The 57671-nt window shown below is 65.4% G+C and carries 45 protein-coding genes and 1 pseudogene (2 of these 46 cut by a window edge); 30 read left to right on the top strand and 16 right to left on the bottom strand.

The window, feature by feature from the left end:
- Together ACRXBZ_RS35240 and ACRXBZ_RS35245 are read right to left on the bottom strand one after the other, a co-directional pair.
- Positions 1–318: the 5' portion of a hypothetical protein gene (locus ACRXBZ_RS35240; protein WP_433882746.1), read on the bottom strand. Its footprint begins 27 nt before the window's first position; 318 of the gene's 345 nt are visible here — the first part of the coding sequence; it begins with the start codon at positions 316–318; its stop codon lies beyond the left edge, outside the window.
- 744 nt (positions 319–1062) lie between these two features.
- A complete protein-coding gene (locus ACRXBZ_RS35245) occupies positions 1063–1656 on the bottom strand; it encodes a hypothetical protein (RefSeq protein WP_433882747.1) in 594 nt (197 codons plus the stop codon).
- Between the two features lie 386 nt (positions 1657–2042).
- Between ACRXBZ_RS35245 and ACRXBZ_RS35250 the strand changes: the two genes are divergently transcribed.
- The 8 genes from ACRXBZ_RS35250 to ileS all read left to right on the top strand — a co-directional run bounded on the left by ACRXBZ_RS35250 (position 2043) and on the right by ileS (position 12067).
- Positions 2043–2894 carry an NsdA family TPR-like regulatory protein gene (locus ACRXBZ_RS35250; protein ID WP_490885446.1) on the top strand — a complete coding sequence of 284 codons (852 nt, stop codon included), beginning with the start codon at positions 2043–2045 and terminating at the stop codon, positions 2892–2894.
- A gap of 99 nt (positions 2895–2993) precedes the next feature.
- Positions 2994–4211: an IS4 family transposase gene (locus ACRXBZ_RS35255; protein WP_433882599.1), complete on the top strand. Its 1218-nt coding sequence runs from the start codon at positions 2994–2996 to the stop codon at positions 4209–4211.
- A gap of 841 nt (positions 4212–5052) precedes the next feature.
- Positions 5053–6330 carry a group II intron reverse transcriptase/maturase gene (gene ltrA, locus ACRXBZ_RS35260; RefSeq protein WP_433882749.1) on the top strand — a complete coding sequence of 426 codons (1278 nt, stop codon included), beginning with the start codon at positions 5053–5055 and terminating at the stop codon, positions 6328–6330.
- Between the two features lie 40 nt (positions 6331–6370).
- Positions 6371–6892, top strand: coding sequence for an NsdA family TPR-like regulatory protein (locus ACRXBZ_RS42205; protein ID WP_490885433.1), 522 nt, complete (start codon positions 6371–6373; stop codon positions 6890–6892).
- Positions 6889–7422, top strand: a complete 534-nt coding sequence (locus ACRXBZ_RS35265; protein WP_433882750.1) for an NUDIX domain-containing protein — start codon at positions 6889–6891, stop codon at positions 7420–7422. The genes ACRXBZ_RS42205 and ACRXBZ_RS35265 overlap by 4 nt, the downstream gene beginning before the upstream one ends.
- Positions 7423–7815: 393 nt before the next feature.
- Positions 7816–8295: a hypothetical protein gene (locus ACRXBZ_RS35270; protein ID WP_433882751.1), complete on the top strand. Its 480-nt coding sequence runs from the start codon at positions 7816–7818 to the stop codon at positions 8293–8295.
- Between the two features lie 68 nt (positions 8296–8363).
- Positions 8364–8561 carry a hypothetical protein gene (locus tag ACRXBZ_RS35275; RefSeq protein WP_433882752.1) on the top strand — a complete coding sequence of 66 codons (198 nt, stop codon included), beginning with the start codon at positions 8364–8366 and terminating at the stop codon, positions 8559–8561.
- A 356-nt stretch (positions 8562–8917) separates the two neighbouring features.
- Positions 8918–12067: an isoleucine--tRNA ligase gene (ileS, locus tag ACRXBZ_RS35280; RefSeq protein WP_433882753.1), complete on the top strand. Its 3150-nt coding sequence runs from the start codon at positions 8918–8920 to the stop codon at positions 12065–12067.
- Between the two features lie 63 nt (positions 12068–12130).
- Here ileS and ACRXBZ_RS35285 read toward each other — a convergent pair whose 3' ends face one another.
- The 3 genes from ACRXBZ_RS35285 to ACRXBZ_RS35295 are packed head-to-tail and all read right to left on the bottom strand — an operon-like array spanning position 12131 to position 14858.
- Positions 12131–12883, bottom strand: a complete 753-nt coding sequence (locus ACRXBZ_RS35285) for a class I SAM-dependent methyltransferase (protein ID WP_433882754.1) — start codon at positions 12881–12883, stop codon at positions 12131–12133.
- On the bottom strand, positions 12880–13989 hold the full coding sequence (locus tag ACRXBZ_RS35290; protein ID WP_433882755.1) for a nitroreductase family protein: 1110 nt from the start codon (positions 13987–13989) through the stop codon (positions 12880–12882). Before ACRXBZ_RS35290 ends, ACRXBZ_RS35285 begins: the two co-directional genes overlap by 4 nt.
- Positions 13989–14858 (bottom strand): SagB/ThcOx family dehydrogenase, encoded by an 870-nt coding sequence (locus ACRXBZ_RS35295; protein ID WP_433882756.1) that lies wholly within the window; start codon positions 14856–14858, stop codon positions 13989–13991. Before ACRXBZ_RS35295 ends, ACRXBZ_RS35290 begins: the two co-directional genes overlap by 1 nt.
- 131 nt (positions 14859–14989) lie before the next feature.
- On the opposite strand from ACRXBZ_RS35295, the gene ACRXBZ_RS35300 reads away from it, so the two are divergent.
- Positions 14990–15313, top strand: coding sequence for a transposase (locus ACRXBZ_RS35300; protein ID WP_433878664.1), 324 nt, complete (start codon positions 14990–14992; stop codon positions 15311–15313).
- The gene (locus ACRXBZ_RS35305) at positions 15313–16236 is read left to right on the top strand and encodes an IS3 family transposase (RefSeq protein ID WP_433881664.1); all 924 of its coding nucleotides are present in this window, start codon (positions 15313–15315) and stop codon (positions 16234–16236) included. Before ACRXBZ_RS35300 ends, ACRXBZ_RS35305 begins: the two co-directional genes overlap by 1 nt.
- 287 nt (positions 16237–16523) lie before the next feature.
- On the opposite strand, the gene ACRXBZ_RS35310 is transcribed toward ACRXBZ_RS35305, so the two are convergent.
- The 3 genes from ACRXBZ_RS35310 to ACRXBZ_RS35320 all read right to left on the bottom strand — a co-directional run bounded on the left by ACRXBZ_RS35310 (position 16524) and on the right by ACRXBZ_RS35320 (position 17765).
- The gene (locus tag ACRXBZ_RS35310; RefSeq protein ID WP_433882757.1) at positions 16524–16682 is read right to left on the bottom strand and encodes a hypothetical protein; all 159 of its coding nucleotides are present in this window, start codon (positions 16680–16682) and stop codon (positions 16524–16526) included.
- A gap of 163 nt (positions 16683–16845) precedes the next feature.
- Positions 16846–17193, bottom strand: coding sequence for a hypothetical protein (locus tag ACRXBZ_RS35315; RefSeq protein ID WP_433882758.1), 348 nt, complete (start codon positions 17191–17193; stop codon positions 16846–16848).
- A gap of 47 nt (positions 17194–17240) precedes the next feature.
- A complete protein-coding gene (locus tag ACRXBZ_RS35320; protein ID WP_433882759.1) occupies positions 17241–17765 on the bottom strand; it encodes a hypothetical protein in 525 nt (174 codons plus the stop codon).
- A gap of 230 nt (positions 17766–17995) precedes the next feature.
- Here ACRXBZ_RS35320 and ACRXBZ_RS35325 point away from each other — a divergent pair, with 230 nt between their 5' ends.
- Complete coding sequence (locus ACRXBZ_RS35325) at positions 17996–18913, top strand: transposase (protein ID WP_433882760.1); 918 nt, start codon at positions 17996–17998, stop codon at positions 18911–18913.
- A 68-nt stretch (positions 18914–18981) separates the two neighbouring features.
- Here the strand turns inward: ACRXBZ_RS35325 and ACRXBZ_RS35330 are convergent, their stop codons facing one another.
- A complete protein-coding gene (locus ACRXBZ_RS35330) occupies positions 18982–20235 on the bottom strand; it encodes an enolase C-terminal domain-like protein (RefSeq protein ID WP_433882761.1) in 1254 nt (417 codons plus the stop codon).
- Positions 20236–20351: 116 nt separating this feature from the next.
- Here ACRXBZ_RS35330 and ACRXBZ_RS35335 point away from each other — a divergent pair, with 116 nt between their 5' ends.
- From ACRXBZ_RS35335 to ACRXBZ_RS35375, 9 genes are all read left to right on the top strand, one after another.
- The gene (locus ACRXBZ_RS35335; protein WP_433882762.1) at positions 20352–21413 is read left to right on the top strand and encodes a zinc-dependent alcohol dehydrogenase; all 1062 of its coding nucleotides are present in this window, start codon (positions 20352–20354) and stop codon (positions 21411–21413) included.
- On the top strand, positions 21410–22183 hold the full coding sequence (locus tag ACRXBZ_RS35340; RefSeq protein WP_433882763.1) for an SDR family oxidoreductase: 774 nt from the start codon (positions 21410–21412) through the stop codon (positions 22181–22183). The genes ACRXBZ_RS35335 and ACRXBZ_RS35340 overlap by 4 nt, the downstream gene beginning before the upstream one ends.
- A 2-nt stretch (positions 22184–22185) precedes the next feature.
- A complete protein-coding gene (locus ACRXBZ_RS35345; protein ID WP_433882764.1) occupies positions 22186–23175 on the top strand; it encodes a 2-hydroxyacid dehydrogenase in 990 nt (329 codons plus the stop codon).
- Positions 23172–24167, top strand: a complete 996-nt coding sequence (locus ACRXBZ_RS35350; protein ID WP_433882765.1) for a sugar kinase — start codon at positions 23172–23174, stop codon at positions 24165–24167. Before ACRXBZ_RS35345 ends, ACRXBZ_RS35350 begins: the two co-directional genes overlap by 4 nt.
- Positions 24152–24907: an IclR family transcriptional regulator gene (locus tag ACRXBZ_RS35355; protein ID WP_433882766.1), complete on the top strand. Its 756-nt coding sequence runs from the start codon at positions 24152–24154 to the stop codon at positions 24905–24907. Before ACRXBZ_RS35350 ends, ACRXBZ_RS35355 begins: the two co-directional genes overlap by 16 nt.
- Positions 24897–25511: a bifunctional 4-hydroxy-2-oxoglutarate aldolase/2-dehydro-3-deoxy-phosphogluconate aldolase gene (locus tag ACRXBZ_RS35360; RefSeq protein ID WP_433882767.1), complete on the top strand. Its 615-nt coding sequence runs from the start codon at positions 24897–24899 to the stop codon at positions 25509–25511. The genes ACRXBZ_RS35355 and ACRXBZ_RS35360 overlap by 11 nt, the downstream gene beginning before the upstream one ends.
- 175 nt (positions 25512–25686) lie before the next feature.
- Positions 25687–27054 (top strand): MFS transporter, encoded by a 1368-nt coding sequence (locus tag ACRXBZ_RS35365; RefSeq protein ID WP_433882768.1) that lies wholly within the window; start codon positions 25687–25689, stop codon positions 27052–27054.
- Positions 27055–27083: 29 nt separating this feature from the next.
- A complete protein-coding gene (locus ACRXBZ_RS35370) occupies positions 27084–27548 on the top strand; it encodes a winged helix-turn-helix domain-containing protein (RefSeq protein ID WP_433882769.1) in 465 nt (154 codons plus the stop codon).
- Between the two features lie 84 nt (positions 27549–27632).
- Positions 27633–28757, top strand: a complete 1125-nt coding sequence (locus ACRXBZ_RS35375) for a hypothetical protein (RefSeq protein WP_433882770.1) — start codon at positions 27633–27635, stop codon at positions 28755–28757.
- A gap of 73 nt (positions 28758–28830) precedes the next feature.
- Here ACRXBZ_RS35375 and ACRXBZ_RS35380 read toward each other — a convergent pair whose 3' ends face one another.
- Positions 28831–29874, bottom strand: a complete 1044-nt coding sequence (locus ACRXBZ_RS35380) for an undecaprenyl-diphosphate phosphatase (RefSeq protein WP_433882771.1) — start codon at positions 29872–29874, stop codon at positions 28831–28833.
- 376 nt (positions 29875–30250) lie between these two features.
- Between ACRXBZ_RS35380 and ACRXBZ_RS35385 the strand changes: the two genes are divergently transcribed.
- From ACRXBZ_RS35385 to ACRXBZ_RS35415, 7 genes and pseudogenes are all read left to right on the top strand, one after another.
- A complete protein-coding gene (locus ACRXBZ_RS35385; protein ID WP_433882772.1) occupies positions 30251–31030 on the top strand; it encodes a DUF5753 domain-containing protein in 780 nt (259 codons plus the stop codon).
- Between the two features lie 22 nt (positions 31031–31052).
- Positions 31053–31430, top strand: coding sequence for a DUF397 domain-containing protein (locus ACRXBZ_RS35390; protein ID WP_433882773.1), 378 nt, complete (start codon positions 31053–31055; stop codon positions 31428–31430).
- 672 nt (positions 31431–32102) lie between these two features.
- Positions 32103–32624 (top strand): hypothetical protein, encoded by a 522-nt coding sequence (locus tag ACRXBZ_RS35395; protein WP_433884074.1) that lies wholly within the window; start codon positions 32103–32105, stop codon positions 32622–32624.
- Between the two features lie 257 nt (positions 32625–32881).
- Positions 32882–42922 carry a transposase gene (locus ACRXBZ_RS35400; RefSeq protein WP_433882774.1) on the top strand — a complete coding sequence of 3347 codons (10041 nt, stop codon included), beginning with the start codon at positions 32882–32884 and terminating at the stop codon, positions 42920–42922.
- A complete protein-coding gene (locus tag ACRXBZ_RS35405; protein ID WP_433882775.1) occupies positions 42922–43845 on the top strand; it encodes an IS3 family transposase in 924 nt (307 codons plus the stop codon). The genes ACRXBZ_RS35400 and ACRXBZ_RS35405 overlap by 1 nt, the downstream gene beginning before the upstream one ends.
- Before the next feature lie 105 nt (positions 43846–43950).
- The gene (locus ACRXBZ_RS35410; protein ID WP_433882776.1) at positions 43951–50001 is read left to right on the top strand and encodes a hypothetical protein; all 6051 of its coding nucleotides are present in this window, start codon (positions 43951–43953) and stop codon (positions 49999–50001) included.
- A 498-nt stretch (positions 50002–50499) separates the two neighbouring features.
- Positions 50500–50877: pseudogene (locus tag ACRXBZ_RS35415) on the top strand (FAD-binding oxidoreductase); the annotation flags it as partial.
- Between the two features lie 5 nt (positions 50878–50882).
- Here ACRXBZ_RS35415 and ACRXBZ_RS35420 read toward each other — a convergent pair.
- A complete protein-coding gene (locus ACRXBZ_RS35420) occupies positions 50883–51008 on the bottom strand; it encodes a hypothetical protein (RefSeq protein WP_433884173.1) in 126 nt (41 codons plus the stop codon).
- 24 nt (positions 51009–51032) lie between these two features.
- Here ACRXBZ_RS35420 and ACRXBZ_RS35425 point away from each other — a divergent pair, with 24 nt between their 5' ends.
- On the top strand, positions 51033–51785 hold the full coding sequence (locus ACRXBZ_RS35425; RefSeq protein WP_433884174.1) for a hypothetical protein: 753 nt from the start codon (positions 51033–51035) through the stop codon (positions 51783–51785).
- Between the two features lie 15 nt (positions 51786–51800).
- Here the strand turns inward: ACRXBZ_RS35425 and ACRXBZ_RS35430 are convergent, their stop codons facing one another.
- Positions 51801–52367 carry a nucleoside deaminase gene (locus ACRXBZ_RS35430; RefSeq protein ID WP_433882777.1) on the bottom strand — a complete coding sequence of 189 codons (567 nt, stop codon included), beginning with the start codon at positions 52365–52367 and terminating at the stop codon, positions 51801–51803.
- A gap of 82 nt (positions 52368–52449) precedes the next feature.
- Between ACRXBZ_RS35430 and ACRXBZ_RS35435 the strand changes: the two genes are divergently transcribed.
- The gene (locus ACRXBZ_RS35435) at positions 52450–53418 is read left to right on the top strand and encodes an antibiotic biosynthesis monooxygenase (protein ID WP_433882778.1); all 969 of its coding nucleotides are present in this window, start codon (positions 52450–52452) and stop codon (positions 53416–53418) included.
- Here ACRXBZ_RS35435 and ACRXBZ_RS35440 read toward each other — a convergent pair.
- The 4 genes from ACRXBZ_RS35440 to ACRXBZ_RS35455 form a co-directional block, all read right to left on the bottom strand.
- Positions 53408–53881, bottom strand: a complete 474-nt coding sequence (locus ACRXBZ_RS35440) for a hypothetical protein (protein WP_210435101.1) — start codon at positions 53879–53881, stop codon at positions 53408–53410. The genes ACRXBZ_RS35435 and ACRXBZ_RS35440 overlap by 11 nt on opposite strands.
- Positions 53878–55059 (bottom strand): aminotransferase-like domain-containing protein, encoded by a 1182-nt coding sequence (locus ACRXBZ_RS35445; protein ID WP_433882779.1) that lies wholly within the window; start codon positions 55057–55059, stop codon positions 53878–53880. Before ACRXBZ_RS35445 ends, ACRXBZ_RS35440 begins: the two co-directional genes overlap by 4 nt.
- Positions 55060–55063: 4 nt before the next feature.
- Complete coding sequence (locus ACRXBZ_RS35450) at positions 55064–55591, bottom strand: cupin domain-containing protein (RefSeq protein ID WP_433882780.1); 528 nt, start codon at positions 55589–55591, stop codon at positions 55064–55066.
- Between the two features lie 444 nt (positions 55592–56035).
- Positions 56036–57283 (bottom strand): cytochrome P450, encoded by a 1248-nt coding sequence (locus ACRXBZ_RS35455; protein WP_433882781.1) that lies wholly within the window; start codon positions 57281–57283, stop codon positions 56036–56038.
- A 305-nt stretch (positions 57284–57588) separates the two neighbouring features.
- Between ACRXBZ_RS35455 and ACRXBZ_RS35460 the strand changes: the two genes are divergently transcribed.
- Positions 57589–57671, top strand: the start of a protein-coding gene (locus ACRXBZ_RS35460; RefSeq protein ID WP_433882782.1) for an SDR family NAD(P)-dependent oxidoreductase. The gene runs 18103 nt beyond the window's last position; only the first 83 of its 18186 coding nucleotides appear in the window; its start codon is at positions 57589–57591; the stop codon falls past the right edge of the window.

Genomic DNA, 57671 nt, shown 5'->3' on the forward strand with positions numbered 1-57671 from the left:
GGTGGCGATGTGTATCAACCAGTCGCCAGCGATCTGGTTGATGCGGTCGCGGAGCGCGTACGGGCCGGCTTCCGCAACGGTGTGGGAGCTGTCTTCGCGCTGCCACCAGACCACCCACGAGTCGGCAGCTCCGGAGTGGGTGATGAATATGTGCGCGACCCCGCCGTCGTCGGAACAACTGTGGTACCGAACATTCGGCATCGCTCTGTATAGCGCCGTGCGGAAGTCACCGAGGTACACCGGAGGCAGCAGCGTACGGTGGTGCTGCTGCCCTCGCGCTTCTTCCAGCACGGATGACGGGGGCTCCATCACGAGCATGTCGATCGACCTCGAATATCAGACTGTCGGTGAACGGAACTCGGGGAAGCAATCCGGTGGCGTCTTGGCGATCCATCAGCCGTGCGGCGGTCAGCGGTTCGCGGCTGAGGAGATGCCGTTCGATGCGCAAGGCCAGGTCCAGCGAAATCCTGGGACTGGCCAAGCACAGCGGGCACACCGACAACCAGCTCGGCAATGGAACCGAACGGCGGAGGCGAACCCAATCGTCGCCGAGCCGCAGATCGCACAACGCCCGGTGAATACCGAGTGACGAGGTGGGGGACTCCGCGGTGCACACGAGGTGCACGTGGACCACTCGGTGATCGCCGTTCCGTACGATCCATATGCCACGCGGGGTTACTGGTGGCACTGAATAGCGGCGAGGAGATTCAGACGACACCGGAGTTCGAAAGGGCTGCCTCATCGGCACAAACACTCGGCCGGTTCCGGCGCGGCGGCATCCGGGGTCGGTTCGTTGGCTCGCCGCTCAGCGGCGCATACGTCGCGCTGCAGCAGTGGAAATCCGTGAATGCACTCCAACCCTGCGGTGCCCTGGGCTTTCCAGCTGGAGCAGCAGTGCCCGGACTTGGTTGCCCGCCGCCGCTGAGCTGAGCTTGGCTGCAGCGTTGCGATGAACGGCAGATGTCCCATCGGTCAGCCTCTCGTTGAGATCGATCAGCGGGTGGTGCCAGCGGATGTCCCAGGCCGCAGGCCATCGCTGCACCGGAGATCGCAAGCGGCGGATCAACATGCACGTGCCGGTTCGTAGAGGGCCACGACGTCGGTGAGGTCAAGTCGAGCAGCGGTGGACTGCACCGCTAGGTCGGTGCGATCCACAATCAGCAACCATTCCCCGGTGGTGTCGCTGCGAATCTCTAGCGTGGAGTGGGCGAGCTGGTAGCGGGTTCGGTCCTTCTCCGAGGAAGGCCAGGCCTCGAACCCGTTGAGCAACCGGACCTTCCGGTGCACCTCGTCCGGGTCTACGTCGGGAACAGCTGCCCACCAATAGCTTTTACCCGAGACAGGCGGGGTGGGGCGCGGTGGCGGGCTGGCGGCTTTCATTTCGCCGCCCCCTGCTGGATGGATCGGGGTGATGACCCCTTCGGAATCGTTGAATCCGAGGCGTCGGGCACCGTCGCGTGCGAGAGCTTCTGTGGTGCCGTTGACAAACAGCACCGGGCGTTCGTCAGCAAATAGCTCCACGCTGCACGAACCGAGTTCATATGCTTCTGGACACGAGACCTTCGGTAGCGGTCGTGCCTGGATGCCTCGCAGTGTGTGTCTGACGGCGTCGAGGAACACCGGCACGTGGGTCCAGCGGTACGTCATGGCGGTCATCTCGGTTCCTTTCGCGGAAGGAGCGGACCCGGTCCCGGGGGCCGCGACGGCGACGGGTCGGGACCGCAGGAGCCAGTTGAAGACGCGTGTAGGCGCTCAGCTCCGTGCAGTTTGTGCGGTTCAGCGCGCCTTCACCTGGCGGATTCGCGACATCAACGGGGGTGCCGGTACTGCGCGAAGCAGCACTCTGGCGCTGGCTCGACGTACCGGCGTGTCGAAGGCGTCGCGCCGCTGACTTTGCTGACAGGGCCTGTCGTTGGCGATCTCTCCGAGAGATACGCTGGCCAAGGCACAACGCGATTCGTATCTCGCTGAGAGATATGTGCAGCTCAGCGCGATAGAGTATGCATGGGTATGCGACCATATAGGACAGAAAAATGAAGCCGATGCGCTCTTGCCATTCGTGTGGTGGCCGTCTCGCGCGCGATCACGATGGCCGGTACTGCAGTCCCTGCGAGCGCAAACATCCGCCCGTGGTGGCCCCGCCTGATCCTCCCCCCGACTTCTGGGTTTGCGAAGAGGTCCGGGAAGCTGCGCGCGATCAACACTTCGGCCGCCTGCTTAGGCTGTACCGGCACGCGTTCTCACCCGTGATCACACAGCCACAGCTCGGGGAATGGCTTGGTGTTGTGCAGAGTCGGGTCAGCGTCATCGAACGCAGCGCCGAGCCCCGCGACTTCCAGCAGATGCGGAACTGGGCTACCTTGCTCGGCATCCCGGAGTCGCTGCTGTGGTTCCGAACAGCGCGGTCAGCCACAGTCGCGGCGGCTTCACCTTCACCGCAGGTACCGGAATCCGTGTCGCAACCGCAGGCGTCGGTCCTGTTCTCGACAAGGCCACCAAGCGCCATCGAGGCAGTTCGGGCGAAGATCGACGAGTTTCAGGAACTTGACCGCAAGCACGGGGGCGGGGCCACCTACCCGGCCGTCACGCAGTATCTCAACCACATCATCGCCAGCCGGCTGGTCGATGTCGATCACGGCGGAACGGAGCTGTTCAGCGCAGCAGCGTCAGTGAGCTCAATCGCGGGATGGATGGCGCACGACTCGGGACAGGATCAACGTGCCCACGCACACTTCGAACGTGCGGAGCGGCTCGCCCTCGCTGCCTGCGACCCGGCGCTGGACGCCAACGTCTTCGCCGCACAAGCCCACCTCGCAATCCAGACCAGCAAGCCCTCCGACGCGATCCTGCTCGCCGAAGCAGGCCTGGACCCAATGCCGCGTAGCTTAAGTTGATCATGGTGTTGAGCTGGGTTTCTGTGGGTATCGCGGTGTGGCGGCGTGATCGTGGGTGGTGGTGTGGTCTGATCATGATCCGTGACCTCAGGTGTGACGGTGGCGCCGGATCAGGTGTCGTTGGGTGTGCTGGTTTCGGCGGTGCCGCGGGATGTGATTGACCTGGCGGTGGCTGCGCGTGGTGTCGGTGCGAAGCGTTCGGGTGGGACGTTGCCGCCGCATGTGGTGGCGTATCTGACGATGGGATTGTGCTTGTTTCCCGACGATGACTATGAGGAGGTCGCCATGAAGGTGACCGGGTCGTTGTCGCGGTTCGGCTGCTGGGACGCGTCGTGGCAGGCGCCGACATCCAGTGGGATCACCCAGGCGCGTAAGCGGTTGGGTTCGGCGGTGCTGGCCGATGTTTTCGAGGGCGTGGCGCAGCCGGTGGCCACAGTGGACACTCGGGGAGCGTGGCTGCGGCACTGGCGGTTGCTGGCGATCGATGGGTTCGATGTGGATCTGCCGGACAGCAGGGACAACGCGGAGGCCTTCGGCTACGCCGGGTCCGGCAAGAACCGGTCGGCGTTCCCGAAAGCGCGGGTGGTGGCCCTGGCCGAGTGTGGTACGCACGCGTTTGTGGCCGCGGAGGTCGGGGCGTGGTCGCAGGGGGAGGCGACGCTGGCCGCCCGGCTCTACCCGCGGCTGCACCCGGACGAGTTGCTCACCGCGGACCGCAATTTCTACTCCTTCGACGCCTGGGCCGCCGCGGTGCGCACCGGGGCGGCGTTGTTGTGGCGGGCTCCGACCCAACTGCGGCTGCCTGTCGTGGCGGTCTTGTCCGACGGGACCTACGTCTCGGTCGTGATCAACCCGGCAATCCGGGGCGCCCACCGGGAGCGCATCATCGCCGCTGCCTGTGCCGGGACCGAGCTGGACCCTGACGAGGCCCACCTGGTCAGGGTGGTCGAATATGACGTGCCCGACCGGGACGGTAACGGCACCGGCGAGTTGATCGTGCTGCTGTCCACGATCCTCGATCCCGCCCAGGCACGGGCTGATGAACTGGCCGCCGCTTACCACGGCCGGTGGGAAGAGGAAACCGCCAACGACCAGCTCAAGACCCACCTCCGCGGACCCGGACGCATCCTGCGCTCGCGACTACCGGAGCTGGTCCGCCAGGAAATCTGGGCCTGGCTGACCGTGCACTACGCCCTGTCCGTGCTCATCGCCCGCGCCGCCGAGGCCGCCGACATCGACCCAGACCGGATCAGTTTCACCCGCACACTGCGCCTCGTCCGCCGTACCGCCACCGGTACGGCGGCTTTTCCCCCCTGAGGACTGGAACACCGCCCTACCCGAGATCCTGGCCGAAATCGCCCGCAAGCCCAACCCCGTCCGACGGCACCGCACCTGCCCCCGCGCGGTCAAACGCGCTCGCCACAACAACTACCGCATCAAAAAACCCGACGAGCCCGCAAGCACCCGCCACCCCGCACCGGCCACCATCCACCTCTACAAACTCCAACCCCGCGCAGCATGATCAACTTAAGCTACGTGGCATTGGGCCTGGACCAGCTTCGCGGACGACGGTGCGCCACGAACGCTGAAGGAGGATTTGGTGTAGAAGACGAATTCTTTGGATGCGGTGTTGCACTGGTGATGGAGGTATGGCCCTCCGGGGTCGCTGTGCAGGCGGAGATCCCAAATCACCGCAAGCTGCGTCGGTGAATGAGCCGGGGTGGTGAGCGTTGCGGAAAAGGCGTCCTTGATGGCGTCAGATGGGAACCGAGAAGGCGAACGTGAGTGAACCACTGAGGAAGTGTCGTAAGCGAAGCGACGACATCGAAACCGGGGTCCCGTTGTTGCCCCGGGATAAGTCAGGGGGAGACCTGTTTACTGCCCTGGCGGTGTCCGGCATAAAGGTGGCGCGAGCTCGGTTCAGGCTCCAGTGCGAAACGTGGGAACGCCTCGCCCCGATAGGGCCGACCGGGTGTTGGACCGGTCGGCGAGAGGGAGAACCCCAAGCAGCGGAAACTGCGAGGGGCAGAGTACCGACGCGGGGCAGGCGGGCGGACCGTCCTGTAGTAGTGATGAAGCCTGGTAATGCGGGCGGAGCGAAGGGGACGGGTTGCTCTGGTTCGTTCGGCGATCAACCAGCCGTGCTGGGAGGAGTCGGGTGAGCGAACCGAGGTCTCAGGACAAGCCGTTTGATATCTCCAAGTGGGTTGTGTGGGAGGCGTATCAGAGGGTCAAGGCCAACAAGGGCGCGGCTGGGGTGGATGATGTGTCGATCGCCGAGTTCGAACAGGACCGCGATAAGCACCTGTTTCGTATTTGGAACCGCATGTCGTCCGGGAGTTATTTTCCTCCTCCGGTCAAGGCCGTGGAAATCCCCAAGGCTGGCGGAAAGGGAGTGCGGTTGCTCGGCGTGCCGACGATCGCGGATCGAGTCGCTCAAACGGTCGCCAGAATGTATCTGGAACCGAAGGTCGAACCGGTCTTCCATCCGGATTCCTACGGTTATCGACCGGGGAAGTCCGCGTTGGACGCGGTCGGAGCGTGTCGCAGACGTTGCTGGAAGGCGGACTGGGTTATCGACCTGGACATCAAAGCCTTCTTCGACAGCGTTCCGTGGGACCTCATCCTCAAAGCCGTGGAGCATCACACCGACCAGAAGTGGATTCTGTTGTATATTAAGCGGTGGCTGCAAGCCCCGCTGCAACAACCGGATGGCACGCTGGTCGAGCGGAATCGTGGAACTCCCCAGGGTTCGGCGATTTCCCCATTGCTGGCGAACCTCTTCATGCACTATGCGTTCGATGCGTGGATGACTCGGGAGTTTCCGAACATTCCGTTCGAGCGCTACTGTGATGATGCGGTCGTGCACTGCGGAAGCCAGCGGCAAGCCCGCTGGGTGCGAGACGCCATCGCGGCCCGGTTGGCGCAGGTCGGTCTGGAATTGCACCCGGACAAGACGCGCCTGGTGTACTGCAAGGACGCTGACCGGCGTGACGATTATGAGGTCACGTCGTTCACATTCCTCGGGTACACATTTCGTCCCCGGCTGGCCAAGAACAAACACGGGAAGCATTTTGTGAGCTTCCTGCCCGCGGTCAGCAAGGAGGCGGTCAAGGCCATGGGACGGGAAATTCGTTCCTGGCACTGGGCCAAACGCAGTGACAAGTCTCTCGACGACCTTGCACAGATGTTCAACAGCGTAGTGCAGGGATGGATCAATTATTATGGGCGCTTCTACAAGTCCATGTTGTATCCCCTCCTCCGTAGACTCAACAGACACTTGGTCCGGTGGGCCTGCCGGAAATACAAACGGTTAAAACGCCGAGAACGCCGGGCCATGCGCTGGCTCGCCGAGGTGGCCAAGCGGTCACCCCGTCTGTTTGCGCACTGGCGGTTCGGGTTACGTCCTGACGGCTGGGCAATGGGAGCCGGATGAATCGAGAGGTTCAAGTCCGGTTCTGCGAGAGCCGGGCGGTGTGATCCCGCCCGGCTACTCACCTCATGTCGCACCGCTGGCCGCTCGGCTCCATGCCCTGCGCGCTCACGCCCTTGCCCGGACCGGAGCCCTTCGTGCCAGCCTGGACGCCCTCCGAACTTCCGAGAAGGAGCTCGAACGAGCCGGAACAGATTCTCTTCCTGACTGGGTGGCACCGTTTGACGATGCCTCGCTGGCCGCCGAATCGGCCGCGACCCTCCAGACACTCGGGGACCTCAGAAACGCGGAAATGCACGCACGCTACGTGCTATATGTCCGCAGCGGCGACCGCGTCCGGGCCAGGGCATTTGGGGAACTGGCCCTCGCGCGCGTTCTGGTGAAAGGCCGCCGGATCGATGAAGCGTCCGCCCTGATGGCTACGCTCGTTGGAGTGGTCCCTAACCTGACCTCCGCACGAGTCCACCACCAGCTCCACCAGCTGGGCCAGGCACTGGCGCCATACGCTGATCTTCCAGCAGTAGCAGACGTCTTGGCTCGGTACCGCAGGGAAGGAACACGATGAGCCTGCACGATGATACTGAGCCCCAACCCGGCACCCCAGCCTGGGAACACCGGCGCGCAGGCAACGCCGAACAAGTGCGAGCGGGCAAGCGCCTCTGCTCCAAAATCCTCGTCCGGGACGAGGATGGCAACGTCCTTATCGTCAACCCGACCTACAAGCAGGGCTGGGACTTGCCTGGCGGCATGGGACGGCTGAACGAACCACCCAGCGCAACGGCCGACCGCGAATTTCGGGAAGAGCTCGGCACGGACGTGACAATCCCAGAACCACTCCAGCCGCTGATCATCGACTGGGAAGCCGCACACGGTCCGTGGGACGACCAACTCGTTTTCGTGTTCGTCGGCGTGCTCACTGCCAACCAGCGCGCACAGCTCCACATTGCTGATCCCGAGATCGATGCCTTCGAATTCATGCCCGTCGACACCGTTCTGACGAAACTGCATCCGGACGTTGCAGATCGATTGCAACGCGCCTTGGCCGCCGCCTCGGCTGGCCATGCAGTCTATTCCGAGACGACCACACGATCCTAACGGGACTTGGCGCTCAACACGGGAGAACGGCACTTCGACGTGATCACGCGTCGCGTGCTGCCTGCTGAAGTCCTGATGTGATGAAGGGCGGGGCCTCACTCCAGGGCGTGTGCAAGGTTAACCTGTCCGGTTTAGGTGGTTTCGGGTAGTAGGTCCAGGAGTCGTTCGGGTTTGCGGTTGCCGGCGCGGAGGGCGGGTTGGATGCCGGTGGCTCCGGTTTGGCGGTGCAGGGTGATTGCAGTGTTGCGTAAGACGGCGAGGTTCTGGGGTGCGTTGCCGGTGCGGGCCCGGTGGTGGTCCTCGTTGAAGGCGACGTCACGAACGACGTGGAATCTTCCGTCGGGTAGCGCCGGCGCATTGCTGCTAATAGATAACCCTTGAGTTCCCGGAGGGATGTCCCGTCGTCGGGCGGCCTGGACCAGGCTGTTCTTGCTCGTTCGACCATGGGGCCGTACCCGCGACCGCGCGGTCGCCGGCCCCCAGGGCACGGTCACGGTGCGGCTGGACCGGGACCGATGCCGCTCATGTCGCGCCACGCTCGTCCTGCTCCCCGCCAACCTAGTAGCGGGCCGGTCCTACCCGCTCGGCGTGATCGGCGAGGCGCTGGTGGCCGCCGGGGCCGGCGCTGGATCTGGATCAGTGGCCACCCGGCTGGGTGTGCCGGCCGGGACCGTGCGGTCCTGGCTACGGCGCGCCCGCGGCAACGCCGAGCAGCTCTACCGGTTCGGTGTGCAGACCGTCGTCGCCCTCGCCGTTCGGGGCGCTCTCAAACTCAGCGACGATCGCCAGCTTGTACTCCAGGCTGAACACCCGCCGCGTAGGCGGTGCGGCAGGATCAGGCTGCTGAGCCGGCTGGCCGGGCCTGTCAGATGATCACGCCCTCGAATCTGAGTGCTACCGCAGTCTGACGTCGGGATGTCCTATGGGGGCTCAACGCAGTCATGGAGACCGCCTACCGGTCCGCCGGCGACCAGGACACGTTGACCACCGCGTTCGTGTCCGCCATCGCCGAGCACCCGAACGAGGTCGCCGGCACCGCCTATGCCTGTGCCGCCATGACACATAACGCAGTGCAAGCGCTGGCGGTCATTCCTGGAACTACGCCTCTGGAACCGGCGCTGACCGAGCCTGCCATGTAACTCTCCGAAGCAACGACGGATCGGCACGCTCAGGACGTCCTCCACCCAGGCAACCGCGAGCGCGAAATGTGCCTGTACTGACTGTGAGTGTTCTGATCGGTTATAGTCACCAGCCACAGGCGTTGATCCGGCCATCACCGGGAAGCCTCCGGAAGAACGGGCAGCTTTGGATGCCTCAGTAGAACCGGACGGGAGTCGCCCGTCAGCGCGGCTGAATGAGCGGCGCCCACTGTCTTGGTGGGCGCAAGCGGGGTGGTACCGCGGAGTACGGGCCTATGTGTCCGTGGCTTCGTCCCCGTGTGGCCAGTTGATCAACTGGCCGTACGAGAGCGACGAGGGCCGAGGAGTGCTCCACCATGTCCCAGACCGTCCCCGGCGGGTCACCGTTTGCTGCGTTGCCCGCCAAGGTCGACCTTCCCGAGTTGGACCGCCGTGTCATCGATTGGTGGAAAACCAACGATGTCTTCGCACGTAGCCTCGCCCAGAGTGCAGAGGGGCCGAGCTGGGTCTTTTACGAAGGCCCGCCGACTGCCAATGGCAGTCCCGGCGCCCACCACGTCGAGGCTCGTGTCTTTAAGGACATCTTCCCCCGCTTCAAGACTATGAAGGGCTTCTCGGTCCCGCGTCGTGCCGGTTGGGATTGTCACGGTCTGCCGGTGGAGCTGGCGGTCGAGAAGGAACTGGGGATCAGCGGCAAGCCAGACATCGAAAAGTTCGGTGTTGCGGAGTTCAACGACCGCTGTCGGGAGTCGGTACAGCGCTACGTTGGTGAGTTCGAGGCGCTGACCGAACGCATGGGTTACTGGATTGACCTCGAACAGCCGTACCGGACGATGTCGCCCGAGTACGTCGATAGCGTGTGGTGGGCGTTGCAGCGGATCTTCGCGGACGGTCGCCTTTTCGAGGACTATCGCGTCGCGCCTTACTGTCCGCGTTGCGGCACGACGCTGTCTGACCACGAGGTGGCGCAGGGCTACGAGACCGTCAAGGACCCGTCGGTATACGTGCGGTTCCCGTTGCGCTCCGCGCTGACCGGACACGACGATGTCGACCTTCTCGTGTGGACCACGACCCCATGGACACTGGTGTCGAACACCGCCGTCGCTGTGCATCCCGAGGTGACCTACGTTCTCGCTCGGACTGAGCGAGGTACGTTTGTAGTCGCCGAGCCGCTCGTCAAGAAAGTTCTCGGCGAAGAGGCCGAGACGCTGGCAACGATGTCGGGCTCGGACCTGGTTGGCCTGCGTTACCAGCGCCCCTTCGAGCTTGTCGACATCCCGGACGCACACGTTGTGGTCCCTGCGGACTATGTCACCACCGACGACGGCACCGGCCTCGTTCACCAGGCCCCTGCTTTTGGTGCCGACGACCTGGCAGTGTGCCGCTACAACAACCTCCCAGTAGTGAACCCGATCGCGCCGGATGGCCACTTCCTTGGCGACGTGTCACTCGTGGGTGGTGTGTTCTTCAAGGATGCGGATCCGACCTTGATCGGCGACCTGAAGAAGCGCGGCCTGCTGTTCCGGTCGCAGAAGTTCGAGCACTCGTACCCGCACTGCTGGCGGTGCCACACGCCGCTGATGTATTACGTCCAGCTGTCCTGGTACATCCGCACCACGTCGATCCGTGATCTCCTGCAACGGGAGAACCAACGCACGAACTGGTACCCGGAGCACATCAAGGACGGGCGGTTCGGCGACTGGCTAGACAACAATGTCGATTGGGCGCTGTCGCGGTCCCGGTATTGGGGTACACCGCTGCCGCTGTGGCGATGCGAGAACGACCACATCACGGCCATCGGGTCCCGCGCTGAGCTCGGCAAGCTCGCTGGCACTGATCTGTCCGGACTTGACCCGCACCGTCCGTTCATTGATGAGATCACCTTTGTCTGTCCCGAGTGTGGCGGCGCGGCCGTTCGGGTTCCGGAGGTCATTGACGCTTGGTTCGACTCTGGCTCAATGCCGTTCGCGCAGCTTGGATACCCATACAGGCAGGGAAGCGAAGCGGAATTCGAGCAGAGCTACCCAGCGCAGTACATCGCCGAAGCGATCGACCAGACACGCGGTTGGTTCTACACCCTGATGGCAGTAGGAACGCTCGTTTTCGATCGCTCCTCGTACGAGAACGTTGTCTGCCTCGGACACATCATGGCCGAGGACGGCCGCAAGATGAGCAAGCATCTGGGCAACGTCCTAGAGCCAATCCCGCTGATGGACCGGCATGGAGCCGACGCCGTGCGGTGGTTCATGGCGTGCTCGGGATCCCCATGGTCACCTCGCCGAGTCGGCCACGCGGCGTTGGAAGAGATCAGCCGCAAAGTCCTTATGACCTACTGGAACACGGCGTCCTTCTTCACTCTGTACGCCAGCCATGCGGAGTGGGCGCCTGACAACGCGGCGCCCCCGCGCGAGCGCTCGGTCCTCGACCGGTGGGTGCTTGCCGAGGTACACGCCCTGGCTCAGGCGGTCGACGAGAAGTTGGAGAACTACGACACGGCAGGAGCAGGGCGTCTACTGGGTAACTTCGTCGATGATCTGTCCAACTGGTACGTGCGCCGCTCCCGGCAGCGCTTCTGGGAAGCTGACCAAGACGCTCTGAGCACGCTGTACGAGTGCTTGAACATCGTGACCCGTCTGTTGGCGCCGTTCGTCCCGTTCATCGTTGAAGAGGTCTGGCAGCAGGTGATCCGACCCGGCGGCGCGGCCGAAGCCGAGTCCGTTCATCTCGCGACCTGGCCGGAGGCAGACGCGAGCCTCCTCGATGCCGAACTGTCCGAACAGGTGCAGCTCAGCCGAGCCCTCGTCGAGGCCGGACGTGCCGCACGCAAGTCCAGCAACCTGCGGATTCGGCAGCCGATCGGCCGCGCGCTCGTCGGCCTTCCTGCCGGAACACAGCTTCCCGATGCGCTGCTGGATGATGTCGCGGACGAGCTCAACGTGAAGCAGCTCCAGCCGCTGGCCTCAGCAGGCGAGGTCATGGATGTCAGCGTGAAACCTAATTTCCGGGTGCTGGGTAAGCGGTTCGGCAAGCAGACGCAGGCAGTCGCGAACGCTGTTCAGGCCGCTGACGCCGCCGAGCTCGTCGCGCAGCTGCGTGCCGAAGACCAGGCACGCGTCACCGTCGATGGCGAGTCTTTGGTGCTGGGGCAGGACGAAATGACAGTGAATGAAGTGCCCCTGAGCGGATGGGTGGTCGAGTCCCAGCGGGGGGCCACGATCGCGCTGGACACCGAGATCACACCCGAACTGGAAGCCGAGGGCATCGCTCGGGACGCCGTGCGGGTGGTGCAGCAGGCCCGCCGGGAGGCAGGGTTGGACGTGTCCGATCGCATTGTTCTGTCGATCGTTGCGGCTACAGAGGCTACCGCTGCCATTCGTGAGCACGAGTCTTTCCTGGCGCACGAGACGCTGGCAGATCAGGTGAACTTTGCCGACTCGCTTGATGGTGGGTTTTCCGGTAGCGTCGGCGCGGGTACCGAGATCACGGTCATCGTCACTAAGGCGTGATTCCTGATGGCCTGGCCGAGACGGGGAGGTGAACGCCGTCCGGTCTCCGCCAGGCCCAGCGAGCTATTCTAGCTCACCGAGGTAAGCCACCGTCCTGAAAGCCAGTGGCACACTTCCGTCCTGGTGGTGCCCAGTGTGGAAGGCACGAATGGCCTCTTGGAGTTTAGTCCTCCGCCGTTCTTGGGACGGCTTCGGCGCGTAACCCGAGGAAAACGCGAACCGGAGAAGGCGTTGCTCATCGAAGAGGTGTTGCTCCAGCTTGCTGAAGCGATGAAAGCTGGTGCCTAGCATCCTGGGAACGATGAGCTGGTCGATGTCCTCGGCGTTGGGGCCAATCCGTGGCCCCATGTGGTGCTGCCAGAGCCGATCCCACGCCCGGTTGAGCCTGTTGTCGGCAGCACGGTTGTTCCACATCAGTAGGACCTTGCCCCCCGGAACCAGCACCCGGCGCCATTCCGCTGCCGTGAGTGGTTGAGCAAACCACTCGGCACACGATGCGGCAACGATGAAATCGACCGAGTGGTCTGGCAGCCCTGTCCTTTCGGCCGTCCCCGCCCGCACCTTAATGCCGTGGCGGGTAAGCAGCTTCTCGGCGACAGCACGCATAGATGGATCGGGCTCAACACCAATCAGCTCAACGGCAATCCGGGAGAAGGGCAGCGTCGACAACCCAGTCCCGCAGCCGACATCCACGAGCACACCTACCGCCGGGCCAGCGTGTTCCACCACGAAGTCCAGGACACGAGGGGAATAGGCCGGCCGGGACTGGCCGTAAAGCTCTGCCCTGGATTCCGGCGAAATCCCGCCCAGCGTCATGCCCTCTCGCCCAGGTGCGTGCGCCGCCCGAATGCCGCCATATACAGGGGGCCTGTGCTCGCGTCGTCGACACCGAGGAGCGCGCAGAAAGCTGCATCGTTGATCGCCGGAGTCTGGAATGTCTGCAAGCCCAACCCGGTTCCAACAGTCAGCGCAGTCTGCATGAAGGCGCCGCACTCCATGTACGCCCATCTGTACGCGCGAGACGTGCGGTATTTCCACATGTACTGGAGCCAGTCCGCACAAACGACTAGCACCATGGGAGCCCCGTCGGCGTAGGTCTGCTGCCACAGCAGCTCTGACCATTCATCGATTGCCGCAGAGTCTCGGTGTACCAGTGTCTTGCCGACCGGATCGTACTGGTACGTCGCGAAATCCCGCCGAACCTCGGGCGGTGCGCCATCTCCCGAGAATAGCGCGAATGCGACGAATGGCGCCCCGCGACTGTAAGTCTGCGCTGTGTACAGAGTCGGGTCGTCGGCGGGCGACTGAGGTGCAAACGACCAGTCGAGCACCGTCGCGACATCGGCAAGATCGATGGACGTATCCCGGAAATGACGGCTGGTTCGCCGCCGAGCCTGCACGGCGTCAAGCGCCTCGGTCAAGGGCTTCGGAGCGGGTAGCTCGACCGTTTCGCCATCAGGAACGGGGCAGCGAGAAGGCGGTGGCGTCTCGGGATCCAGGCGCCGGTCGACGAAATAGCGCGTCATGACCTTCGGGTTGCCGGTATAGTCATGAACCCACATCGCGTCGTGTGTCGCCAGATGCAGATCGAGAGCATCCGGCCACGCCACGTCCAGCCAGCGTTCCTCGGCAGCAGCTAAATCATGTGGTTCGGTGCTGTAGACCCCGTAATTCTGCAAACCGGTCACGAGGTCTCTTGCGTCAGGCAGGTCGATGTTGAGCAGCCTCGCCAGACGCCCCACCTCGTCATCGAACAGGGTCTTCGTCGGGGCGGTAGCGAGCGCAGAGGCAAGAACGGGCGAGCCAGTCACAAACGATTCGCGCTGGCTACCCTCGCCCCAGGCGATTTCGAACGTCGTGGCATCGTCGTGGTGCGGCCGAACACACAAGGTCCGTGCCAAGTACAAAGTTACGTCCGACATCAGCGGATCCCTCCGTACCCGAGCCCCAACGCATACACCGGGCCTTCAGCGCAGTCGTCGTCGATAGCCAGGATCTGGCGGAGCATCCGGTCATTGATTGACGGGCAGTGGTAGACGTTGAGGCCGTGCCCGATCATGGCAAGGTTGATCGCTTGCACGATGTGTCCGACTTCTAACATCAGCATCCGGTAGGACCGGTCGTACCGATACTTCCAGCTATGGCGGAGCCACCGACAAGTCAGAACGACCACAGCCCCAGCGGTCAAGATCCCGCCCTTCCCGAAGCAGGCTGTGTCGATCTGTTCTGAGTCACCGTGATCGGAAACTGCAATCAGTTGTGCCGCAATAGGATCGAAGTAGTACACACCAGTTGACAGATCATCGAGTCCCTTAGATACCACATAGGCTTCGAAGGGGTGCCGGGATCCTCCGGACGGGTAGCTTCGCAGGTGGTGCTCGCCAAGCAAGCCGCCAACCTTTCGCTGCACGCCAAACGCTTTTCGAAGAGGCGGCATGATGTCCGCGTATGTCGCGCGCCGGCCTTCAAATCGGTTGATCGGCTCTGCTTTAGCAAGTACGTCGTCAAGCGTGGCTGACGACGTTTCGTCGGCACCTGGCCACGGCAACCGTTCCCCTTCGCGAGCCACAGCGGCGGGTGGCTGCACACCTGCCGAGTCCGTGTCTTCGACCATGCGACTGAAGTGCTCGGTGTAGCTGACACCATCAACTTCGTCAGGTATGAACCGCAGACCGAACGTTGCGAGATGGAAGTCGGCCGCATCACGCCAGCCGAACTTTCCCCACTCGGCGAGATGGGTTCGGTTGCCCTCACAGGCACCTTCCGGCACAAGCACCTGGGCGGAAACCATGTTCTCGACGAACTGGCGACCGTGCTCCTCACGTAAACCTGCCGCTTTACTTACTGAGCTGACAAGTGAGGTTCCCCCGGGGTAGTGGACACCACGTTGGCAGGATTGGTTCCTGCTGGAAGGATGTCCTCATGCCACCTCGTAAGCGTCGGTCGTTCACGGCCGAGTACAAGGTCGAGGCTGCGCATCGTGTGATCGATTCCGGCCGCACGATCGCTGAAGTGGCTCGTGAGTTGGGTCTCAACGACGGGTTGCTGAGTAACTGGGTCAAGGATGAGCGGCGCAGGATCGCCGCGGCCGAGGCTCACGGCGAAAAGCCTTTGGAGGCTGCGGAACGCGCCGAGTTGCTACGGTTGCGTAGACAGGTCGCCGAGCTGGAGAAGGACAACGCGTTCCTGGTAAAAGCCTCGGCGTACTTTGCCGCGATGCAGAAGAAACCGAACGGTTCGATCTGATGGTGAAGTACGCCGGCCCCGACACGCTCGCCGAGACCGGCACCGACACCGACGGCAGTGAAGACGCCGCCGGGCCGTTCTCGGTGCGTCGTATGGCGCGACTTCTGGACGTGTCCGCGTCGGGCTACTACGCGTATGTCAAACGCGCGGCGGCGCGGAGGTTGACACCACGCAAGCAGCGCCGGGCTGACCTCGAAGTGAAAATCACCGAAGTACACAAAGAATCCGGCGGCACCTATGGGTCACCCCGCATCACCGCCGAACTGCGTGCGCGGGGCGAGGTGGTCAGCGAGAAGACCGTCGCCAAGATCATGGCCGGCATCGGGATCGAGGGCATCAGCCCGCGCACGTTCAAGGTGAAAACCACCGTGGCCGACCCGAAGGCGTCGTTCCCGCCGGACCTCGTCGATCGGGAATTCGACCAGGGCCGCGTGGACGCGGTGTGGCTGACCGATATCACCTACCTGTCCTGCGGTGAGAGTGAGATGTATCTGTGCGCGGTCCGGGACGGGCATTCCCGGAAGGTGCTCGGCTACACCATCTCCGAGCACATCGGCTCGGAGATGGTCACCGAGGCCATCGACGCCGCCGTCGCTACCCGGGGCGGCCGGTGCCGTGGCACGATCCTGCATTCCGATCGTGGCGGTGAGTACACCGGTCATCTAACGGTGAAAGCGTGTTTCCGGCACGGGCTGCGCCGGTCGATGGGCGCGACTGGGGTCTGCTGGGACAACAGCCCTGCGGAATCGTTCTGGTCCACGTTCAAACACGAGCACTACTACCGGCATACCTACGCCACACAGACGGAACTCGTTGTCGCAGTTGACAATTGGGTTCGCTTCTACAATGCTGTCCGGAGGCACTCCGCGATCGGGATGCTCAGTCCCGAGGACTACGAGAGCTCACTCCGAGCAACTGCCTGAATCCCCGTAAACCCCCTGTCCACCGCTCGGGGGGAACCTCAAAGTTCGGAAACCCCAGCGGGGCTATGGCGGCCGAGGAGCCAGCCAACGATTGTTTGAGCGCCCGCGCCGTCAAGAGCCAAGTGGCCGCGCTGATCACCACAACCGGCATGTAATACGGTCCGCCCTTCGCCGTCCAAGCGCGTGATCTTCATCAGAGGAGACAGGACGTACTTCGTCACTACAGGCAGTCCTTCGTCAAATGGGGGTGGGGAGCACCTGACGTGCTCCCCACACAACCGGTCGAGTCAGTTGTTGGCCTGGATCCAGACCGGGCTGGATTGCGAGGTGCGGACGATCGAGATCGTCGCGTCCCCAGCGTGCGCGCTCCACTCGTAGTCTCGACGCAAGGCCGAGTCAGCGGGCGCGATCGCGAGATCTGCCTCACGGTTGATTGTGTTCGACATTTAGCTTGCCTCCTAACTCTTTTCGTCGGGTGCTAGCAGCGCTCCATCATGGTCAACAGTGCGGACCGTATCTACCCGACCACGTAAAGTTCCCCCATCTGCTGCAATTGGCGGCGCTTGGACCATCGGAACGAAAACTAGCGCTAAGCCTTGAAGTAGCTGGTCAGCGAGCTGCGTGCGCACCGCCTCGAAGATTATTTGTGATCCGCGGCACAAGGACGGCCGCCGACCGTCCGGGCGGATTTGGTCGACTGGCGATGATCTGGCCCGCGGTTTGGCTATTCGGTTTCCGGGGGCTGCTGGGCGGCTTCATCGCACAGGGTGGCTGGATCCAGACCTGGCACCATGCAACGGGAATCCACTCGCCGGGCTGTACCTCGATCACCCGCGCATACCCGTCGTCGATGCCGGGGATGTGCACGGTGGTTCCGGTGATGTCCGGCCACCAGTCGAACAGCACGTCCTCGACCAGCCGTTCCAGGAAATCCTGGGAAAGCTGAACGGAAATCAAAGCGTGCTCCTTGCGGAAAGGGCCCGGCCGGCGACACGTCGTCGAAGTCATGGCTGTTCGGGGGTACAGCGCGGCGACGTGTCGCCAGCCGGTAGCTCGGCTCCCGGGCCGGGGGAGTGCTGGGAGCCGAGCCAGATCATGGGGGGCAGGCGCAAGGCGTGACGAGGCTCGTCGGTCTCGTTGAACAGGGCCCGCCGTGCCGCGAGGTAGGGTTTGCACGGCGATTTCGGTCGCCGCCACTGGGTGGTGAACCAGGTCATCGCTTCGCGAGGGTGACCGAAGCGTGATGTGCGGGCGCCGCTGCGGAGTTCCTCGTATGCGGGGTTGTAGCGCGGTGGGCGGGGATTGAGCGCGTAGTCGGCGTCGACGGCAGCAGGCAGGTAGGCCAGGGCGATGACGCGCGCCTGTGCGGCCTTCCGGGTGTGCTGGTCGTCGTGGTTCGCGAGAGTACGGGCGTGCTCCTGGATTGCGTGTGGCATCGAATAGCAGGTGTGGTGATCGCGGACCATCCCGCTTGTCTGCAGGATCTCCAGTGCCGACTCGGTGGTGGCTCCGGAGGTGGTGTCGAGCATCGCGTCCGCGGCAGCGGTTGTGAAGTATCTGCTGGGGTGGTCGCCGAGCCTGCGGTATAGGCGCTTCGCTGGATCGGGCAGGGTCGCATAGGCATGTCGGTCACCTCATTCGGGGTGGTCCGGACTCGGTTGTGGAGCGTGCCGGTGTTGGTTGGCGCACGCGATTCTCCGTCCTGACACGTGCGCGTAGTAGCCATGGGTCAAAGACGATCACCGGCAACGGACGGGAGGTGATCACACGGCGGGAGGCTGACACGGACGGTCTCCCGCCAGGGAGATCGCGTCTGACCTCGCCGTATGACACCGATGCCCGCTGGGGCGGCAAACGTGACACCTTCTGGAACGGCTACAAGGTGCACTTCAGCGAGACCTGCCGGCGCCCCGGCACCCAGCCGGAGCCGGCCGATGCCGCCGTGCCACGACCCAACCTGATCACGAACGTGGCGACCACGGACGCGAGTGTCCCGGACGTGGCCATGACCGAACCGATCCACCAGGCACTGGATCGTCGTGGCCTGCTGCCCGGCGAGCACTACCTGGACTCCGGCTACCCCTCGGCCGAGCTGATCGTCAGTTCCGCGACCGATTTCGGTGTCACGTTGATCACTCCCGTGCTGGCCGACCACTCACCGCAGGCCCGGGCCGGCGCCGGGTTCGACCGCACCCGCTTCACCATCGATTTCGATCGCGAGCAGGCCACCTGCCCGCAAGGCCAGACCAGCTCCACCTGGAACCCGGCCACCCAGCGCGGCACCGACACGATCGTGATCACTTTCGCGACCGCGACCTGCGGGCCCTGTCCGGTTCGCGAGCAGTGCACCACCTCCCGGACCCGGCGCCGGCAGATCACCGTGCATCCGCGGGCCGTCCACGAGGCCCAACGCGCTGCCCGCGCCGACCAGGAAACCAAGGACTGGCAGGCCGAATACGCGCTGCGGGCCGGGGTCGAGGGCACCATCCGCCAAGGCATCGCGGTCACCGACCTGCGCCACGCCCGTTACCGCGGACTGGCCAAAACCCACCTGCAACACGTGTTCTCCGCGGTCGCACTCAACCTGATCCGCCTAGATGCCTGGTGGAACGGCCACCCACTCGACCGAACCCGCACCAGCCATCTCACCCGCCTTGAACACGCCCTCGCAGCATGATCAGGAATTAACCAGCAGAGTCCGCGACCACCCCAAAACACAACCCAAACACAACCCAAACACCAAGATCACGACTCACCAGCCCACAACACGCTTATTTTGGGTCTAGATACCGGTGTCGTGGGTTTCTCCTCGTCGGTGGCCCAGTCGGCGAGTTCTGGCATGACTTTATCGTTGATGTGCAAGCCGATGCCGGGTTCAGTGGGGAATTCGGGGTGGCCGTTGATGACGGCGGGTTCGCCGAGGAAGAGCGGTTCGACGCGTTGGTCGACTCCCCAGTAGGACGGGTTGGTGAGGTGTTCGATCCAGGTGCAGTTGGGCTGGGACAGGACGACGTGCAGGGTGGCGGCGGAGTAGACGTGGGGGATGACGTCGATGCTGGCACCGGAGGCCATTTGGCACACCCGCCGCAGTTCGGTGATGCCGCCCACCCGGTGCACATCGGGCTGGAGCACGTCGGCCGCGCCGGTGTCGATTAGGTGCTGGAAGCCGTAGCGGGTGAATTCGTGCTCCCCGGTGGCGATAGGCACCAGACCGAGGCCGCGGAGCGCGGCGTGGCCTTCGACGTCGTCGGGGATGAGTGGTTCTTCGACCCAGCGCAGGTCGAACTCGGCCACGCCGCGCAGCATGTCGGTGGCGAACGCACGGTCCCAGCCCATGTAGGCGTCGCTCATCAGCTCGATGTCGTCGCCGATTTCGTCGCGGATGGCCTCGATGTAGCGGAGGTTGGCGAGCAGGCCGCGGCGGCCGTCGGCGGGTCCGTAGGGCCAGTTCGCCTTGACCCCGGTGTAGCCGCGTTCGGTGTAGTCGCGGGCCATGCGGCGGACCTCGCTGAGGTCATCGTCTGGTTGGACCTTGCTGGCGTAGGCGCGAACGGTCTTGCCGTGGTACCCGCCGAGCAACTGGTACACCGGCTGGCCGAGGGTTTTGCCGAGCGCGTCCCAGATAGCGATGTCGATCGCGCTGATCGCTTCGATCGCGGCGCCTTTGCGTCCGTACACAATGGACGATCGGTAGAGCTGTTCCCAGATTTGTTCGGTGGCGCGTGCGTCGAGTCCGGTCGCGATGCGTCCGAGATGGTCGGTGACCATGGTGGTCGCCGCGCCGATCCCGTCCTCGGCGTAGCCGATACCGGTCGTGCCGTCGGCGAGGGTGACGCGTACGGCGACGATGCCCTGTGGCCAGGTGTACCAGGACCATCCGTTGCCGCGCTGCGGGAACTGGCTCATCGGGTTGGGGCCGCGGACGCTTTTCTGCTGCTGCCAGAAGTTGCCCCACATTGACCGGGCGACATGTCGTGCTTCGACTCGGGTGATCTCCATCGATTTCCTCTGCGCAACGCTGGGGTCTGACTCTGACGCGTTGACATGTTAACCCGATCGGCCTACATTTTGCACATAGTTCATCGGCATTGCAATATTTGCAACGGGAGTTGATTGTGGGCATCGGATCAATGCGTGCTGTGTCCTGGGCCGGTGTCGATCGACTCGAACAGCGGGTGGTCCCGATCCCCGGGCTCGGCCCCGGCGAAGTTCTGATCAAGATCTCGCGGGTGGGCATTTGCGGCTCGGACTTGGCGATCTTCCGGGGGCAGCACGCGCGTGCCCAACCCGGAGTGATCATCGGTCATGAGTTTTGCGGAACCGTTGCCGACTCGAACGCCCCGGGTGCGCCACCGGTAGGGAGCCAGGTCGCAGTGCGGCCGCTGATCGTCTGTGCCGATCGTGGAACGGTTCCGATGTGCCGGGCCTGCGCCTCCGGGAACTCCCACGTGTGCGCAGCGCTCGGGTTGTACGGGGTGGACGAGCCGGGCGGGCTGGCCGAGTACGTCGCGGTGCGCGCCGACGCCCTCCAGCTGGTGAGTCCGGACGTTGCGCCGGAACTGACTGCACTGGCTGAACCGCTCGCAGTTGCGGTGCACGCGGTGTCGCGGTCGGGGTTGCGGTCAGGCGATTCCGTCGCGGTTTACGGTGCGGGGCCGATCGGTTTGCTCACTGCGTTGGTAGCCCGGTATCGCGGAGCCGGCGATGTCGTGCTTGTCGAGCCGAACACCTGGCGGCGTGGCGTCGCGGAACGGTATGGGTTCACCGTCTTGCCTTTCGGAGCGGAAACACCCGCCGAGATCCGCAGGCGGAGCGCCGGCAACGGAGCGGACATCGTTTTCGACTCCGCGGGGCATCCTGCGGTGGCGTTGCAGCTGACCGAGACCGCGAGGATCCAGGGGACGATCATGATCGTCGGTGTCTACAAGTCGCCGCCGGCGGTGGATCTGCGCACGGTCAACTTCGCAGAGCACCACGTGATCGGCACCCGGGTGTATGGGCGCGCGGACTTCGCGGCCGCCACCGAGTTGATCGAAACCGACGCGCTGTCGTTGCCGGACCTGCCGACCACGACCTTCCCGCTGGATGCCGCAACCGACGCGTTCGCCGCGGCGGCCCGAGGTGAGGGTTGCGTGAAGGTCCTCATCGACCCATCGCAGAACAGGGGAATTGCATGACGAATACCGCACCAGCGGGTGGGGCGTGGGTGATTGGCGGAGGTAGCGGCATTGGGCGCGCGATCGCACTCCGGCTGGCGCGCGACGGCTACCACGTGATTGTTTCCGGTCGACGCGAGGAGCACCTGGCCGAGACCGTCAAGGAGATCACCGAGGCTGGCGGGCACGCGGATCCGGTCCCGGTCGACGTCACCGAGGACGACTCGGTGACCACCGCGCACCGGACCGTCGAAGAACGGGTGGGAACACTCGAGGTTCTGGTGTGCTCGGCGGGTACCAACGTGACGAATCGATGGTGGTCCCAGCTCAGCAGCAAGGACTTCAGCCGGGTCGTCGACACGAACCTGAACGCGGTGACCCGGTGCGTGCTGACGGTGCTGCCGGGATTCCGGACTGCCGGCTTCGGCCAGGTGATTGTGGTGTCGTCGTGGGCAGGATGGCGCTACATGTCTGCGGCCGGTGCCGCCTACAGCGCCAGCAAGACTGCGCTCGGTGCGCTGGTGGAAACGCTCAACGACCAGGAAGGCCGCCACGGTATCCGGGCCACGCACCTGTGCCCGGGCGAGGTCGACACGCCGATCCTGCGGACCAGGCCGGTCCCGCCGCCGACGGAGGAGGTCGAGCGCATGCTCTCGCCCGGCGACGTCGCCGAGGTGGTCGGTTCGGTCGTGGCCCTGCCCGCCAATGTCTGCGTCAATGAACTCGTCGTCACTCCGGTGTGGAACCGGATGTACGTAGACACCAGCGCTTACACCCCGACTGGAGCCTGACGATGCAGGTGGCCGTCACAGACGAGAACGTCTGGCCGTGGCTGCGCGGCAGCACCGCCCTGGCCAACCGGCCGATCGAATTGGAGTACCTTCCGGGAACGGATCGCGCAGCTGTGCGCGACCGCCTGTCCGGCGCGACTGCCTATGTAGGGGTGTTCTTCGACGCTGAACTGGCCCGCGCGGTTGGACCGGACTTCCGGTTCCTACAGGTCACTGCGGCCGGAACCGACCACATCGCGATCGACGAACTCCCCACCTCGGTCGCCGTGTGCAATGCCTACGGGCACGGCCGTTCGATCGCCGAGCACGTGCTGATGGTCCTGCTCGCAGCGCGCCGCCACCTGCTGTGGCGCGATGCGGAATTGCGCCAAGGTCGTTGGCGCACTCGGATGGTCGACCCGACCGCACCGGTGTTCCGCACCCTCCGGGGCAGCACGGTGGGGATCATCGGCTTCGGCCATATCGGACGGTCCATCGCGCAGCTGTGCTGGGCGGTGGGCATGCGGCCGATCGCGGTCCGGAAATCCGCGAGCAGCCGCGACGTCTCGGACCCGGACGCCGGGTGGGTGGCCGGCATGGACGCCCTCGGCGATCTGCTGGACGAATCCGACGTGCTCGTCGTGGCATGCCCGCTCACCGACGAAACCCGTGGACTCATCGCGGCATCCGAGCTCAAACGTCTCGGCTCGGCAGCGACCGTGGTCAACGTCGGGCGCGGCGCGGTGTTCAATGAGAGCGACCTGTACGACGCGCTGCGGCAAGGGACCATCGCCAATGCCGCACTCGACGTATGGACCACACCGGCTTCCGCGGACGTGGCCCCGCCTTCGCCGTTCCCTTTCGCCGAGCTGGACAACGTCGTCATGACGCCGCACTTTTCGGCCACGGCCGATGACACGTATTCGGAACGGGCGGAGGAGGTCGTCGAGAACCTCGTGCACCTGCTCGACGGAACCGCGCTGCGAAACGTGGTCCGGGAGGCATCGCCATGACCACAGCGGAGGAGCTGGATCTGGTCGCAGTTGGGGAAACCATGGTGATGGTTACACCCGAGCCCGGCGGACGCCTGAACACCCGCAGCAGTTTCATCCTGCGACCGGGTGGCGCGGAGTCCAACGTCGCCGCTCTGCTCGCGAAACTCGGACACCGCAGCGCGTGGGCCAGCGCCGTCGGAACGGATCCGCTCGGCGACATCATCATGGAGTCCCTGAACGGGCAGGGCGTCGACGTCGATCTCGTCCGCCGCGACGAACGCCGCCCCACCGCGGTGTACTTCAAGGACCCGACCCCGAGCGGGACCAAGGTCTACTACTACCGGACCGGTTCGGCGGCATCGGCGATGAACACCAGCGACGTTGCTGCATGGACCCAGCGACCGGCGCGCATCGTGCATATCTCGGGGATCACTGCGGCAATCTCGGCTGACGGAATGGACGTGGCCCGCCACGTCGTCTCCGACCGGCCGTTCGGCCCGGCCCTGGTCAGCTTCGACGTCAACCACCGACCGAACCTCTGGACGAACGGCGCCGCGGGACTCCGCGCACTCGCCCAACGCAGCGACATCGTGTTTGTCGGTCGGGACGAAGCCGAAGCTCTCTGGGGCACTTCCGACGTCGACAGTGTCCGGGACCTCCTCGACGAACCGACCTCCCTGATCGTCAAGGACGGTGCGACCGAAGCCGTGGCGTTCACCCCGGCCGGCGTGTTCCGCGAACCATCCATCCGGACCGATGTGGTCGATGCTGTCGGAGCTGGCGATGCGTTCGCCGCCGGATGGCTCAGCGGGCTGCTCGACGATCGTGACGAGGTCACCCGTCTCAGGCTTGGGCATTATGTGGCGTCGCGGGTTCTGGCCTCGCCCACCGACTTCGCCGAACTGCTTCCGGCGCGAGAGATCGTTGGAATGCTGGATAGCCTTTTCGACGAGCCGAACGGTGAAGCAGCCGACGATCCAAGGAGCGATGACCTATGTCGCAGACCGTAGCGCGCGCGATCGACATCATCGGATTCGTCTCGCGCCAGCATCGTTCCCTCGGAGAGATCGCCGAACACCTCGGAGTACACAAGTCCACGGCGCTGCGTCTGCTGCAGACGCTGGAGGAGGGCGGCTTCGTCCGCCGGGTCCCCGAGGGGTACGGCATGGGCTTTCAGCTCATCGCATTGGGCCAGCTGGCGCTGGACCAGGTCGAGGCCCGCTCGCTGGCGCACCCGGTCCTGCAGGAGCTCAGCGAACAATACGGGCACACCGTCCACCTCGGCGAACTGGTCGGTCACCAGATCGTCTACGTCGACAAGATCGACGGACGCGGCAGCGTCGCGATGGGCTCCCGGATCGGCCTGCCGGCGCTGGTGCACACCGCTGGTGTCGCGAAGATCATCACCGCCTACCAGGACCACGACACCCGAGCGCGCATCCTCGACGGCGCGACCTTCGACCGCTACACCCCCACGACCATCACCGACCGGGCCGACCTGGAAAAGGACCTTGATGCCACCCGAGACCGGGGCTGGGCCGAGGACAACGGGGAACGCGAGGACTACATCAACTGCATCGCCCTGCCCGTGTTCGACGCACGGGGCAAAGTTACGCACGGCATCTCCATCACGGCGCTGCGCGCGGTGGCGCCGCTGGAGGAGCTGCGAGGGCACATCGACCGATTCCGGGCAGCCGCACACCGAATCTCCAAGAGCCTGGGCTGGCGAGGAGACCAATATGGACACTGACACCTTCTTCAAGCGTCGTCTCGACCGCAACCCCGTGCTGGGGATCTTCCGCAACCTCAGCCCTGGGCAGACCGTGGCGATGTGCGAACGCGCCTGGGACTTCGGGGTCGAACTCGTCGAAGTCCCCGTGCAGTCACCCGACGCGCTTCCCGCGCTGCGCGCAGCACTCGCCGCCGCGAAGCCACGCGGCAAACCCATCGGCGCGGGCACAGTCACCGCAGTGGATCAACTGGCCGCAGTCCATGACTTGGGCGTGGAATTCACGGTGGCCCCCGGGACACACCCCGACGTCATCGCCGAATCACGACGGCGCGGCCTGCCGCACCTGCCCGGCGTCGCCACCGCCACCGAGATCTCTACCGCGCTCGCAGGCGGTCTCACCTGGCTGAAAGCTTTCCCCGCCGCACAACTCGGCCCGGACTGGATTTCCGCCCAGCTCGCACCGTTTCCCGACATCAGGTTCGTCGCGACCGGGGGAGTCGATGCATCCAACGCGGCCCGCTTCCTTGCCGCAGGATGTCGCGGAGTGGCAGTCGGATCCGCACTGTCCGATCCGGACGCCTTGCCGGAGCTCCGGCGCGCCCTAGCGAAAACGGAACGCTGAGGTTCACCGATCGATTCGAGGTGGAATTCTTGACACCGAAGAATTCCGCGAACTAGCATTGTGTTTAATACATCGACATTGCAACATTTGCAATGATTCTCTGTTGGGTGCCCCTATGTAGCGCCGAATCGTGCATTCAACGACGAACCGCAACGGCGATCAGAAAAGAGCCACCGTGACACCTTCGCCCACTTCCGCGGCTGCCCTCGACAGTCGCGGCACGAGACGAGTCGTCATCGCCAGTTCGATCGGAACGGTGATCGAATGGTACGACTTCGCCCTCTACGGAGCGGCATCCGCCCTGGTTTTCGGACCACTGTTCTTCCCGGAACAAAGCGCGATCGGTGGCGCGCTGGCCTCGTTCGCGGTCTTCGCCGTCGCGTTCTTCGTGCGACCGATCGGTGGCATGATCGCCGCTCACATTGGTGACCGAATCGGGCGGAAGCCCATTCTGATCTTCACCGTCACGCTCATGGGGGTGGCCACAGTGGCCGTCGGGCTGCTGCCCACCTACGAGGCGATCGGCATGTGGGCGCCGATACTGCTCGTGCTCACCCGCATGCTGCAGGGCATCGGCGCCGGAGCGGAGTTCGCCGGTGCTGTGACCGCAGTCGCCGAATACGCCCCACAGAACAAACGAGCTTTCTACACCTCCTTCGCTCAAGCCTCCGTGGGCCTGGCGTTCGTCCTGTCCACCGGATTCTTCGCGGTGCTGGCCGCGATCCCGCGGGATGCGCTGCTCAACGGGGCGTGGCGGATTCCGTTCCTCGCCAGCGTGGTGATCTTCGGCGTCGCGATCTTCATCCGGCGTCGCGTCGAAGAAACACCGGAATTCACCCAAGCCAAATCCGAAATCAGCAAGGCAACGACCGAACCGACGAAGATCCCGCTGCTGCAAGCGATCAAGGCAAGCCCACGAGAGCTGATCGTCGGCATCCTCTGCGGCTCCGGATTGAACGTCGCCGGCTACCTCGTCAACACGTTCTCGTTGAGCTACATCAAGACCACGCTGGAAATGTCGGCCACCGTCGCGACGCTTGGGGTCGTCGCAGCCACCGGATCGAGCGTCATCGCCGTTCCGTTGTTCGGCATCCTCGCCGACCGCATCGGCCGCTGGCCGGTCCTGCTCGGCGGCGCGATCTTCACCGCGATCTACATGCCGTTCTACTTCATGCTGCTCGATACCCGCCAGCCAGGCATCGTCGTGGCAGCAATGGTGATCGCCTACGGCGTTGGCCAAAGCGCCATGCTTGGCTCCCAAGGCGCATTCCTCTCGGAACTCTTCGAAACTCGCTATCGCTTTACCGCGATCGCGGCCTCGCGCGAAATCAATGTCATGGTCCTCGGCGGCACCACACCCTTCATCGCCACCGCTCTGGTCGGAGCAACGAACGGCTCGCCCTGGCCAGTGGTGCTCTTCGTCGTCGCCAGCCAGTTCCTGACCATCGTTTCGGTGCTCCTCGCACGCCGGGCACGTCGAATCCCCGGCACAGGTCCCTCGAACTCACCAGCGCGGGAAACTGAATCCCAGCCGCTGACCTGAGAAAACGCCTCACCGGTAACGCCGGCCGCATGAAGAGAACACGGCGAGAACACGGTCTGGTCGCTGAGTCGCACAGAAGTCCTCGGCGACCGGACCGTCGCCGGGTCGGTGGGGGATCTTGTTCGTGCTGCACATGGGAATGCCTTGGGAGTTCCTGCCGTCTGGGCTGGAGCCGACAGCGGCCGACGCGGCGAGCTGCCGAACGCGATGAAGAGACGATCGAGGAATGGATCAGCGCATCGCAAGCACGAGAATCCAGTCCGCCCGATATGGGCGGAATGCCAACCCGCGGATATGACAGAAGAACCCATAAAATGCCCGTTTCGGGCCAAGGTCGAAAATGGGACAGAACTCTTTCTCTGGATGTGACCAATCCTATTATCGCTGGCTATCAAGGCATGTGCGGCCTGCACAGGATGCTCGGCTCTCGCTGTTTTCCCGATCGTGCAGAATCCTCACGGGTCAGGTGCACGCCACCGAAGAGACGATCTTGAGAGCTGGCGGTCCGCCTTCTGGCGGGCAACCGCTGGGAAATTCTGGAAAGGCTGTCCGTGAAGCATCGCAGGAGACGTTCGTCGGTGTCTGGCTCCCGGAATCGCCGATCCCCGTTCTGGCGAGCGCTGCGCGGAACGCTGGCCGTGCTCGGAGCATTCGCAGTTGTGATCGCCGGGTCGATCGGTCATGCGCTCGCTGCGCCCGGCAATGCGAGCGCGGCGGCGCGGCTGGCCGAATGGGGACGCGATCACGGCCTGGGCTCGGTCATCACATACCTGGAGCAAATGCAGTACGACGCCAACAAACCCAAGGTCGGTGGCACGCCGCAGGGCGGGATTCCCAAGGTCGGCATCGACGCCACCTCGACCGGAGGTCCAGCTCCGATACCCAATCTCGCCGGTGGCACACCGCTGCCTGGCGAAGGCCAGTGGCAGACCGTAGCAACCGTGCGCGGGAAACCCGCCATCCGCGTCGCTCTGGTGCGCCCGGACACGCAGCACACCTCCTACTTAGCTGCCGCGATGTGGATCGATCCAAAACTGGTCAGCGGCCAGCTGCGTCCCGGCTTCCAGGATCCGGGCGGGAATTGGCCTGAACCCGACGTGCTCACGCACACCGACCAGGAAAGCGTGCTGGCCGCGTTCAATGCAGGGTTCCGCCTGCCTCGCGGCGACAGCCACGGCGGCTACTACAGCGACGGGCGGACCGTCTTCCCGTTCGTCAACGGTGCCGCGAGCCTGGTGATGCTGCGCAACGGCACCGCCGAGGTCGGCTCGTGGAACCAGGAAGTGCACCTCACCCCGGACGTCGCCAACGTGCGTCAGAACCTCGTCATGCTCGTCGATAACGGGCAGCTGAACCCCACCTGCGACACCGGCGGCAGCGCCGAGTGGGGCGTCACCGTCGGGAACAAGTCCTACATCGACCGTTCCGCCTTTGGGCTCACGGCCAGCGGTGCCGAGGTTTACGTCGCTGGGCCCGCGCTGTCGGTGTGCACTCTGGGCCGCCTCCTTCAAGGGGCCGGCGTCGTTCGGGGCATGGAGATGGACATCAACCCGGACTGGATCAGCGGCGCCTACTTCGAGCGTGCCCCCGATGGCCTGGTCGGCCACCGCCTCTACCCGGCACAGAAACTCCCCCCGACGCACTACCTCGCGCCCACCAGTCGCGACTGGTACGCCTGGTTCCCCAGGTCGACCAGACAGTGAACCAGACGGACCTGCAACAGCCCCGCTGCGGCGCGTGGATCGGCGACCCGATGCCAAACCGGTCCGCGCGCTCCTACACGGCGAACCAGCCGAAGCAGGCCAGCCCGGCGATGATGCAGTACAAGGCGAAGGGACGCAGGGTGCGCGTTTCGAAGTACGAGGTGAGGAAGCGCACCGAGATGTAGGCGCCGATTCCGGCCAGGACGCTTCCGAGGAGTGCGGGTCCGAGCACGTTCTGCGCTTCCGGGGCGAAGAGTTCCGGGATCTTCAACAGGCCCGCGCCGCCGATGGCAGGGGTGGACAGCAGGAAGGCGAAGCGTGCCGCGTCGTCGTGGCGCAGGCCGCGGACCAAACCGCCGGCCATGGTGATGCCGGACCGGCTGATGCCGGGCAGCAGCGCCAGGCTCTGCGCGGCACCGATGAGGAGTGCCTGCAGCCAACTCTGCCGGGACAGCCGCACGTCGGACTGGAAGTCCTGGGCATCCGCGTCGGATTCGTACCGGTCGTCCCCGGCAAGGAAGTCATGCAAGTCATGCCCGCGCATGGCCGGGATGGGGACGGTCTGCTCGGTCGACACCGCCGACATCACGATAGTTTCCTGTTCGTGCAGCGGAATCCTGTCGAGGGTTTCGTTGTGCAGGATGTCCTCGTTCTGGCCTCGCCGCTGCTTGTACTTCTCTACCGCGTAGAGAACCAGGCCGCCCAGCGCGAGGAAGATCGACGCGGGTACGGGCTTGCCCAGGTATTCGCGGACCACTTTCTCCAGTACCAGACCCGCGATGCCGACCGGGATCGTGCCGACGACCAGAAGCCAGCCCAGGCGCTGGTACGGCGTCTGGATGCGTCGGTCCCGCACCGAGGTGAGCAATCCCCCGGTGATGCGTACCCAGTCGCGCCAGAAGAAGATCACCAATGCCAGCGCTGTGGCGACGTGCATTGCCACCAGAACAGACAAATACGATGAATGAGGTGCGCTCATGTCAAGGTCGCGAGCCCAGCTGCCCCCGATGAGTGCCGGCAGGAGAACGCTGTGCCCGAGGCTGGAAACCGGGAACAGCTCGCTGACTCCCTGAAGCAAGCCGATCACGGCGGCTTCGAGATAGGACAGATCTGACATGGCGGGACCTTTCTCGCCGGTTGTCGTTGTGTGCGCAGCCGGGCTGGCACCGGAATCCGTAACGAGACTACAGGCCTGGAAATGCGGCGAATTGCGACAGGAGTGCCGTTTGGTGCCGCTGCGACGTGGGATGAGTCGAAGGTATCCCCGACTTCGGATTCTCCGCCAATGTTGAGTTTGTTGTGCTATTTACGGATGGGTATGTATTGTCCGAATTCAACCTGGTAATATGTCCGGGATTGGGTCGTAAGTTCGTCGGCGGCGAGTGTTGCTCGTTTTGGCGAAGGCGAAGGCTTCCGCCTTCAGCCGCCGGGTAAACTCGCCCAACCACGTTGCTGCCGGCGGCTTGCCGTGTCCACTCTGACCAGCTGCCAAGTTGATCGAGACGAGCCAGAGCCGGATCAACGCGCTCATCGGCGGCACCGGCGCCATCGCGCCTGGTGACTTGATGCTGTTGGCGTCGAAGCTCGGCTTCACTGACGACGGCTACCGGGAAGCGTTGCGCGAAATGCGGCGCGACAACCACAAACGGGGCTTCTGGAGCGCAGGGCACAACCGCGCCTACGGCGAGGAGGTGCGCCTGCTGGTTGATCTCGAGAAACACGCGGATCAGATTCGCTGGTCCCAGGTCGAAGTCATCCCAGGCCTGCTGCAGTGCGAAGCGTACGTACGGGCCATGTATGCGGATCTGCCCGAGATCGACGGCTTGACGTTTGACGAGCGTGTGAACGCCCGTCTTGCTCGACAAGACATCCTCGACAAGTCCGAGCCGCCGTCCTTGCGGTTCGTGCTTTCCGAGTCCTGCTTGCGTCGGTTGTGGGGCGACGGGCGTGAGGTCATGCGCCAGCAGCTTGACCACATGATCAAGCTCTCGAATCGAGAGAACGTCATGATCCAGGTGATGCCCTACGAGTCCGCTCCTGGGCGCAAGTCGCCGATCGGCAATAACTTTGTGCTGCTTCGTGTTCCTTCGCCGGGCCAGGCCGGACCGCTGGAACTGGCGTACGTCGAAGGCGTGGCCGAGATCCGATACATCGACGACAAGAAGGCGCTCGCTGCGCACGACACTGCTTGGGCCCGACTGAGTGCTGCTGCTCTGAACTTTGCCGAGACCCGCAAGTTTCTTGCACAGGTCGCACGCGAGTTCAAGGAATAGATTCAAATATCAAGGAGTCCGCATGAACACCACGCCGCCGTTATTTGCTGAAGGTGAGTTCCGCAAGGCCGCCCGCAGCCAGCCCGACCTGTCGTGCGTATGTGTCGCCCGCCGGGATGGTTGGGTCGAGCTGCGTGACGACAAGACGGTGTTCGGCGCGCCGGATGACCATCGGCTGGTGTTCACTGCCGAGGAGTTCGATGCCTTTTTAGCCGGTGCTCGTGAGGGCTGCGCCGAGGGGCTGTGCCTGGAGGTCACTCGCCGCGACGAGGACGGCATGTACGTGTTCCGCCGTCGCGGCTGGGCAGCCGTCGAGCTGGTGTTCACCGAAGCTGAACTGCTGGCGTTCCAGGATGGCGTCACCAACCACGAATTCGACGCAATCGCCTACACCGCATAGGTTTTCCATCAGACGGAAGGGCCCGCCACCACGCGGTGACGGGCCCTTCACGCTCGAGAAGGTTGCGGGCATGTGCGGGAGGTCACTCAGTGGTGCCCGCGCACACTCATTGAGCGGGTAGGGGTCTTGCACTCAGGGGCTCGCCGATCGAGTTCCGGTGTGCCTTGGTTGACGCCCAGCTCCTGGAGGAGTTGTGTGGTTGGTGTGCTCGGTTCCGGGAGTTCCGGGCCGAGCCTTTTCTGATCTGTTGATCAAAGATGTCGCCGTTGCGGCTCCGTCGCTGCCTATCGGCGATGTCTCTATGGTGCGCGGGAAGCTCCGGTGGTCTGGGCGGGCGGGTGGTGCGGTGCTCTTCGGGTAAGGGGTTTGGAGGCTGGGTAGATGGGCTCATACTGCGCTGGAGATGGTTTGGCGGGTGAGTGGCGGAGCGGCATGAACGGGCTCGCGGAGCGGGCGCGTTCCTGGTTGCAGGACATCTATTGAGCGTGTGGTGTTGAGGGGTGAGGAGGCGGTCCTCTCGGCGGAGCGGGTGGTTTTTTGGATGGGGCGGATCCGTTTCCCGCGTCTCATGCCGGTCCGCTGGATGAGGCTCTCAATGTGTCACGGCCCGAGCCGGGGGCGTGGCGTTGGCGGGTCAACGCACGGAACTGTGTGATCGCGACGGGTGCCGCGGTGAATTGCCGGCTTGCCTCGGCGCTGCGGTGGGATCCGGCCGGTGAGACGCCGGGCTGGTGGGATCGGATGCTGGCGGCGTATTTTCCCGGTGCGGAGGTTGTGACGTGCGCTACGTGGGCGGATGCGGCCGGGACCGTTGTGGACGGGGGCGTGGGGGCTCGGGCCGTGGTGTGGTTGCGCCGTCAGTTCGGCGGGCGTGAACTGGCTGGTGACCTGCTGTATGCGGTTATGTGGATGACGCTGTGGCTTTTCTCGACGGTCTACGCGGGACTGTCGCCGAGCAGAATGAGGCCGAGGTGGCTGTGCTTGTGGTGGCGCGTTTCCGCCGTCGGCAAGGTGATTCCGTCGGTGGGCTGCTGCCGTCGGCGGTCGCGGCGGAGGAATTCGCTGGGGCTGTTGAAAAGGTGGAGGCGTGGTTGGTGTACCGCTGTGACGGCGAGGTGGGTTTGTCGAGTTCCGTGTCATGCGCTTTGGCTCGTTAGTACGAATACGTGTTGTAGTTCCCCCGTTCGCTCGTGAGCGTGTCCGCTGGCAAGTGATATTTTCATGGATTTGAGTGGCGTGGTGCATGTTCTTGCTGGAAGGAGCCCTGTTCTCGTTGTGAGGGGCGTGTTGTGGTCCGGGTGCCGGGCGGCTGAGGCCGCCCGGCTACTGGGTTTTGGTGCGTCACCGCGCTCGCGGTTCACGGCGCCGGCGCTCAGCGGGGCGGAAGGGCTGCTTGCCGCATACCTCGTTGCTGCCTTGGGTTGTGGTGGCCTTGGGGCGGGGTGGGTGTGATGTTTTCGTCGATCATGGTGCCGGAGGGGGTGCGGCGGCTTTTCCAGGTGTTGACCGGTGAGGATATGACGGACGCGGATGAGGGTGCGTTGTTCGCGGTGGCGGACGCGTTGGAGTCCGAGGCGGCGGAGCTGGGTGAGGTGGGGGGGTTGGTGGCGGAGTTGGTGGGAAAGGTCCGGACGGAGTTTTCGGGGAAAGCGGCGGACCGGTTCGCGGACGGGTTGGGGATTTTTGATGGGTTGTTGTCCTCGGGGCAGGGGTCGTTACTGGATTTAGCGGTGTTCGTGCGGGCTACGTCGCAGCAGGTGCGGTATCTGAAGTTGATGACGATTTATAGCTTGGAGTTACTGTGGTTAGAGATGGCGTGGGCGATGCGGTTTGCGGGGGCGACCGGTGGTGCGTCGCTGTTGTGGCTGGCGGCGCGGATGGCGGCGATGCGGGTGTGGTTGACGCGGTGGTGGGGGCAGTTGTTCATGCGGTTGGCGATGATGGCGGCTGGTGGTGTGGCGTTCAACGTGGTGCCGGATCTGCAGGCCCAGGTGCAGATGCTGGGTGAGAAATCGGCTGCGAAGTGGGATGGGACGCTGACCGAGCAGGCGGCGGGGATGGGGGCTTTCTCGGCGTTGGTGGCGCTGCCGATGTCGGCGGTGGGCGGTCTGGTCAGCAACACGTTGACGAAGGTCCTGGTGAAGGCCCTGGGCGATGACGTGGACGCGGCGATCCTGGAGGCAGCGGCGAAGAAAGCGGTGGCCGAGCACGCGGAGTTGTATCCGGTATCGGCAATGGCGAAATTCGCGGATGTCGTGGCGGAGCATCTGGACAACTATGCGGGGATGTCGGTGCGGGCGATGTGGGCGGAGCGGTTCGGCAGCGGGCTCGGGGAGGCGTTGGCGGGCTCGTTGTCGGAGTTGTTCGGGGAGGTGGCGTATGCGGCGGCGGCGGGTCTGCCGTTGACCTGGAACCCGTATTCGTTGACGGCGGGTGGGTTCGAGACGGTGTTCAGCGGTGTGGGCACTCTGGCGGGTTTGGCGTTGCGGGGCAAGCTGCACCCGCAAGGCCCGAGCCCGTACCTCGAGGGCACCGGCCGGGGCGGGGACGGCAGCGACGATGGTGGCGGGTCCGGTGGGGAGAAGACCCCGCCGCCGGGAATCGGGTCCGGGTCGCAGACAGGGAACATCCCTGGCTCCCCAGACAAAGACGACAGCACGTTCATCCCATCCGATACCTCGCGATCGGATGCCTCGGATGCCTCGCGGTCGGATGCCTCGCGGTCGGATCGCTGGACTGGCTCGGATTCCTCGAGTGTGTCTGATGTGGACACTGTTTTCTCGGATACCGGGTCGGTGGATTCGGCTGCCGTGCCGGTGCCCTCCGGCAAAGACCTGGTGGTGTCCGCTGTTGTGGACGGCAAGGACAGTAAGGACGTTCAGGACGGCACGCACGTTAAGGGTAGTAAGGAGGGTGCCGGTGGCGGCGGTAAGGGCGGTGTCGATGACGGTATGCCGGGCGAGACGCCGGCGCGTGGTGTTCCGACGGTGCCCGGTTCCGGGCAGCACCGGCCGGGCACACCACCGCCCGCATATTCCGGTGAGGTAACGGGTTTTGGTCCGGACCGGCCGGGCACACCGCCGCCGCCGTACAGTCCGGGTCCCGGTGGCGATCAGGCCGTGCCCGGGTTGCATGGCGTGACCGGGAAGTCTGATGTGGACGTTCCCGGCATGATCGGAGTATCTAGTGTGGACGTTTCTGGTGTGGACGTTTCTGGTGTGGATGGTTCTGGTGTGTCGGGGGGCCGGTCGCTAGATGTGCTGGCATCGCAGAGGCCGGATTCGGCGGCGGAGAGATCATCGGCGGGTATCCGGCCGGGTTCTGGTGCGTTCTCGGATGCCGTGTTCCGGGAGACTGTCACACCCGGGGCTGGGTCTGGGGTGGGGGCGGATCCCGACGGTGGTGCTGGGTCTGGGGGGCGTGAGTCTTTGCCGGGTGCCGTGACCGGCGAGGGTGGGTCTTGTGGTGTGGATGTGGTTGCGGGGCGTGGGGATTCGCATCGCCAGGGTGGGGTTGTGGTGTCGGAGGGTTCGGCGGTGTTGCCCGTGGAGGGGCTTGTTCGCTCCCGTGGCCGGCGTCGTGGTCGAGCGCAGGCGGTGTCGTCTCTGCGGAAGGACGGGGTGGCGGTGTTGCCGGAGGGCTTGCCGGCGGACACGGTGCGGGTGCCGGTGCCCGCGAATGTGGTTGCTGGTGGCAGGTTGGCGGAGTTCGTGCAGGGTGTCGCGGATTCCCCGGGCGGGCCTGTGCTGCTGGTATCCCAAGGCGATCCGGATGCGGGTGTGGTGGTGACACCGGGTCAGGGGTCGGCACTGGCGCGGGATCTGGGCCGCAACGTTGTCGCGATGATGCCGGGACAGGCCGGGCGCGAGCCGCGATGGACGGTGTTCCCCGCGGATGGTTCTCGTCCCAAGCCGCTGGCCGGGCCTGGTGCCGCGGTGCTGGCCGGCGGGCGGAGTGGGGGCGTGGCCGGTCTGGCGGACGCTTCGGCAACGGTCCCGGCCGCCGCCGGTGGCAAGACGGTGGCCCGGGGTGAGGCATCGGCTGCCCAGAGGGCATCTGCCCAGGCGAGGTCGGTGGTCGGGGACCCACGGCCCGGGGCCACCACGCACGCTGGCCAGGCGGGCACAGGGCTTCCCGGCCCCCGGTCGGCGTCGTGGCGGGAACAGGACCTGCGCCGGGTTGATGCCACCGCTGTGGAGGAGGAGTCCGGGGATTCTGGCGCGGTGCCGTGGTCGGCTGATCCCGTGGCGGTGGCTCAGGTGGTCGGCATGTTCAGCGGTGCTGGTTCTGCTGGTGTTGTGGGACGCGGCCTGCCGATGGCGGGGCAGCTCCAGCGGTCGAGTCCGGAGCCTGGTGGTGCTGGCTGGTCCGGTGGTGCTGGTCCGGGCGGGGCGGTAGTGCAGCCCAGGCGCGGTGTTTCCCGCGTGTCGGAACAGCCCGGGCTGGCGTCCCGGGAAGGAGAAGCGACCGGTGAGGGGGCGCGACGCACTTCCGCTGATCCCGCTGCTGGTGTACGACGTCGCCGGGCCTGGCCTGGTGCGAACCAGGCCGGGCCCGGTGGCAACGAACCCGGTGGTGCGCGCCCGAAACGAGCGCCGGAGGATGCGCTAGGGCCGGATGCGGTGGGGCGGGATTCAGGGGTGTGGGGGGTTTCAGATCCGGTAGCGGAGGGTGGGCCGGTGGGGGCCGGGTATCGGTTCCTGTCGGGGGTGAATCAGGCGAATTATCGGTGCGGTGATGAGGGTTTCCGGGTGAATTGCCTGGAGGCGGTGGTGGCGTTTCATAATTCTGTGAAGTTCGGTCGGCAGTTCGTGGCGGGGCCGGCTGTGGGTGACCGGGATCCGGCTCGGTTGGAGGTGGCGTTCGGGGCGAGGGCCCGTCCGGTGGCTGGGGTGGCTGGGGTTGAGTGGTATGTGCGGGGTGGGCTGGTGGGTGTGGCTGTGCCGGTGATTTACCAGCGTGCCGATGGTAGTGCGCATGTGATCGCTGCGGTGCATGCGGAAGACGGTGATGGGCACGGGCGGGTCGTGCTGTGGAATCCGCAGAAGGGGGAGAAAGCCGAGGACGCTGAGGTTTTGGCTGCGACCGGGATGTGGGTGGTTCCGGTGTCCGGGGTGGGTGGGGAGGGGGAGGTGGTGTTGCCGCCCAGTGGTTGCGGGCTGCGGCACCAGGACGGGGGGTCTGGGTTGCCCGCTGTGGTGACGGGTCCCCAGCGTCGGGGTGGTGCGTCCGGGCCGGTGGCGGGCAAAACCGGCACCAAGGGCACGAAGCGGACGCGGGAGGAGGGGGCTGACCAGGATTCGCGGGGGGAGGCTGGCGAGGGTTCTTCTGCTGGGGCGTTAAAGCGGCGGAAGGTGCCAGAACCCGTGGCTGGGGCTGGTTCCGGGAGTCACGGTGGCGAGGGCGATGGGTCCGCGCCACCGGGTCAGGCGGTACCGCAGGAGGTCCCGCGGATTGCGGCGCAGAAAGCCGGCGCGAAGCGCACGAGGGGCACGAAGAGCACGAGGGGCGCGAGGGGCACGAAGAGGACGCGGGGGGAGGCTGACCAGGGTTCCGGTTCGCGGGGGGAGGCTGGTGAGGGTTCCCGGGCACCCAAGCGGCGGAAGGCGGACGCAGCCGCTGCTGTTGGGGCTGTTTCCGGGAGCCTGGGGGATGGTGGGAGTGAGGTGCTCACGCCGACGGATCAGGCAGCACCGCAGGACCAGGACCCGAGTGCGGAGAAGAAACGGAAACAGAAGGAACAGAACGCGAAGTATTACCAGGCGAGAAAGGCTGCTGCCGCCCGTGTTGCGGAGTTGGAGGCGTTGGCGAGGCCGCTGACTAAGGGGCAGGCGGAGGAGCTGGAGAAGCTCCAGCCGAAGGCGCAGACGTGGCAGAAACAGAAGGAATCTTCCGCGAAGTATAAGCGGGTGGGAAAGGTTGCTGTCGATCGGGTTGCGGAGTTGGAGGGGTTGGCGAGGCCGCTGACTGAGGGGCAGGCGGCGGAGCTGGCGGCGCTCCAGCCGAAGGCGCAGCGGAAGCAGAAACTGAAGGAATCTGACGCGAAGTATCGCAGGTTAGGAAAGGTTGCTGCCGATCGGGTTGCGGAGTTGGAGGGGTTGGCGAGGCCGCTGACTGAGGGGCAGGCGGCGGAGCTGGCGGCGCTCCAGCCGAAGGCGCAGCGGAAGCAGAAAAAGAAGGAATCTGACGCGAAGTATCGCAGGGTGGGAAAGGCTGCTGCCGATCGTGTTGCGGAGTTGGAGGAGCGGGAGCAGCTGACTGACGAGCAGGCGGCGGAGCTGGCGGTGCTTCGGCTGAAGGCGCAGCAGTGGCAGAAACATAAGGAATCTTCCGCGAAGTATCGCAGGGTGGGAAAGGCTGCTGCCGTCCGGGTTGCGGAGTTGGAGGAGTTGGAGGAGCGGGAGCAGCTGACTGACGAGCAGACGGGGGAGCTGGCGGTGCTTCGGCCGAAGGCGCAGCAGTGGCAGAAACGGAAGGAAGCCTTCGTGGTTTGGTACCGGGCGGGAAAGGCTGCTGCCGCCCGGGTTGCGGAGTTGGAGGAGTTGGAGGAGCGGGAGCAGCTGACTGACGAGCAGACGGGGGAGCTGGCGGTGCTTCGGCCGAAGGCGCAGCAGTGGCAGAAACGGAAGGAAAGGGTCGCGGTTTACCACCGGGTGGTAAAGGCTGCTGCCGCCCGGGTTGCGGAGTTGGAGGAGTTGGAGGAGCGGGAGCAGCTGACTGAGGGACAGGAGACGGAGTTGGCGGCGCTGCGGTCGAAGGTGGCGGGGCGGGGCCGGAAGAAGGTCGGGGAGGTGTCGGGGACCGGGGTGGGTAGTGGGGCCCCGGTGGTGGGGCAGGGTGTGGAGTCTGAGGGGGTAGCGGGGTGGACTGGAGCTGAGCAGGACGGCCGGGACGCGTGGTCGGCTGAGGTGGATTTGGATGCGTGGTTTGCTGGGGCGGTGGCGGATGTGGATGGGGTGTGGGTGCCTCAAGGTGCGGTGGATGCTGGGGTGATGTTGGGTGAGGATGCGTATGAGGAGTTTGTCGCGACGGAGTTGCTTGCGTTCCTGAACCAGGATGCTGGGGACGATGCTGCGGGTGCCCAGGATGCTGGGTTGGTTGCCGGGGACGATGATTTCGCTGCGTTCCTGGATGAGTACGGGGAGGATTCCTTCGGGTTGTTCGGGGTTGCGGGGGAGGAGGGGCGGGTTTTTGGTGGGTTGGTGGTGGAGGGAGAGGAGGAGGGGGAGGTGTTGCCGGGGCGTGTGGAGGGTGGGGGGTTGGTGGCGGGTGCTGGGGTGCGGGGGGTGTGGGGTCGTGTGGTGGGGGGTGCGCGGGAGGGGTCTTGGTCCCGGTTCTTGCGGGGGGTGAACCAGGCCAATTATTTCTCCGGGGATAAGCGTTTCCGGGTGAATTGCTTGGAGGCCTGTGTGGCGTTCCACCAGTCTCGTGAGTTGGGTCGGCAGTTCGTGGCGGGGCCGGCTGGTGATCGGGATCCGGCGTGGTTGGTGGAGGCGCTGGGGGGGAAGGCCCGGTGGGTGGCCGGTGTGGCCGGGGCTGCGCGGTACGTGCGGAGCGTGCGGGTGGGTGGGGATGTGCCGGTGATCTTCCAGCGGCGGGATGGTAGCGCGCATGCGGTCAATGCTGTGCATGTCGGGCAGGGCGTGGTCGCGGTGGTGGATGCACAGAAGGGGGAGGAAGACGCGTCGGCTGATGTGGTGGCAGCGACCGGGGTGTGGGTGGTGGAGCTGCCGGAGGCGGGACCGGCCGCTGGTTCCGGGCCACGGCGCGAGGACCGGGGGTCCGGGCTGCCCACGGAGGTGACCGGTCCGAAGCGTCAGCCCCGCGGTGGGCCGGTGGCGGGGGGAGCCAGCACGAAGGGCACGAAGAGGACGCGGGAGGGGGAGGCTGGCGAGAGGTCTTCTGCTGGGGCGTTCAAGCGGCGGAAGGTGCCAGAACCCGTGGCTGGGGCTGGTTCCGGGAGTCGAGGTGGCGAGGGCGATGGGTCCGCGCCAACGGGTCAGGCGGCACAGCAGGAGGTCCCGCAGACTGCGGCGCAGAAAACCGGCACGAAACGCACGAAGCGCACGAGGGGCGCGAAGAGCATGAGGGGCGCGAGGGGCGCGAGGGGCACGAAGAGGACGCGGGGGGAGGCTGACCAGGGTTCCGGTTCGCGGGGGGAGGCTGGTGAGGGTTCCCCGGCACCCAAGCGGCGGAAGGTGGACGCAGCCGCTGCTGTTGGGGCTGTTTCCGGGAGCCTGGGGGATGGTGGGCGTGAGGTGCTCACGCCGACGGATCAAGCAGCACCGCAGGACCCGAGTGCGGAGAAGAAACGGAAACAGCGGGAACGGATGGCGAAGTCTCGCCAGGCGACAAAGGCTGCTGCCGCCCGTGTTGCGGAGTTGGAGGCGTTGGCGAGGCCGCTGACTGAGGAGCAGGCGGCGGAGCTGGCGGCGCTTCGGCCGAAGGCGCAGCGGTGGCAGAAACAGAAGGCAGATAACGCGAATCGGTACCGGGCGGTAAAGGCTGCTGCTGCCCGTGTTGTGGAGTTGGAGGCGTTGAAGGAGAAGGGGCCGCTGACGCCGGATGAGGAGAAGGAGCTGGCGGCGCTTCGGCCGAAGGCGCAGCAGTGGCAGAAGCATAAGGAATCTTCCGCGAAGTATCAGCGGGCGGTAAAGGCTGCTGCCGCCCGGGTTGCGGAGTTGGAGGCGTTGGCGAGGCCGCTGAATGAGGAGCAGGCGGAGGAGCTGGAGAAGCTCCAGCTGAAGGCGCAGCAGTGGCAGAAACAGAAGGAAGCGAAAGTGAATTGGTACCGGGTGGGAAAGGCTGCTGCCGATCGGGTTGCGGAGTTGGAGGAGTTGGAGGAGCGGGAGCAGCTGACTGACGAGCAGGCGGGGGAGCTGGCGGTGCTTCGGCCGAAGGCGCAGCAGTGGCAGAAACAGAAGGAATGGTTCGCGGGTCGGTACCGGGTGGGAAAGGCTGCTGCCGATCGGGTTGCGGAGTTGGAGGAGTTGGAGGAGCTGACTGAGGGGCAGGCGGGGGAGTTGGCGGTGCTTCGGCCGAAGGCGCAGCGGTGGCAGAAACATAAGGAATATACCGCGAAGTATTACCAGGCGGTAAAGGCTGCTGCCGATCGGGTTGCGGAGTTGGAGGAGCGGGAGCAGCTGACTGAGGGGCAGGCGGCGGAGCTGGCGGCGCTTCGGCCGAAGGCGCAGCAGTGGCAGAAAAAGAAGGAATGGTTCGCGAAGTATTACCAGGCGGTAAAGGCTGCTGCCGATCGGGTTGCGGAGTTGGAGGAGTTGGAGGAGCTGACTGAGGGGCAGGCGGCGGAGCTGGCGGCGCTTCGGCCGAAGGTGGCGGAGCGGGGCCGGAAGAAGAAGGTCCGGGAGGTGAGGGAGACCGAGGTGGGTAGTGGGGCCCCAGTCGGGCAGGGTGTGGGGCCTGAAGAGGCATCGGGGTGGATTGGGGCTGAGCAGGACGGCCGGGACGCGTGGTCGGCTGACCTCGATCTGGATGCGTGGCTTGCTCGGGCGGTGGCGGATGTGGAGGGGGTGTGGGTGCCGCAGGGCGCGATGGAATCTGGGGTGATGCTGGGCGAGGATGCCTATGAAGAGTTTGTCACGACCGAGTTGCTCGCGTTCCTGGGACAGGATGCCGGGGACGAGGCTGCGGGTGCCGACGATGCTGGGCCGGTTGCCCGGGGGGATGATTTCGCCGGTTTCCTCCCCGACTACACCGACTGGGAAGATCCCGTGGGGTTGTTTGGGGTTGAAGATCCGGACGGGGCGTTTTTCGGTGAGCCGTTTCCGGAGCATGCGGTGTGGCCGGATGCGCTAGGGCCGGATGCGGTGGGGCGGGATTCTGGGGTGTGGGGGGTTTCAGATCCGGTAGCGGAGGGTGGGTGGGTGGGGTCTGGGTATCGGTTCCTGTCGGGGGTGAATCAGGCGAATTATCGGTGCGGTGATGAGGGTTTCCGGGTGAATTGCCTGGAGGCGGTGGTGGCGTTTCATAATTCTGTGAAGTTCGGTCGGCAGTTCGTGGCGGGGCCGGCTGTGGGTGACCGGGATCCGGCTCGGTTGGAGGTGGCGTTCGGGGCGAGGGCCCGTCCGGTGGCTGGGGTGGCTGGGGTTGAGTGGTATGTGCGGGGTGGGCTGGTGGGTGTGGCTGTGCCGGTGATTTACCAGCGTGCCGATGGTAGTGCGCATGTGATCGCTGCGGTGCATGCGGAAGACGGTGATGGGCACGGGCGGGTCGTGCTGTGGAATCCGCAGAAGGGGGAGAAAGCCGAGGACGCTGAGGTTTTGGCTGCGACCGGGATGTGGGTGGTTCCGGTGTCCGGGGTGGGTGGGGAGGGGGAGGTGGTGTTGCCGCCCAGTGGTTGCGGGCTGCGGCACCAGGACGGGGGGTCTGGGTTGCCCGCTGTGGTGACGGGTCCCCAGCGTCGGGGTGGTGCGTCCGGGCCGGTGGCGGGCAAAACCGGCACCAAGGGCACGAAGAGGACGCGGGAGGAGGGGGCTGACCAGGATTCCCGGGGGGAGGCTGGTGAGGGTTTCGGGGGGGTTAAGCGGCGGAAGGTGGACGCAGCCGCTGCTGTTGGGGCTGTTCCGGGTGATGGTGGGAGTGAGGTGCTCACGCTCACGGATCAGGCAGCACCGCAGGACCAGGACCCGAGTGCGGAGAAGAAACGGAAAAGGAAGGAACAGGACGCGAAGTATTACCAGGCGAGAAAGGCTGCTGCCGCCCGTGTTGTGGAGTTGGAGGCGTTGAAGGAGAAGGGGCCGCTGACGCCGGATGAGGAGAAGGAGCTGGCGAAGCTCCAGCTGAAGGTGGCGCAGCAGAAGCAGAAAAAGAAGGAAGCGAACGCGAAGTATCGCAGGGTGGGAAAGGCTGCTGCCGATCGGGTTGCGGAGTTGGAGGCGTTGGCGAGGCCGCTGACTGAGGGGCAGGCGGCGGAGCTTGCGGCGCTCCGGCCGAAGGTGGCGCAGCGGAAGCAGAAACAGAAGGAAGCGAACGCGAAGTATCACCGGGTGGTAAAGGCTGCTGCCGATCGGGTTGCGGAGTTGGAGGCGTTGGAGGAGCGGGATCAGCTGACTGACGAGCAGGAGACGGAGTTGGCGGCGCTCCTGAGGTTCCCCCGGGGTAGTGGACACCACGTTGGCAGGATTGGTTCCTGCTGGAAGGATGTCCTCATGCCACCTCGTAAGCGTCGGTCGTTCACGGCCGAGTACAAGGTCGAGGCTGCGCATCGTGTGATCGATTCCGGCCGCACGATCGCTGAAGTGGCTCGTGAGTTGGGTCTCAACGACGGGTTGCTGAGTAACTGGGTCAAGGATGAGCGGCGCAGGATCGCCGCGGCCGAGGCTCACGGCGAAAAGCCTTTGGAGGCTGCGGAACGCGCCGAGTTGCTACGGTTGCGTAGACAGGTCGCCGAGCTGGAGAAGGACAACGCGTTCCTGGTAAAAGCCTCGGCGTACTTTGCCGCGATGCAGAAGAAACCGAACGGTTCGATCTGATGGTGAAGTACGCCGGCCCCGACACGCTCGCCGAGACCGGCACCGACACCGACGGCAGTGAAGACGCCGCCGGGCCGTTCTCGGTGCGTCGTATGGCGCGACTTCTGGACGTGTCCGCGTCGGGCTACTACGCGTATGTCAAACGCGCGGCGGCGCGGAGGTTGACACCACGCAAGCAGCGCCGGGCTGACCTCGAAGTGAAAATCACCGAAGTACACAAAGAATCCGGCGGCACCTATGGGTCACCCCGCATCACCGCCGAACTGCGTGCGCGGGGCGAGGTGGTCAGCGAGAAGACCGTCGCCAAGATCATGGCCAGCATCGGGATCGAGGGCATCAGCCCGCGCACGTTCAAGGTGAAAACCACCGTGGCCGACCCGAAGGCGTCGTTCCCGCCGGACCTCGTCGATCGGGAATTCGACCAGGGCCGCGTGGACGCGGTGTGGCTGACCGATATCACCTACCTGTCCTGTGGTGAGAGTGAGATGTATCTGTGCGCGGTCCGGGACGGGCATTCCCGGAAGGTGCTCGGCTACACCATCTCCGAGCACATCGGCTCGGAGATGGTCACCGAGGCCATCGACGCCGCCGTCGCTACCCGGGGCGGCCGGTGCCGTGGCACGATCCTGCATTCCGATCGTGGCGGTGAGTACACCGGTCATCTAACGGTGAGAGCGTGTTTCCGGCACGGGCTGCGCCGGTCGATGGGCGCGACTGGGGTCTGCTGGGACAACAGCCCTGCGGAATCGTTCTGGTCCACGTTCAAACACGAGCACTACTACCGGCATACCTACGCCACACAGACGGAACTCGTTGTCGCAGTTGACAATTGGGTTCGCTTCTACAATGCTGTCCGGAGGCACTCCGCGATCGGGATGCTCAGTCCCGAGGACTACGAGAGCTCACTCCGAGCAGCTGCCTGAATCCCCGTAAACCCCCTGTCCACCGCTCGGGGGGAACCTCACCGGCCGAAGGCGCAGCAGTGGCAGAAACATAAGGAATCTTCCGCGAAGTATCGCAGGGTGGGAATGGCTGCTGCCGCCCGTGTTGTGGAGTTGGAGGAGTTGGAGGGGCGGGATCAGCTGACTGACGGGCAGGCGAAGGAGTTGGCGGCGCTTCGGCCGAAGGCGCAGCGGTGGCAGAAACTGAAGGAACTGAACGCGAAGTATTACCAGGCGGGAAAGGTCGCTGCCGATCGGGTTGCGGAGTTGGAGGAGCGGGAGCAGCTGACTGACAAGCAGGCGACGGAGCTGGCGGCGCTCCGGCCGAAGGCGCAGCAGTGGCAGAAACAGAAGGAAAGGGTCGCGAATCGGTACCGGGCGGTGAAGGCTGTTGCCGTCCGGGTTGCGGAGTTGGAGGAGTTGGGGGAGCGGGATCAGCTGACTGAGGGGCAGGCGGTGGAGTTGGCGGCGCTGCGGCCGAAGGTGGCGGGGCGGGGCCGGAAGAAGAAGGTCGGGGAGGTGTCGGGGACCGGGGTGGGTAGTGGGGCCCCGGTGGTGGGGCAGGGTGTGGGGCCTGAGGGGGTAGCGGGGTGGACTGGGACTGAGCAGGACGGCCGGGACGCCTGGTCGGCTGAGGTCGATTTGGATGCGTGGCTTGATTGGGCGGTGGCGGATGTGGATGGGGTGTGGGTGCCTCAAGGTGCGGTGGATGCTGGGGTGATGCTGGGTGAGGATGCGTATGAGGAGTTTGTCGCGACGGAGTTGCTTGCGTTCCTGAACCAGGATGCCGGGGACGATGCTGCGGCTGCCCAGGATGCTGGGCCGGTTGCCGGCGACGATGATTTCGCTGCGTTCCTGGATGAGTACGGGGAGGATCCGCTCGGGTTGTTCGGGGTTGAGGGGGAGGGGCTCGTTTTTGGTGGGTTGGTGGTGGAAGGGGAGGGGGAAGTGTTGCCGGGGCGTGTGGAGGGTGGGGGGTTGGTGGCGGGTGCTGGGGTGCGGGGGGTGTGGGGTCGTGTGGTGGGGGGTGAGCGGGTGGGGTCTTGGTCCCGGTTCTTGCGGGGGGTGAACCAGGCCAATTATTTCTCTGGGGATAAGCGTTTCCGGGTGAATTGCTTGGAGGCTTGTGTGGCGTTCCACCGGTCTCGTGAGTTGGGTCGGCAGTTCGTGGCGGGGCCGGCTGGTGATCGGGATCCGGCGTGGTTGGTGGAGGCGCTGGGGGGGAAGGCCCGGTGGGTGGCCGGTGTGGCCGGGGCTGCGCGGTATGTGCGGAGCGTGCGGGTGGGTGGGGATGTGCCGGTGATCTTCCAGCGGCGGGATGGTAGCGCGCATGCGGTCAATGCTGTGCATGTCGGGCAGGGCGTGGTCGCGGTGGTGGATGCACAGAAGGGGGAGGAAGACGCGTCGGCTGATGTTGTGGCAGCGACCGGGGTGTGGGTGGTGGAGCTGCCGGAGGCGGGACCGGCCGCTGGTTCCGGGCTACGGCGCGAGGACCGGGGGGCCGGGCTGCCCACGGAGGTGACCGGTCCAAAGCGTCAGCCTCGCGGTGGGCCGGTGGCGGGAGGAGCCGCAGCGAAGGGCACGAAGAGGACGCGGGAGGAGGGGGCTGACCAGGGTTCCCGGGGGGAGGCTGGCGAGGGTTCCGGCGGGGTTAAGCGGCGGAAGGTGCTAGAACCCGTTGCTGGGGCTGGTTCCGGGAGTCACGGTGGCGAGGGCGATGGGTCCGCGCCAACGGGTCAGGCGGCACAGCAGGAGGACCCGCGGACTGCGGCGCAGAAAGCCGGCACGAAACGCACGAAGAGCGCGAGGGGCGCGAAGAGGACGCGGGGGGAGGGGGCTGAGCAGGGTTCCCGGGCGGAGGCTGGTGAGGGTTCCCGGGCACCCAAGCGGCGGAAGGCGGACGCAGCCGCTGCTGTTGGGGCTGGTTCCGGGAGTCCGGGGGATGGTGGGCGTGGGGTGCTCACGCCGAGGGATCAGGCAGCACCGCAGGACCCGAGTGCGGAGAAGAAACGGAAAAAGAAGGAAAAGAACGCGAAGCAGTACCAGGCGAGAAAGGCTGCTGCCGCCCGTGTTGCGGAGTTGGAGGCGTTGAAGGGGCAGGGGCCGCTGACGCCGGATGAGGAGAAGGAGCTGGCGAAGCTCCAGCCGAAGGTGGCGCAGCAGAAGCAGAAAAAGAAGGAATTTTCCGCGAATTATCGCAGGGTGGGAAAGGCTGCTGCCGATCGGGTTGCGGTGTTGGAGGGGTTGGCGAGGCCGCTGACTGAGGGGCAGGCGGCGGAGCTGGCGGCGCTCCAGCCGAAGGCGCAGACGTGGCAGAAACAGAAGGAATCTTCCGCGAATCGGTACTGGGCGGGAAAGGCTGCTGCCGATCGGGTTGCGGAGTTGGAGGAGTTGGAGGAGCGGGAGCAGCTGACTGACGAGCAGGAGAAGGAGTTGACGGCGCTGCGGCCGAAGGCGCAGCGGTGGCAGAAACAGAAGGAAAGGGTCGCGGAACGGTACTGGGCGGTGAAGGCTGCTGCCGATCGGGTTGCGGAGTTGGAGGAGTTGGAGGAGCGGGAGCAGCTGACTGACGGGCAGGCGGGGGAGCTGGCGGCGCTGCGGTCAAAGGTGGCGGGGCGGGGGCAGAAGAAGAAGGTCCGGGAGGTGACGGGGACCGGGGTGGATAGTGGGGCCCCGGTGGGGCGGGGTGTGGGGTCTGAGGGGGTATCGGGATGGGTTGGGGCTGAGCGGGACGGCCGGGACGGGTGGTCGGCTGAGGTCGATCTGGATGCGTGGCTTGCTGGGGCGGTGGCGGATGTGGATGGGGTGTGGGTGCCCCAAGGTGCGGCGGATGCTGGGGTGATGCTGGGCGAGGATGCTTATGAAGAGTTTGTCGCGACCGAGTTGCTTGCGTTCCTGAACCAGGATGCCGGGGACGATGCTGCGGCTGCCGACGATGCTGGGTTGGTTGCCGGGGACGATGATTTCGCTGCGTTCCTGGATGAGTACGGGGAGGATCCGCTCGGGTTGTTCGGGGTCGAGGGGGAGGGGCTGGTTTTTGGTGGGTTGGTGGTGGAGGGGGAGGGGGAGGCGTTGCCGGGGCGTGTGGAGGGTGGGGGGTTGGTGGCGGGTGCTGGGGTGCGGGGGGTGTGGGGTCGTGTGGTGGGGGGTGAGCGGGTGGGGTCTTGGTCCCGGTTCTTGCGGGGGGTGAACCAGGCCAATTATTTCTCTGGGGATAAGCGTTTCCGGGTGAATTGCCTGGAGGCGTGTGTGGCGTTCCACCAGTCTCGTGAGTTGGGTCGGCAGTTCGTGGCGGGGCCGGCTGGTGATCGGGATCCGGCGTGGTTGGTGGAGGCGTTGGGGGGGAAGGCCCGGTGGGTGGCCGGTGTGGCCGGGGCTGCGCGGTACGTGCGGAGCGTGCGGGTGGGTGGGGATGTGCCGGTGATCTTCCAGCGGCGGGATGGTAGCGCGCATGCGGTCAATGCTGTGCATGTCGGGCAGGGCGTGGTCGCGGTGGTGGATGCACAGAAGGGGGAGGAAGACGCGTCGGCTGATGTGGTGGCAGCGACCGGGGTGTGGGTGGTGGAGCTGCCGGAGGCGGGACCGGCCGCTGGTTCCGGGCTACGGCGCGAGGACCGGGGGGCCGGGCTGCCCACGGAGGTGACCGGTCCCAAGCGTCAGCCCCGAGGTGGGCCGGTGGCGGGAGGAGCCGCAGCGAAGGGCACGAAGAGGACACGAGAGGAGGGGGCTGACCAGGGTTCCCGGGGGGAGGCTGGCGAGAGGTCTTCTGCTGGGGCGTTCAAGCGGCGGAAGGTGCCAGAACCCGTTGCTGGGGCTGGTTCCGGGAGTCACGGTGGCGAGGGCGATGGGTCCGCGCCAACGGGTCAGGCGGCACAGCAGGAGGACCCGCGGACTGCGCCGCAGAAAGCCGGCACGAAACGCACGAAGGGCGCGAGGGGCGCGAAGAGGACGCGGGGGGAGGGGGCTGAGCAGGGTTCCCGGGCGGAGGCTGGTGAGGGTTCCCGGGCACCCAAGCGGCGGAAGGCGGACGCAGCCGCTGCTGTTGGGGCTGTTTCCGGGAGTCCGGGGGATGGTGGGAGTGAGGTGCTCACGCCGAGGGATCAGGCAGCACCGCAGGACCCGAGTGCGGAGAAGAAACGGAAAAGGAAGGAACAGGACGCGAAGCGGTACCAGACGAGAAAGGCTGCTGCTGCCCGTGTTGTGGAGTTGGAGGCGTTGAAGGAGAAGGGGCCGCTGACGCCGGATGAGGAGAAGGAGCTGGCGAAGCTCCAGCCGAAGGCGCAACAGTGGCAGAAAAGGAAGGAAGATAACGCGAAGTATCGCAGGTTGGTAAAGGCTGCTGCCGCCCGGGTTACGGAGTTGGAGGAGTTGAAGGAGCGGGAGCAGCTGACTGACGAGCAGGAGAAGGAGCTGGCGGAGCTCCAACAGAAGGCGCAGCAGTGGCAGAAACAGAAGGAAAGGTTCGCGGTTTGGTACCGGGTGGGAAAGGCTGCTGCTGATCGGGTTGCGGAGTTGGAGGAGCGGGAGCAGCTGACTGAGGGGCAGGCGGCGGAGCTGGCGGCGCTTCGGCCGAAGGTGGCGCAGCGGAAGCAGAAAAAGAAGGAATCTGCCGCGAAGTATCGCAGGGTGGGAAAGGCTGCTGCTGATCGGGTTGCGGAGTTGGAGGAGTTGGAGGGGCGGGAGCAGCTGACTGACGAGCAGGAGAAGGAGTTGGCGGCGCTCCGGCCGAAGGCGCAGCAGTGGCAGAAACAGAAGGAAAGGTTCGCGGTTTGGTACCGGGTGGGAAAGGCTGCTGCTGATCGGGTTGCGGAGTTGGAGGAGTTGGAGGGGCGGGAGCAGCTGACTGACGAGCAGGAGAAGGAGTTGGCGGCGCTCCGGCCGAAGGCGCAGCAGTGGCAGAAATATAAGGAAAGGGTCGCGGAACGGTACCGGGCGGTGAAGGCTGCTGCCGATCGGGTTGCGGAGTTGGAGGAGCGGGAGCAGCTGACTGAGGGGCAGGCGGCGGAGCTGGCGGCGCTTCGGCCGAAGGTGGCGCAGCGGAAGCAGAAAAAGAAGGAATCTGCCGCGAAGTATCGCAGGGTGGGAAAGGCTGCTGCCGATCGGGTTGCGGAGTTGGAGGAGTTGGAGGGGCGGGAGCAGCTGACTGACGAGCAGGCGGCGGAGTTGGCGGCGCTTCGGCCGAAGGCGCAGCAGTGGCAGAAACATAAAAAAGAGGTCGCGGATTGGTACCGGGTGGGAAAGGCTGCTGCTGATCGGGTTGCGGAGTTGGAGGAGTTGGAGGGGCGGGAGCAGCTGACTGACGAGCAGGAGAAGGAGTTGGCGGCGCTCCGGCCGAAGGCGCAGCAGTGGCAGAAACATAAAAAAGAGGTCGCGGATTGGTACCGGGCGGTGAAGGCTGCTGCTGATCGGGTTGCGGAGTTGGAGGAGTTGGAGGGGCGGGAGCAGCTGACTGACGAGCAGGAGAAGGAGTTGGCGGCGCTTCGGCCGAAGGCGCAGCAGTGGCAGAAACAGAAGGAAAGGGTCGCGGAACGGTACCGGGCGGTGAAGGCTGCTGCTGATCGGGTTGCGGAGTTGGAGGAGTTGGGGGAGCGGGAGCAGTTGACTGACGGGCAGGCGAAGGAGTTGGCGGCGCTGCGGTCGAAGCTGGCGGGGCGGGGGCGGAAGAAGAAGGTCGCGGAGGTGTCGGGGACCGGGGTGGGTAGTGGGGCCCCGGTGGTGGGGCAGGGTGTGGGGCCCGTGGGGGTATCGGGATGGACTGGGACTGAACGGTACGGCCGGGACGGGTGGTCGGCTGAGGTCGATCTGGATGCGTGGCTTGCTGGGGCGGTGGCGGATGTGGATGGGGTGTGGGTGCCGCAAGGTGCGGCGGATGTTGGGGTGATGCTGGGCGAGGATGCTTATGAAGAGTTTGTCGCGACCGAGTTGCTCGCGTTCCTGAACCAGGATGCCGGGGACGATGCTGTGGGAGCCGAGGATGCTGGGCCGGTTGCCGGGGACGATGATTTCGCTGCGTTCCTGAATGAGTACGGGGAGGATTCCCTCGGTTTGTTCGGGGTTGAGGGGGAGGAGGGGCTGGTTTTTGGTGGGCCGCTCGTGGTGGTGGATGTGGATGGGGATGTGTTGCGGGGGCAGGGCTAAGGCAAGATCGCGCCGAGTGATCAACTCAGCTCGTAGGGTTGCCGATCAGGGGAACGTCAAAGTGTGTGATCTTCGTGCGAGGACCGTGGAAGTGGCGATCATGGACTGGTCGGTGTAGCCATGGACGGCTGGTCGGCGCGATCACCGTTGCCGTCCTGGCGGGGCTGCGTTCTGGCTGCGCCACCGGCGCGCTCACCAGCAGCCACCGGCTCCGGCGGTGGCCGAAACCGTCGCGCAGCTGCGTGTGCGCATTACCCGACCACGCCACACCCACCGGCGAGCGCAAGCACTTCTGCTGTGCCACGCTCGCGCTGGCGGGCTCGTGGGGCGTCCAGGAACCGGGACTGAACGTGTCGGCGCTTCCCCGCAGCAGGTCGGGGTCGCGCATTGCCGCGAACACGGGTGTGGGGGGACCTAATGGGTACCGAGATATTGCGCGGAATCCGGGGCACCGTCGTGTGGCGCGGATCGGATGCCTACGAGCGGACGTGGCGCGCCATGCTGTGGAACGAGTGGAAGCCGGAGCGCTTTCCCGACCTGATCGTCACTGTCGCATCGAGGGACGATGTCGTGCGCGCGGTGCGGTTTGCCCGCGCCCGTGGTCTCCGGGTCGCGGTTCGCGGTGGCGGGCACAACTGGTGAGGTTCCCCGCTGCGCGACGGGGGAATGCTCGTCGACCTGTCCGGGTTGCGGGACGTGGTAATCGACCCCGCCGCGCGCACCGCGCGGCTTTCGCCGGTGGTCTCCAACCGCAGGCTCACTGCCGCACTCGCCGAGCACGGGCTTGCCTTTCCCGCCGGCCACTGTGGTCAGGTGGTCGTCAGCGGTTACCTGCTCGCCGGTGGCTTTGGCTGGAACACCCGCGTCTGGGGACCGGCGTGTCACAGCGTGCGGGAGATCGAGGCGGTCACCGCCGACGGGGAGCTCGTGCGCGCGAACGAGCGAGACAACGCCGAGCTGTTCTGGGCGGCGCGCGGCGCGGGCCCGGGCTTCTTCGGCGTCGTCACCAGTTACCAGGTGGACCTCTATCCTTGCCGCGCGCGCTCACCACGAGCACCTACGTCTACTCGCTCGCCGACGCGGAGGAGGTTGCGGGCTGGGCGTCCGACCTGGGCGACCGGCTGCCCCCAATGGTCGAGCCGAGCTTCCTTCTTACCGCCGCACCACCTGGGGTGACGGCGGAACAGCCGGGCAAGGCCGCCATCGTCACCGCCGCCGCCTTCGCGGACTCGACGGACGCCGCAGTCGAGGCACTGGCGCCGCTCGGCTGCTGTCCCGCCGCCGGGCGGGCGCTTCAGGCCCAGGTCGCCGTGCCCTCCACCTTCGACGGGCTATTCGACGCCGCCGCGACGTTCTGGCCCGAGGGCCGTCGCTACGCCGCCGACACGGCGTGGTCGAATGCCGAACTCGGTGACGTGGTGAGCCGCCTGCGGGAACCGATCCTGGCCGCTCCCTCGAGTGAGTCGGTCGTCCTCGCCACCCTGTCGCCGGAACCCCGCGGCGTCGACGCGGCGGCGGACATGGCGTTCTCCGTGGGCGGACGGACCCTCCTCGACTGCTATGCCGTGTGGCAGGAGGGAGCCGACGACGCCGCGAACCGTGCTTGGCTGCGCGAAACGATGACAGCTCTGGAACCCGTCACTATCGGCCACTACGTGGGTGAAGCGGACCTCACTGCGGAGCCGGAACGAGCCCGCCGGTGTTACACCGAACGGAACTGGCAGCGGGTTGCAGGCGCTGCGCGCACGCTTCGACCCGGACGGGTTTTTCCACACCTATCCTGACGGCGTTGCTCCGCGCTAATACGGGTGCCGATCGGGCTTGTTCATCCACGCCTGGTACGCCCTGTCCCCGATCTCGGGGTAGATTTGTTTAATCGATATTCTCCGTTGGTCGAGTGGTTTCTCGAAGTCGTCGTACTGGAAGGCGTCGTCGAAACCGATCTCTCTGGTGTCTTTGAGGTCTTTGGCGTAGTAGACCGCGTTGATTCGGGACCAGTAGATCGCGCTCATGCACATCGGGCACGGTGCACCGCTGATGTAGATGGAGCATCCCATGAGCATGCGGGCCCGCTCGGGCACCACGTCATCGGAATCCTTCGGCCGTGGCACGAACTCCAGCGTCGATTCGTTCTGGTGGTCTTCCGGAATGCTCGGGGCCTCGGAATTCAGTACCTGCGAGGCCTTCCGTATGGTCTCCACCTCCGCGTGCGCGGTCGGGTCGCCGGTGAGCAGAACGCGGTTCTGCCCCCGGGCAATGATCTCTCCGTCGCGGGTGATTACCGCGCCGAACGGGCCGCCCCACCCGTTCTCAACGGATTCGGTCGCCAACCGGACGGCTTCGGCAATGAGTTCCTTGTGTTCCATCCCCAGAACCTCCGATCAAATCGTGCTCAGCGCTTCTTAGTCGAGTTGTCCGACCCGCCGGAGCTAGTTATGGTTACCCGGTATGGAGTGGGGGCCAAACGAGGAATCCGGGAGTCGCGGCGCGACCGTCCTGATCTCGTTGACGGTCCGTGAAGGCCGCGAGGACGACTACCAGCGATGGCAACAAAGGGTGGACCAGGCTGCCAGCGGATTCAGCGGATTCGAGGCAGCGGAGCAGTATCCACCGACGTCAGGTGAGCAGCACGCTTGGTCGGTCGTCTTTCGCTTTTCGACGATCGACCAGTTGACCACCTGGTTGAACTCGACGGAACGACAGGAACTCCTCGCCGAGGGCGAGGGCCTGTTCGAAGGGCCGACCACGCAGGAGGTTCTCGCCGGAGAGCCGCCGACCCGGGATGTCGTGACCGCGGTCGTCTCACACGACGTCAGGCCGGGTCGTGAACGCGAGTTCAGGCACTGGCAGAACAAGGTCCGCAAGGTCCAGGAGAAGTCTCCGGGATTCATGGGACTCGAACTTTTCGAGCCCATACCAGGAGTTCAGGAAAAATGGGTCGCGGTGTTCCGTTACGACAGTCGTGAGCATCTGGACGAATGGTTGGACTCCGAGACGCGGGCGAAACTTCTGGAGGAAGGAAAGGACTACTTCGCCGCCTATGACGTGCGAAAGATCAGATCGGCATTCGGCAGTTGGTTCCGTTTCGACGGTGAGGGGGAGGAAGGGGTCCCACCCAACTGGAAGCAGGCCATGACCGTGTTGCTGGCCCTCTATCCCACCGTCATGGTCCTGAACCTGACAGTCGGTCACCAACTGGACGCGGCAGGGCTACCGGGGTACCTGTCCCTGTTCATCGGCAACGTGTTGAGCGTCAGCATCCTGGCCTGGCTGCTGATGCCCCTGGTGAACAGGATCTTCGCGTTCTGGCTGGTGCCGGGGCCGGTCCGCATGGTGGTGACGAACCTGGCAGGCACGGCGGCCGTCGTAGGCTGCTACCTGCTGTTCCTCGTTATCTTCGCCTGGGTCACTGCCTAACCGCAGGATGCTGGGTGGCAACCCGTGCAGTAGCGCCGCCAGGAACGCCCGATCGCTTGGCGTCGAAGCCGGCCCGCGACAGAAATTCGCTGGCCGGTTCGTCGAGCGTCATTCGGTGTCCGGTGAGGACGGTGCCGGGCGGTACTCCGTCCACGCCGGACGACCAAGAACGTGCCGAGCCATGGCACGCATCGCCGTCGATGGTCAGTTCGAACTCGACCACCGTAGCGCCGGTGGGCGCGCCGGACTCCCGGTTGGCATGCACCTCGACGAACCGGCCACGTACGACGTCACCATCCTGCCGCCACAGGCCCATGCCGGCACTGTCGCTGGCATTCCGATTGCCGCCGTCCGGGTTGGACTGGGCCATCGTGCCGTCGCCATGGAACGTGAAGACGTGGTGGGGGAACGGTGCGTCCGGAGCCACCACGAGCCACACACCGGTGACCGGACGGTCGGTCACGTCGTCACCACCGCGGCCAGTCGGCGCACGCCCTCCTCGATGAATTCTTCCTTGACACCGGCGAAGCTCAACCGCATCGTTTCCCTGCCGTCGCCCGGGTAGACGTGGAATGCGCTGCCGGGCACGTAGGCCACCCCGCGGGCAATAGCGGTCGGCAGGATTGCTTCCGCGTCGAGCGAGGCCGGCCCGGTCAACCACAGGAACATCCCGCCGTCGGGGCGCTGCCAGGAGAAGCCGAGGGGCAGGTGGTTGGTGAGTGCGCTGTCTAGCGCGCGAAGTCTTGCGGCGTAGGCATCGTGGAGCCGGACCAGGTGCGCTTCGGCGTGGCCGCCGGTCAGGAACTCGGTGACAAGGGCCTGGGTGTAGGTCGAGGTCTGCATGTCGATTCCCTGCTTCAGCATGAGCACTCGCGCGAGCAGATCCTTCGGCATGACCGCGACACCGACCCGCATGGCCGGCGCGAACAGCTTCGAGCAGGACGTGAGGTAGACCGACCGTTCCGGCGCGAACGCGGTCAGCGCGGCGGCGGGCGTGCCGGCGTAACGCAGCTCGCTGTAGACATCGTCCTCGACCAGCAGGACATCCGCGTGCCGTGCCACACTCGCGATCGCTGCGCGGCGCTCTGGCGGCATCGACCGGCCCGTCGGGTTCTGGAAGGTCGGCATCAGATAGACGAACTTCACCGGCCGGGCCCGTAGCGTCTCATCCAGCGCGTCCGGCAGCATGCCGTCGGCATCGCAAGCCACCTCGATCACCTTGGCCTGGTAGGCCCGAAACACCTTCACGGCCGGTGCGTACGTCGGCCGTTCCACCGCGACGACATCGCCGGGGTCCAGTAGGGCGAGGCACACGTTGTTGAGCGCACCGGAACCCCCGGTGGACACATGGACATCCTCTGATCCACAGTGGACACCGCGGTCGCGGAGTCGGGGCACGAGCGCTTCACGCAGTGGCAGGAAGCCCTGGGTCGCTCCGTACTGGAGGACCTCGCGGCCGAACCGGTCCACCGCGGACGTGGTGAGCTCGCCGAGCAATTCGACCGGCAATAGCGAGGTGTCCGGCGCGCCCGCGGCGAGCGAGACGATATCCGGTTCCGCACGGGCCAGGTCGAACAGCTCGTCGATGACACCCGGCCGGCTCGACCTGGCCGGAGTGGACAGCCGGGACGCGATATCCATCCCGTCACCTCGCGACGGCCTCGGCGACCGGTGCGCCGCCTCGCGGAGTCGGTACGCGCCAGAACGCGGAGCCAGAACTCGGCGCGAAGTCACGACGTGCGAGATTTGCGGCCGCCGCCGCGGCCTCGGCCAGATCCGGCAGCACCACCACGTCCTCGTTGAACATCGGGTCGGTGCGCATCTCGATGGCGACGAGTGTCGCGGCCGAACTCAGGTTCACCGCGACATGGACGACGCCCGCCGGGATGTGGATGAACTCACCAGCAGCGTGCGGCACTGGCCGTAGCTCGGGACCGACCAGCGTGACGGCAGCCCCGGCCACGCAACAGACGATGATCTCGCTGTGCGCGTGCAGGTGCGGGCGTGAAATCCCGCCTGGCGGCATCACGACCATGCCGGCCGAGATACCAGTGGCGCCGGAGTTGGCCGCCGTCACGCAGGAGTAGAGCTCCTGGCCTTGGGGCCCGACGACGGGCGAGACCATCCGTGGTGACACGACGGAAACCATCGATGTGGGGTCGGGTGAAGGCATGATCAGCCACCTACGTTCACGTTCGTTCAAGCCGTCCTCAGCGGACTGACAGAGATTACGACCAAAAGTGATATATTCTTCCGATTCCTGCCCGAAGCAACCATTCAAGATGGATCGATCGGGCAAATCAGCGGCTCCTCGGTCGCGGGCCGTGCCGGGTGTACTCGAGTCGGCGGGCGTACCGGAGTCGTTCGCGACACCTCCTGGTCAGCATGCTCACCGACGGGGCGGATCACGCGGCACGATCAGGCAGTTACGGGCTGCGCGGCAGTCAGGGCGAGCCGAACGGACGTGCCGATCAAGTCAAAGCCGCTCCGCCGGCTACGTTCGTGATGGGTCATGGGCGAGCTGAGCGCGATGACGACGAGCGTTGCGGACACGACGATCGTGACGGGCACTGATTAACAGGCGAGGACCGAATGAATCCGGGTTGAGAGCGGTTCGCTACCTGCTGGGTCGTAGCTTGTAGCGGATGGGCAGGTGTTTGAGGCCGCCGATGAAGTTGCTGGCGGACAGTTCGGCCTTGCCGGCGAGCTCGACGCTGTCCAGCCGGGGTAGCAGCTCGGCCAGGAACACGCGGGCTTCCATCTTGGCCAGCGCCGCGCCGAGGCAGTAGTGGACGCCGAAGCCGAAGGCCAGGTGCCGGTTTGGCGTGCGGCGGATGTCGAAGCGGAACGGTTCTTCGAACACGTCCTCGTCGCGGTTGGCTGAAGGGTAGGACAACAGCAGGGAGTCACCCTTGCGGATGGTGGTCCCACGCAGCACGTAGTCCTCGGTGGCCGTGCGCAGGAAGCACTTGATCGGTGTGACCCACCGGACCATTTCGTCGATCGCGGCAGGCAGGAGGGTGAGGTCGTCCTGGAGTTGCCGCAGCTGCTGGGGGTTCTCGATCAGGGCCTGCAGGCCGCCCGCGATGGTCGCGCTCGTGGTGTCGTGACCCGCGGTGGCGATCAGGACGTAGTAGGAGGCCGCGTCGAACTCGGACAGGTATGCACCGTCGAACCGGGCGTTGGCGATGGCCGAGGCGAGGTCTGCGGTGGGGGTGGCCCGGCGGGCGGCCGTGAGTTCGTTGAAGTAGGTGAGCAGGTCCTGCTGGACGGCGATGAAGTCCTCCTCTCCTCGGCCGCGGCTGATCTCCTGGTCGGCGTTCCCCAACAGCTCCTTGGCCAGCGAGAGCAGCCTCGGGAAGTCCGTTTTGGGCAAGCCGAGCAGGGAGAGGATGACGTCCAGCGGGTAGTGCACGGCGATGTCGGTGACGAAGTCGCATTCGCCGTCGAATTCGAGCATCCGGTCGACGTAGCGCCGGGCTAGCTCGGTGACGCGGGTCTCCATGCGACCCATCGCGCCGGGTCCGAACCAGTCGGTGCCGATGGCCCGCACCTGCCGGTGCTCGGCGCCGTCCATCGACACCAGCGTGCGGAAGTTCGTGCCCTGTGCGGCTATCCGCTGTTCCATCGCGTCGGGGACCAGTATCGGGCGGGGCGCGTTGCGGAACAGGTCGGGCTGACGCTCGATCTCCATCACGTCGGCGTGCCGGGTGATCGCCCAGAACGGGCGGTGCCCCGGAGCCTCGACCCAGTGTACGGGAGCTTCGCGCCGTAGCAGTGCCAGCGCCTTGTGAATTCGGTCGTTGTTCGTGTAGGCGGCCGGGTCGGCCAACGCCCGGCCCGCGCCCATTAATCTGATGTTCACGCCAGGCTACCCTGCCTCGGTTCGATGGCGACCGGAGACTCTACCGCGTCAATCCCGCGCGCGGAAGGTCGTGTCGTGGGCAGAATGACATTCTGCCCTTTTGTTCGGGGTTCACCCGCCAGAAAAGGCAGTTTTAGGCTTTCGATCGTGCGTCCACGGAGGCGGCCGGTGAGTCTATGTAAGGTCAGGTCATCCGTCGTATGTAGACCTTCAGTAGTCGCATGTGGACACTCCGTAATCATAATGTGGACACTCCGTACACCAGGTGTGGCAATGCGCAGAGTTCGTAGTGCGGGAGCCATTTGATGGCACCGTGTGAGCCTTCAGATCCGGAACAGCCGATAGCCGTCGTCGGATTGTCCTGCCGATTACCGCAAGCCGCGGACCC

This window comes from Saccharopolyspora hattusasensis (genome assembly GCF_050972075.1).
GTDB lineage: Bacteria > Actinomycetota > Actinomycetes > Mycobacteriales > Pseudonocardiaceae > Saccharopolyspora > Saccharopolyspora hattusasensis.

Bases quoted from the DNA above. Each gene is read 5' to 3' on its own strand.
- ACRXBZ_RS35400 (WP_433882774.1), top strand. From the start codon at position 32,882: ATGTTTTCGTCGATCATGGTGCCGGAGGGGGTGCGGCGGCTTTTCCAG.
- ACRXBZ_RS35245 (WP_433882747.1), bottom strand. From the start codon at position 1,656: ATGACCGCCATGACGTACCGCTGGACCCACGTGCCGGTGTTCCTCGAC.
- ACRXBZ_RS35290 (WP_433882755.1), bottom strand. From the start codon at position 13,989: ATGTCGGACGTAACTTTGTACTTGGCACGGACCTTGTGTGTTCGGCCG.
- ACRXBZ_RS35270 (WP_433882751.1), top strand. From the start codon at position 7,816: ATGTCCCGTCGTCGGGCGGCCTGGACCAGGCTGTTCTTGCTCGTTCGA.
- ACRXBZ_RS35265 (WP_433882750.1), top strand. From the start codon at position 6,889: ATGAGCCTGCACGATGATACTGAGCCCCAACCCGGCACCCCAGCCTGG.
- ACRXBZ_RS35250 (WP_490885446.1), top strand. From the start codon at position 2,043: ATGCGCTCTTGCCATTCGTGTGGTGGCCGTCTCGCGCGCGATCACGAT.
- ACRXBZ_RS35300 (WP_433878664.1), top strand. From the start codon at position 14,990: ATGCCACCTCGTAAGCGTCGGTCGTTCACGGCCGAGTACAAGGTCGAG.
- ACRXBZ_RS35320 (WP_433882759.1), bottom strand. From the start codon at position 17,765: ATGCTCGACACCACCTCCGGAGCCACCACCGAGTCGGCACTGGAGATC.
- ACRXBZ_RS35380 (WP_433882771.1), bottom strand. From the start codon at position 29,874: ATGTCAGATCTGTCCTATCTCGAAGCCGCCGTGATCGGCTTGCTTCAG.
- ACRXBZ_RS35390 (WP_433882773.1), top strand. From the start codon at position 31,053: ATGAACACCACGCCGCCGTTATTTGCTGAAGGTGAGTTCCGCAAGGCC.
- ACRXBZ_RS35345 (WP_433882764.1), top strand. From the start codon at position 22,186: ATGCAGGTGGCCGTCACAGACGAGAACGTCTGGCCGTGGCTGCGCGGC.
- ACRXBZ_RS35370 (WP_433882769.1), top strand. From the start codon at position 27,084: ATGAAGAGAACACGGCGAGAACACGGTCTGGTCGCTGAGTCGCACAGA.
- ACRXBZ_RS35340 (WP_433882763.1), top strand. From the start codon at position 21,410: ATGACGAATACCGCACCAGCGGGTGGGGCGTGGGTGATTGGCGGAGGT.
- ACRXBZ_RS35305 (WP_433881664.1), top strand. From the start codon at position 15,313: ATGGTGAAGTACGCCGGCCCCGACACGCTCGCCGAGACCGGCACCGAC.
- ACRXBZ_RS35355 (WP_433882766.1), top strand. From the start codon at position 24,152: ATGTCGCAGACCGTAGCGCGCGCGATCGACATCATCGGATTCGTCTCG.
- ACRXBZ_RS35405 (WP_433882775.1), top strand. From the start codon at position 42,922: ATGGTGAAGTACGCCGGCCCCGACACGCTCGCCGAGACCGGCACCGAC.
- ACRXBZ_RS35295 (WP_433882756.1), bottom strand. From the start codon at position 14,858: ATGGTTTCCGCCCAGGTGCTTGTGCCGGAAGGTGCCTGTGAGGGCAAC.
- ACRXBZ_RS35310 (WP_433882757.1), bottom strand. From the start codon at position 16,682: ATGTCGAACACAATCAACCGTGAGGCAGATCTCGCGATCGCGCCCGCT.
- ACRXBZ_RS35445 (WP_433882779.1), bottom strand. From the start codon at position 55,059: ATGGATATCGCGTCCCGGCTGTCCACTCCGGCCAGGTCGAGCCGGCCG.
- ileS (WP_433882753.1), top strand. From the start codon at position 8,918: ATGTCCCAGACCGTCCCCGGCGGGTCACCGTTTGCTGCGTTGCCCGCC.
- ACRXBZ_RS35350 (WP_433882765.1), top strand. From the start codon at position 23,172: ATGACCACAGCGGAGGAGCTGGATCTGGTCGCAGTTGGGGAAACCATG.
- ACRXBZ_RS35360 (WP_433882767.1), top strand. From the start codon at position 24,897: ATGGACACTGACACCTTCTTCAAGCGTCGTCTCGACCGCAACCCCGTG.
- ACRXBZ_RS35450 (WP_433882780.1), bottom strand. From the start codon at position 55,591: ATGCCTTCACCCGACCCCACATCGATGGTTTCCGTCGTGTCACCACGG.
- ACRXBZ_RS35430 (WP_433882777.1), bottom strand. From the start codon at position 52,367: ATGGAACACAAGGAACTCATTGCCGAAGCCGTCCGGTTGGCGACCGAA.
- ACRXBZ_RS35330 (WP_433882761.1), bottom strand. From the start codon at position 20,235: ATGGAGATCACCCGAGTCGAAGCACGACATGTCGCCCGGTCAATGTGG.
- ACRXBZ_RS35435 (WP_433882778.1), top strand. From the start codon at position 52,450: ATGGAGTGGGGGCCAAACGAGGAATCCGGGAGTCGCGGCGCGACCGTC.
- ACRXBZ_RS35275 (WP_433882752.1), top strand. From the start codon at position 8,364: ATGGAGACCGCCTACCGGTCCGCCGGCGACCAGGACACGTTGACCACC.
- ACRXBZ_RS35410 (WP_433882776.1), top strand. From the start codon at position 43,951: ATGGCTGCTGCCGCCCGTGTTGTGGAGTTGGAGGAGTTGGAGGGGCGG.
- ACRXBZ_RS35285 (WP_433882754.1), bottom strand. From the start codon at position 12,883: ATGACGCTGGGCGGGATTTCGCCGGAATCCAGGGCAGAGCTTTACGGC.